The 54,581-nt window shown below is 70.0% G+C and carries 59 protein-coding genes and 1 pseudogene (2 of these 60 running past the window's edge); 21 read left to right on the top strand and 39 right to left on the bottom strand.

All coding sequences use genetic code 11. The features are described 5' to 3' along the window. The 10 genes from nuoH to ACTMTF_RS26770 all read right to left on the bottom strand — a co-directional run. Positions 1-578, bottom strand: partial view of an NADH-quinone oxidoreductase subunit NuoH gene (nuoH, locus tag ACTMTF_RS26815; protein WP_441113138.1) — the 5' portion only. The gene continues 733 nt to the left of window position 1, outside the view; the window shows 578 of its 1,311 coding nt (coding positions 1-578); the start codon lies at positions 576-578; the stop codon falls past the left edge of the window. Continuing rightward, entirely contained in the window at positions 575-2,962 is a 2,388-nt protein-coding gene (locus ACTMTF_RS26810; protein ID WP_441113137.1) for an NADH-quinone oxidoreductase subunit G, read from the bottom strand. Before ACTMTF_RS26810 ends, nuoH begins: the two co-directional genes overlap by 4 nt. Further along, positions 2,959-4,248 (bottom strand): NADH-quinone oxidoreductase subunit NuoF, encoded by a 1,290-nt coding sequence (gene nuoF / locus ACTMTF_RS26805; protein WP_397005687.1) that lies wholly within the window; start codon positions 4,246-4,248, stop codon positions 2,959-2,961. Before nuoF ends, ACTMTF_RS26810 begins: the two co-directional genes overlap by 4 nt. Continuing rightward, positions 4,245-4,901 carry an NADH-quinone oxidoreductase subunit NuoE gene (nuoE, locus tag ACTMTF_RS26800; RefSeq protein ID WP_397005689.1) on the bottom strand — a complete coding sequence of 219 codons (657 nt, stop codon included), beginning with the start codon at positions 4,899-4,901 and terminating at the stop codon, positions 4,245-4,247. Before nuoE ends, nuoF begins: the two co-directional genes overlap by 4 nt. Continuing rightward, positions 4,898-6,223 carry an NADH-quinone oxidoreductase subunit D gene (locus tag ACTMTF_RS26795; protein ID WP_441113136.1) on the bottom strand — a complete coding sequence of 442 codons (1,326 nt, stop codon included), beginning with the start codon at positions 6,221-6,223 and terminating at the stop codon, positions 4,898-4,900. Before ACTMTF_RS26795 ends, nuoE begins: the two co-directional genes overlap by 4 nt. Then, the gene (locus tag ACTMTF_RS26790; RefSeq protein ID WP_441113135.1) at positions 6,220-6,924 is read right to left on the bottom strand and encodes an NADH-quinone oxidoreductase subunit C; all 705 of its coding nucleotides are present in this window, start codon (positions 6,922-6,924) and stop codon (positions 6,220-6,222) included. The genes ACTMTF_RS26795 and ACTMTF_RS26790 overlap by 4 nt, the downstream gene beginning before the upstream one ends. Next, complete coding sequence (locus ACTMTF_RS26785) at positions 6,921-7,472, bottom strand: NuoB/complex I 20 kDa subunit family protein (RefSeq protein WP_327108391.1); 552 nt, start codon at positions 7,470-7,472, stop codon at positions 6,921-6,923. Before ACTMTF_RS26785 ends, ACTMTF_RS26790 begins: the two co-directional genes overlap by 4 nt. A gap of 2 nt (positions 7,473-7,474) precedes the next feature. Then, entirely contained in the window at positions 7,475-7,870 is a 396-nt protein-coding gene (locus ACTMTF_RS26780) for an NADH-quinone oxidoreductase subunit A (RefSeq protein ID WP_219504483.1), read from the bottom strand. A gap of 76 nt (positions 7,871-7,946) precedes the next feature. Continuing rightward, positions 7,947-9,200, bottom strand: coding sequence for a geranylgeranyl reductase family protein (locus ACTMTF_RS26775; protein WP_397005696.1), 1,254 nt, complete (start codon positions 9,198-9,200; stop codon positions 7,947-7,949). 161 nt (positions 9,201-9,361) lie between these two features. Beyond that, positions 9,362-10,090: a demethylmenaquinone methyltransferase gene (locus ACTMTF_RS26770; protein WP_441113134.1), complete on the bottom strand. Its 729-nt coding sequence runs from the start codon at positions 10,088-10,090 to the stop codon at positions 9,362-9,364. 77 nt (positions 10,091-10,167) lie between these two features. On the opposite strand from ACTMTF_RS26770, the gene ACTMTF_RS26765 reads away from it, so the two are divergent. Next, positions 10,168-11,373: a hypothetical protein gene (locus tag ACTMTF_RS26765; RefSeq protein ID WP_441113133.1), complete on the top strand. Its 1,206-nt coding sequence runs from the start codon at positions 10,168-10,170 to the stop codon at positions 11,371-11,373. On the opposite strand, the gene ACTMTF_RS26760 is transcribed toward ACTMTF_RS26765, so the two are convergent. After that, a complete protein-coding gene (locus ACTMTF_RS26760) occupies positions 11,370-11,564 on the bottom strand; it encodes a DUF4229 domain-containing protein (RefSeq protein WP_397005701.1) in 195 nt (64 codons plus the stop codon). The genes ACTMTF_RS26765 and ACTMTF_RS26760 overlap by 4 nt on opposite strands. A 280-nt stretch (positions 11,565-11,844) precedes the next feature. Here ACTMTF_RS26760 and ACTMTF_RS26755 point away from each other — a divergent pair, with 280 nt between their 5' ends. After that, a complete protein-coding gene (locus tag ACTMTF_RS26755; protein ID WP_181616591.1) occupies positions 11,845-12,066 on the top strand; it encodes a BldC family transcriptional regulator in 222 nt (73 codons plus the stop codon). A 150-nt stretch (positions 12,067-12,216) separates the two neighbouring features. On the opposite strand, the gene ACTMTF_RS26750 is transcribed toward ACTMTF_RS26755, so the two are convergent. Both ACTMTF_RS26750 and ACTMTF_RS26745 read right to left on the bottom strand, forming a co-directional pair. Continuing rightward, positions 12,217-12,459 carry a hypothetical protein gene (locus ACTMTF_RS26750; protein WP_441113132.1) on the bottom strand — a complete coding sequence of 81 codons (243 nt, stop codon included), beginning with the start codon at positions 12,457-12,459 and terminating at the stop codon, positions 12,217-12,219. A gap of 10 nt (positions 12,460-12,469) precedes the next feature. Then, complete coding sequence (locus tag ACTMTF_RS26745) at positions 12,470-13,600, bottom strand: hypothetical protein (RefSeq protein WP_441113131.1); 1,131 nt, start codon at positions 13,598-13,600, stop codon at positions 12,470-12,472. Between the two features lie 181 nt (positions 13,601-13,781). Here ACTMTF_RS26745 and ACTMTF_RS26740 point away from each other — a divergent pair, with 181 nt between their 5' ends. Next, the gene (locus ACTMTF_RS26740) at positions 13,782-14,081 is read left to right on the top strand and encodes a PLD nuclease N-terminal domain-containing protein (protein WP_397005707.1); all 300 of its coding nucleotides are present in this window, start codon (positions 13,782-13,784) and stop codon (positions 14,079-14,081) included. Between the two features lie 103 nt (positions 14,082-14,184). Here ACTMTF_RS26740 and ccsB read toward each other — a convergent pair whose 3' ends face one another. Genes ccsB through ACTMTF_RS26715 form a run of 5 tightly spaced genes read right to left on the bottom strand, consistent with a single transcriptional unit; the run spans position 14,185 to position 18,762 of the window. Continuing rightward, a complete protein-coding gene (ccsB, locus tag ACTMTF_RS26735) occupies positions 14,185-15,210 on the bottom strand; it encodes a c-type cytochrome biogenesis protein CcsB (RefSeq protein ID WP_441113130.1) in 1,026 nt (341 codons plus the stop codon). Further along, a complete protein-coding gene (gene resB, locus ACTMTF_RS26730) occupies positions 15,200-16,759 on the bottom strand; it encodes a cytochrome c biogenesis protein ResB (RefSeq protein WP_441113129.1) in 1,560 nt (519 codons plus the stop codon). Before resB ends, ccsB begins: the two co-directional genes overlap by 11 nt. Continuing rightward, positions 16,759-17,481: a cytochrome c biogenesis CcdA family protein gene (locus ACTMTF_RS26725; protein WP_397005713.1), complete on the bottom strand. Its 723-nt coding sequence runs from the start codon at positions 17,479-17,481 to the stop codon at positions 16,759-16,761. Before ACTMTF_RS26725 ends, resB begins: the two co-directional genes overlap by 1 nt. A gap of 5 nt (positions 17,482-17,486) precedes the next feature. After that, positions 17,487-18,065: a TlpA family protein disulfide reductase gene (locus ACTMTF_RS26720; protein ID WP_441113128.1), complete on the bottom strand. Its 579-nt coding sequence runs from the start codon at positions 18,063-18,065 to the stop codon at positions 17,487-17,489. A gap of 55 nt (positions 18,066-18,120) precedes the next feature. Then, on the bottom strand, positions 18,121-18,762 hold the full coding sequence (locus ACTMTF_RS26715) for a histidine phosphatase family protein (RefSeq protein ID WP_397005717.1): 642 nt from the start codon (positions 18,760-18,762) through the stop codon (positions 18,121-18,123). 91 nt (positions 18,763-18,853) lie between these two features. Between ACTMTF_RS26715 and ACTMTF_RS26710 the strand changes: the two genes are divergently transcribed. Then, positions 18,854-19,714, top strand: a complete 861-nt coding sequence (locus ACTMTF_RS26710) for an EamA family transporter (RefSeq protein ID WP_441113127.1) — start codon at positions 18,854-18,856, stop codon at positions 19,712-19,714. Positions 19,715-19,720: 6 nt separating this feature from the next. On the opposite strand, the gene ACTMTF_RS26705 is transcribed toward ACTMTF_RS26710, so the two are convergent. Next, entirely contained in the window at positions 19,721-20,659 is a 939-nt protein-coding gene (locus tag ACTMTF_RS26705; protein WP_441113126.1) for a LysR family transcriptional regulator, read from the bottom strand. Between the two features lie 183 nt (positions 20,660-20,842). Here ACTMTF_RS26705 and ACTMTF_RS26700 point away from each other — a divergent pair, with 183 nt between their 5' ends. Next, complete coding sequence (locus ACTMTF_RS26700) at positions 20,843-21,706, top strand: EamA family transporter (protein WP_397005723.1); 864 nt, start codon at positions 20,843-20,845, stop codon at positions 21,704-21,706. A 248-nt stretch (positions 21,707-21,954) separates the two neighbouring features. Next, positions 21,955-22,326 carry a DUF4143 domain-containing protein gene (locus ACTMTF_RS26695; protein ID WP_441113125.1) on the top strand — a complete coding sequence of 124 codons (372 nt, stop codon included), beginning with the start codon at positions 21,955-21,957 and terminating at the stop codon, positions 22,324-22,326. A gap of 122 nt (positions 22,327-22,448) precedes the next feature. On the opposite strand, the gene hemL is transcribed toward ACTMTF_RS26695, so the two are convergent. After that, positions 22,449-23,738, bottom strand: coding sequence for a glutamate-1-semialdehyde 2,1-aminomutase (hemL, locus tag ACTMTF_RS26690; RefSeq protein WP_441113124.1), 1,290 nt, complete (start codon positions 23,736-23,738; stop codon positions 22,449-22,451). A gap of 84 nt (positions 23,739-23,822) precedes the next feature. Between hemL and ACTMTF_RS26685 the strand changes: the two genes are divergently transcribed. Next, positions 23,823-24,233, top strand: a complete 411-nt coding sequence (locus ACTMTF_RS26685; protein ID WP_441113123.1) for a PIN domain-containing protein — start codon at positions 23,823-23,825, stop codon at positions 24,231-24,233. Between the two features lie 17 nt (positions 24,234-24,250). On the opposite strand, the gene ACTMTF_RS26680 is transcribed toward ACTMTF_RS26685, so the two are convergent. From ACTMTF_RS26680 to ACTMTF_RS26655, 6 genes are all read right to left on the bottom strand, one after another. Next, the gene (locus ACTMTF_RS26680) at positions 24,251-24,880 is read right to left on the bottom strand and encodes a bifunctional DNA primase/polymerase (protein WP_397005729.1); all 630 of its coding nucleotides are present in this window, start codon (positions 24,878-24,880) and stop codon (positions 24,251-24,253) included. A gap of 129 nt (positions 24,881-25,009) precedes the next feature. After that, on the bottom strand, positions 25,010-25,993 hold the full coding sequence (hemB, locus tag ACTMTF_RS26675; RefSeq protein WP_441113122.1) for a porphobilinogen synthase: 984 nt from the start codon (positions 25,991-25,993) through the stop codon (positions 25,010-25,012). After that, positions 25,990-27,537: a uroporphyrinogen-III synthase gene (locus ACTMTF_RS26670; protein WP_441113121.1), complete on the bottom strand. Its 1,548-nt coding sequence runs from the start codon at positions 27,535-27,537 to the stop codon at positions 25,990-25,992. Before ACTMTF_RS26670 ends, hemB begins: the two co-directional genes overlap by 4 nt. After that, positions 27,534-28,457: a hydroxymethylbilane synthase gene (gene hemC, locus ACTMTF_RS26665; protein ID WP_397005735.1), complete on the bottom strand. Its 924-nt coding sequence runs from the start codon at positions 28,455-28,457 to the stop codon at positions 27,534-27,536. The genes ACTMTF_RS26670 and hemC overlap by 4 nt, the downstream gene beginning before the upstream one ends. Continuing rightward, positions 28,454-29,710 (bottom strand): glutamyl-tRNA reductase, encoded by a 1,257-nt coding sequence (locus ACTMTF_RS26660; protein WP_441113120.1) that lies wholly within the window; start codon positions 29,708-29,710, stop codon positions 28,454-28,456. The genes hemC and ACTMTF_RS26660 overlap by 4 nt, the downstream gene beginning before the upstream one ends. Continuing rightward, the gene (locus tag ACTMTF_RS26655) at positions 29,707-30,384 is read right to left on the bottom strand and encodes a redox-sensing transcriptional repressor Rex (RefSeq protein WP_441113119.1); all 678 of its coding nucleotides are present in this window, start codon (positions 30,382-30,384) and stop codon (positions 29,707-29,709) included. Before ACTMTF_RS26655 ends, ACTMTF_RS26660 begins: the two co-directional genes overlap by 4 nt. 126 nt (positions 30,385-30,510) lie before the next feature. Between ACTMTF_RS26655 and ACTMTF_RS26650 the strand changes: the two genes are divergently transcribed. After that, on the top strand, positions 30,511-30,747 hold the full coding sequence (locus ACTMTF_RS26650) for a glutaredoxin family protein (protein ID WP_397005741.1): 237 nt from the start codon (positions 30,511-30,513) through the stop codon (positions 30,745-30,747). Here the strand turns inward: ACTMTF_RS26650 and ACTMTF_RS26645 are convergent. Then, the gene (locus ACTMTF_RS26645; RefSeq protein WP_441113118.1) at positions 30,744-32,213 is read right to left on the bottom strand and encodes an antibiotic biosynthesis monooxygenase; all 1,470 of its coding nucleotides are present in this window, start codon (positions 32,211-32,213) and stop codon (positions 30,744-30,746) included. The two genes, ACTMTF_RS26650 and ACTMTF_RS26645, sit on opposite strands and share 4 nt — an antisense overlap. Positions 32,214-32,391: 178 nt before the next feature. On the opposite strand from ACTMTF_RS26645, the gene ACTMTF_RS26640 reads away from it, so the two are divergent. From ACTMTF_RS26640 to ACTMTF_RS26630, 3 genes are all read left to right on the top strand, one after another. Continuing rightward, entirely contained in the window at positions 32,392-33,030 is a 639-nt protein-coding gene (locus ACTMTF_RS26640; RefSeq protein WP_441113117.1) for a sigma-70 family RNA polymerase sigma factor, read from the top strand. 71 nt (positions 33,031-33,101) lie between these two features. Next, positions 33,102-33,737, top strand: coding sequence for a DUF5667 domain-containing protein (locus ACTMTF_RS26635; protein WP_441113116.1), 636 nt, complete (start codon positions 33,102-33,104; stop codon positions 33,735-33,737). A gap of 14 nt (positions 33,738-33,751) precedes the next feature. Continuing rightward, the gene (locus ACTMTF_RS26630) at positions 33,752-34,627 is read left to right on the top strand and encodes an HAD family hydrolase (protein ID WP_397005749.1); all 876 of its coding nucleotides are present in this window, start codon (positions 33,752-33,754) and stop codon (positions 34,625-34,627) included. A gap of 57 nt (positions 34,628-34,684) precedes the next feature. Here the strand turns inward: ACTMTF_RS26630 and ACTMTF_RS26625 are convergent, their stop codons facing one another. The 9 genes from ACTMTF_RS26625 to ACTMTF_RS26585 all read right to left on the bottom strand — a co-directional run bounded on the left by ACTMTF_RS26625 (position 34,685) and on the right by ACTMTF_RS26585 (position 41,813). Beyond that, on the bottom strand, positions 34,685-35,677 hold the full coding sequence (locus tag ACTMTF_RS26625) for an LCP family protein (RefSeq protein WP_441113115.1): 993 nt from the start codon (positions 35,675-35,677) through the stop codon (positions 34,685-34,687). Continuing rightward, positions 35,677-36,258, bottom strand: coding sequence for an RNA polymerase sigma factor (locus tag ACTMTF_RS26620; protein WP_441113114.1), 582 nt, complete (start codon positions 36,256-36,258; stop codon positions 35,677-35,679). The genes ACTMTF_RS26625 and ACTMTF_RS26620 overlap by 1 nt, the downstream gene beginning before the upstream one ends. 71 nt (positions 36,259-36,329) lie before the next feature. Further along, positions 36,330-37,124 (bottom strand): SDR family NAD(P)-dependent oxidoreductase, encoded by a 795-nt coding sequence (locus ACTMTF_RS26615; protein WP_441113113.1) that lies wholly within the window; start codon positions 37,122-37,124, stop codon positions 36,330-36,332. 68 nt (positions 37,125-37,192) lie between these two features. Then, positions 37,193-38,026, bottom strand: coding sequence for a lysophospholipid acyltransferase family protein (locus tag ACTMTF_RS26610; RefSeq protein ID WP_397005757.1), 834 nt, complete (start codon positions 38,024-38,026; stop codon positions 37,193-37,195). Between the two features lie 16 nt (positions 38,027-38,042). Then, positions 38,043-39,038: an NAD-dependent epimerase/dehydratase family protein gene (locus ACTMTF_RS26605; RefSeq protein ID WP_441113112.1), complete on the bottom strand. Its 996-nt coding sequence runs from the start codon at positions 39,036-39,038 to the stop codon at positions 38,043-38,045. A gap of 22 nt (positions 39,039-39,060) precedes the next feature. Beyond that, the gene (locus tag ACTMTF_RS26600) at positions 39,061-39,159 is read right to left on the bottom strand and encodes a 30S ribosomal protein bS22 (RefSeq protein WP_018654693.1); all 99 of its coding nucleotides are present in this window, start codon (positions 39,157-39,159) and stop codon (positions 39,061-39,063) included. Between the two features lie 180 nt (positions 39,160-39,339). Further along, entirely contained in the window at positions 39,340-39,543 is a 204-nt protein-coding gene (locus tag ACTMTF_RS26595; RefSeq protein WP_026214222.1) for a helix-turn-helix domain-containing protein, read from the bottom strand. A gap of 312 nt (positions 39,544-39,855) precedes the next feature. Then, positions 39,856-40,638: a phosphatase gene (locus ACTMTF_RS26590; RefSeq protein ID WP_397005761.1), complete on the bottom strand. Its 783-nt coding sequence runs from the start codon at positions 40,636-40,638 to the stop codon at positions 39,856-39,858. An 11-nt stretch (positions 40,639-40,649) separates the two neighbouring features. After that, positions 40,650-41,813, bottom strand: a complete 1,164-nt coding sequence (locus tag ACTMTF_RS26585; protein WP_441113111.1) for an acetoin utilization protein AcuC — start codon at positions 41,811-41,813, stop codon at positions 40,650-40,652. Positions 41,814-41,920: 107 nt separating this feature from the next. Between ACTMTF_RS26585 and ACTMTF_RS26580 the strand changes: the two genes are divergently transcribed. Then, on the top strand, positions 41,921-43,048 hold the full coding sequence (locus ACTMTF_RS26580; RefSeq protein WP_441113110.1) for a sensor histidine kinase: 1,128 nt from the start codon (positions 41,921-41,923) through the stop codon (positions 43,046-43,048). Further along, positions 43,045-43,713: a response regulator gene (locus tag ACTMTF_RS26575; RefSeq protein ID WP_441113109.1), complete on the top strand. Its 669-nt coding sequence runs from the start codon at positions 43,045-43,047 to the stop codon at positions 43,711-43,713. Before ACTMTF_RS26580 ends, ACTMTF_RS26575 begins: the two co-directional genes overlap by 4 nt. A gap of 62 nt (positions 43,714-43,775) precedes the next feature. Here ACTMTF_RS26575 and proC read toward each other — a convergent pair whose 3' ends face one another. Both proC and ACTMTF_RS26565 read right to left on the bottom strand, forming a co-directional pair. After that, positions 43,776-44,570, bottom strand: a complete 795-nt coding sequence (gene proC, locus ACTMTF_RS26570) for a pyrroline-5-carboxylate reductase (protein WP_441113108.1) — start codon at positions 44,568-44,570, stop codon at positions 43,776-43,778. Positions 44,571-44,615: 45 nt separating this feature from the next. Beyond that, positions 44,616-45,497, bottom strand: coding sequence for a proline dehydrogenase family protein (locus ACTMTF_RS26565; protein WP_441113107.1), 882 nt, complete (start codon positions 45,495-45,497; stop codon positions 44,616-44,618). Positions 45,498-45,574: 77 nt separating this feature from the next. On the opposite strand from ACTMTF_RS26565, the gene ACTMTF_RS26560 reads away from it, so the two are divergent. The 7 genes and pseudogenes from ACTMTF_RS26560 (at position 45,575) to ACTMTF_RS26530 (ending at position 53,662) form a co-directional block, all read left to right on the top strand. After that, a complete protein-coding gene (locus ACTMTF_RS26560) occupies positions 45,575-46,039 on the top strand; it encodes a hypothetical protein (protein WP_441113106.1) in 465 nt (154 codons plus the stop codon). Positions 46,040-46,183: 144 nt separating this feature from the next. Then, the gene (gene dnaK, locus ACTMTF_RS26555; RefSeq protein ID WP_441113105.1) at positions 46,184-48,055 is read left to right on the top strand and encodes a molecular chaperone DnaK; all 1,872 of its coding nucleotides are present in this window, start codon (positions 46,184-46,186) and stop codon (positions 48,053-48,055) included. Next, positions 48,055-48,645 carry a nucleotide exchange factor GrpE gene (grpE, locus tag ACTMTF_RS26550; RefSeq protein ID WP_441113104.1) on the top strand — a complete coding sequence of 197 codons (591 nt, stop codon included), beginning with the start codon at positions 48,055-48,057 and terminating at the stop codon, positions 48,643-48,645. Before dnaK ends, grpE begins: the two co-directional genes overlap by 1 nt. 19 nt (positions 48,646-48,664) lie before the next feature. Beyond that, entirely contained in the window at positions 48,665-49,852 is a 1,188-nt protein-coding gene (gene dnaJ, locus ACTMTF_RS26545) for a molecular chaperone DnaJ (protein ID WP_441113103.1), read from the top strand. Positions 49,853-49,855: 3 nt separating this feature from the next. Continuing rightward, positions 49,856-50,143: pseudogene (locus ACTMTF_RS26540) on the top strand (heat shock protein transcriptional repressor HspR); the annotation flags it as partial. 67 nt (positions 50,144-50,210) lie between these two features. Then, the gene (gene clpB / locus ACTMTF_RS26535; protein WP_441113102.1) at positions 50,211-52,781 is read left to right on the top strand and encodes an ATP-dependent chaperone ClpB; all 2,571 of its coding nucleotides are present in this window, start codon (positions 50,211-50,213) and stop codon (positions 52,779-52,781) included. Positions 52,782-53,002: 221 nt separating this feature from the next. Further along, positions 53,003-53,662: a hypothetical protein gene (locus tag ACTMTF_RS26530; RefSeq protein ID WP_441113101.1), complete on the top strand. Its 660-nt coding sequence runs from the start codon at positions 53,003-53,005 to the stop codon at positions 53,660-53,662. Between the two features lie 72 nt (positions 53,663-53,734). On the opposite strand, the gene ACTMTF_RS26525 is transcribed toward ACTMTF_RS26530, so the two are convergent. Beyond that, complete coding sequence (locus ACTMTF_RS26525; RefSeq protein WP_441113100.1) at positions 53,735-54,265, bottom strand: tetratricopeptide repeat protein; 531 nt, start codon at positions 54,263-54,265, stop codon at positions 53,735-53,737. A 166-nt stretch (positions 54,266-54,431) separates the two neighbouring features. Between ACTMTF_RS26525 and ACTMTF_RS26520 the strand changes: the two genes are divergently transcribed. Beyond that, positions 54,432-54,581: the start of a hypothetical protein gene (locus ACTMTF_RS26520; RefSeq protein ID WP_441113099.1), read on the top strand. It continues 183 nt past the right edge of the window; 150 of the gene's 333 nt are visible here — the first part of the coding sequence; it begins with the start codon at positions 54,432-54,434; the stop codon falls past the right edge of the window.

Genomic DNA, 54,581 nt, shown 5'->3' with positions numbered 1-54,581 from the left:
TCCGACGTGGACAGCGTCCCGGCGAACAGGAAGACGGCCACGAACGACAGGCCCATCGCGATCTCGTACGAGACCACCTGCGCCGCCGACCGCAGACCGCCGAGCAGCGCGTACGGCGAGCGCGAGGACCAGCCGGCGAGCACCACGCCGTAGACCGAGACGGCGCCCATGGCCAGCATGAACAGCACGGCCACCGGCAGGTCCACGAGCTGCAGCGGCGTCTGCACGCCGAACAGGTTCACCACCGGCCCGAACGGGACGATGGAGAAGGCCAGGAAGGCCGGCACCACCATGATGATCGGGGCCAGCAGGTAGAGGACCTTGTCCACGGTGTTCGGGAACAGGTCCTCCTTCAGGCCCATCTTGATGCCGTCGGCCACGGACTGCAGGAGGCCGAACTTGCCGGCCCGGTTCGGTCCGTAGCGGTTCTGCATCCTGGAGATGAGCTTGCGCTCGAACCAGACGCCGAACAGCACGCCCAGCATCAGGAAGACGAACAGCATCACGGCCTTGATGATGGTGATCCAGAGTGGATCCTTGCCGAAGTCGGCAAGGTCGGCCGCGAGAACGATTTTCATGAGGCGCTCCCGATCGTGACGATGTCGCCCGACACGGCGCCGAGATCGCGCGTGACCGAGCAGCCGCCCGAGTTCGACGGCACCCAGACCACCCGGTCCGGCAGGTCGGCGATGCGGACGGGCAGCGTGACAGCCTGGGGCCCGGTGCCGCCGACGACGAGCTTGTCGCCGTCCACGACGCCGATCTCCGTCGCGGTGGCCGCCGAGACCAGCGCCTCGGCGGCGCGGGCGGTGCCCGCGAGGTACGGCTCGCCGTCCTGCAGGCGGCCGTCGTCGAGGAGCAGGTGCCAGGTGGCCAGCAGCGCCTCACCGGCGGCGGGCGCGGGCCGGGTGCGGACGCCGGTGCTCGGCGCCGCGACGCGGGTGCCGCGCCAGGAGCCCATGGCCGACAGCTCGCGCCGGGCGGCCTTGGCGTCGGGCAGACCCAGGTGGACGTCCATCCGGTCGGCCAGGTTGCCGATCACGGCCAGGTCGCTCTGCAGGCCGGGCACCCTGATCGGCGCCTCGAACGAGCGGCCCCTGCCTTCCCAGTTGACGAACGTGCCGCCCTTCTCCTGCACGGTGGCCACCGGCAGGACCACGTCGGCCCGGTCGGTGACGGCGCTCGCGCGGGTCTCCAGGCTGACGATGAACGGGGTGTTCTCCAGCGCGGCCAGCGCGGCGGCGGGGTCGGCCAGGTCGTACGGGTCGACCCCGGCCACGACCAGCGCGTCGAGCTCGCCGTCGAGGGCGGCGGCGAGCATGCCCGTGGTGTCGCGGCCCGGCGTGGCGGGCAGCGAGGCCACGTTCCACACCCTGGCGACCTCCGCCCTGGCGCTCTCGTCGTCGACCGGGCGGCCGATCGGCAGCAGGTTGGGCAGCGCGCCGGCCTCCAGGGCGCCGCGCTCACCGGCGCGGCGCGGGATCCAGGCCGTCCTGGCGCCCGAGGCGGCGCTCAGCCGCGCCAGGGCGGACAGCGCGCCGGGGACGGTGGCCAGCCGCTCGCCCGCGAGCACGATCGTGCCCTCGGCCAGCGTGCCGACCAGCTCGCCGATCGCGTCGGCCTCGCCGCCCGGCGCGGTGCGGATGAGCGTGGCGCCCATCTTCGCCACGCCCGGCGTGGCGAACGGGGCGATCGCGGTGACCTTGAGCCCTCGCTTCAGCCACGCCTTGCGCAGGCGCAGGAAGACGATGGGCGACTCCTCCTCGGGCTCGAACCCGACGAGCAGCACCGCCGGCGCGCTCTCCAGGTCGGCGTAGGAGATCTCGATGCCCTTGCCCGCGACCTCGTGGGCCAGGAAGGCGGCCTCCTCGGCGGAGTGCGGCCTGGCCCGGAAGTCGATGTCGTTGCTCCCCAGGGCGAGCCTGGCGAACTTGGCGTAGGAGTAGGCGTCCTCGACCGTGACCCGGCCGCCGACCAGCACGCCGGCCCTGCCGCGGGCGGCGGCCAGGCCCTGGGCGGCGACGCTGAGCGCCTCCGGCCAGGAGGCGGGCTCCAGCACGCCGTCGGCGTTGCGGACCAGCGGCGTCTTGAGCCGGTCGGGCTGCGTGGCGTAGGTGAACGCCCAGCGGCCCTTGTCGCAGTTCCACTCCTCGTTGACCTGCGGGTCGTTGCCCGCCAGCCGGCGGGTGACCCGGCCACGGCGGTGGTCGGTGCGCTGCGAGCAGCCCGACGCGCAGTGCTCGCACGCGCTCGGCGTGGAGACCAGGTCGAACGGGCGGGCCCGGAACCGGTAGGCGGCGCCGGTCAGCGCGCCCACCGGGCAGATCTGCACCGTGTTGCCGGAGAAGTAGGACTGGAACGGCTCGCCGTCGGCGACCCCGATCTGCTCCTTGGCGCCGCGCTCGAAGAACTCGATGAACGGGTCGCCGGCGATCTGGTCGGAGAAGCGGATGCAGCGCGCGCACTGCACGCAGCGCTCGCGGTCGAGCAGCACCTGCGTGGACAGGGGCAGCGGCTTGGGGAAGGTGCGCTTCTGCTCCTGGAACCGGGACTCGCCCTGGCCGTTGGACATGGCCTGGTTCTGCAGGGGGCACTCGCCGCCCTTGTCGCAGACCGGGCAGTCCAGCGGGTGGTTGATCAGCAGGAACTCCATCGCCGCGCGCTGCGCCTTCTCGGCGACCGGCGAGGTGAGCTGGGTCTGCACGACCATGCCCTCGGCGACCTCGATCGCGCACGACGGCTGCGGCTTGGGGAAGCCGCGGCCGTTGCCCGCGTCGGGGATGTCGACCAGGCACTGGCGGCAGTTGGCCGCCGGGTCGAGCAGCGGGTGGTCACAGAACCTGGGGATCTGGATGCCGAGCAGCTCGGCCGCCCTGATGATCAGCGTGCCCTTGGGGACGCTGATCTGGAATCCGTCGATCGTCAGGGTCACCAGGTTGGTCTCTACAGCGGTTGCGGTCACCGGTCACCCCACACAGTGGACTTCTTCGCGTCGAACGGGCAGCCGCCGACCTCGAAGTGCTTGAGGTATTCCTCGCGGAAGTACTTCACCGAGGAGTGGATGGGGCTGGTCGCCCCGTCGCCGAGCGCGCAGAACGAGCGCCCGAGGATGTTGTCCGCGATGTCGGTGATCGTGGACAGGTCCTCCTCGGAGCCCTGACCGGCCTCCAGGCGCTTGAGCACCTGCTTGAGCCAGAAGGTGCCCTCGCGGCACGGCGTGCACTTGCCGCACGACTCGTGGGCGTAAAACTCGGTCCAGCGCAGCACCGTGCGGACCACGCAGGTGGTCTCGTCGAAGATCTGCAGCGCGCGGGTGCCGAGCATGGAGCCCTTGGCGCCCACCGCCTCGAAGTCGAGCGGCACGTCGAGGTGCTCGTCGGTGAAGATCGGCGTGGACGAGCCGCCGGGGGTCCAGAACTTGATCTGGTGGCCCGCGCGGATCCCGCCCGCCATGTCGAGCAGCTCGCGCAGCGTGATCCCCAGCGGCGCTTCGTACTGGCCGGGCCTGGTGACGTGGCCGCTCAGGGAGAAGATGCCGAAGCCCTTGGACTTCTCCGTCCCCATCCCCGCGAACCAGTCGGCCCCGTTGGCGATGATGGCGGGAACACTGGCCACAGATTCCACGTTGTTCACAACAGTAGGTGAGGCGTAAAGCCCCGCCACGGCCGGAAACGGAGGCTTGAGACGCGGTTGACCTCTGAAGCCCTCCAGCGAGTCGAGCAGCGCCGTCTCCTCGCCACAGATATAGGCGCCGGCGCCGCTGTGCACGACGAGCTCCAGGTCGTAGCCGGAGCCGAAGACGTCGGTGCCGAGATAGCCCTTGTCGTACGCCTCACGCACGGCCGCGTGCAGCCGCCGGATGACGTGCAGCACCTCGCCGCGCACGTAGATGAAGGCGTGGTTGGCCCGGATCGCGAAGGCCGTGATGATGACGCCCTCGATCAGCGCGTGCGGGTTGGCCATCATGAGCGGGATGTCCTTGCAGGTGCCAGGCTCCGACTCGTCGGCGTTGACCACGAGATAGTGCGGCTTGCCGTCGCCCTGGGGGATGAACCCCCACTTCATGCCCGTCGGGAAGCCCGCGCCGCCGCGGCCGCGCAGGCCGGAGTCCTTGACGGCCTGGATGACGGCGTCGGGCTCCATGCCCAGCGCCTTCTTGGCCGCGTCGTACGGCCCGTAGCCGTCGAGGGTGAAAGAGTTGGCCTGGTCCCAGTTGGCGGTCAGGACCGGGGTAAGGGTAGTCGTCATGCCTCGGGGGCCTTCCATCCATTGGCCTTGGCGACCTTGAGGCCCTCAAGCGAGGGCCCGGCCGCCGAGGGGCCGTCGCCCGCCAGCTCGTCGGGCAGCCCGGCCAGGACGCGCGAGGCGTCCTTGAACGAGCACAGCTTCTTCGGGCCGCGGGTGGGCCGCACGTCCTTGCCGTCACGCAGGTCGTCGACGAGCTGCTTGGCCGACTCGGGCGTCTGGTTGTCGAAGAACTCCCAGTTGACCATCATGACCGGGGCGAAGTCGCAGGCCGCGTTGCACTCCAGGCGCTCCAGCGAGACCTTGCCGTCGGAGGTGGTCTCCTCGTGGCCGACCCCGACGTGCTCCGAGAGCTGCTCCCAGATCTCGTCGCCGCCCATGACGGCGCAGAGCGCGTTGATGCAGACACCGACGTGATACTCCCCGGCGGGCCTGCGCTTGTACATGGTGTAGAAGGTCGACACGCCGACGACCTCGGCCTTGCTCAGGCCGAGCAGCTGCGCGCAGAACTCGTGTCCGTCGTCGGAGACGTAGCCGTCCTCGGACTGCACCAGGTGCAGCAGCGGCAGGAGCGCCGACCGCGTCTTCGGGTAACGGCCGATGATCTCCTTGGCGTCCCGTTCGAGACGCTCCCGGACTTCCGGTGAATACGTCACCGATCCACACCTCCCATGACGGGGTCGATAGATGCCACCGCGGCGATCACGTCGGCGACCTGGCCGCCCTCCGCCATGGCGGGGAAGGCCTGCAGGTTGTTGAACGACGGCTCGCGGAAGTGGAAGCGGTAGGGCCGGGTGCCCCCGTCGCTGACGATGTGCGCGCCGAGCTCGCCCTTGGGCGACTCGATCGGCACGTAGACCTGACCGGCCGGCACCCGGAAGCCCTCGGTCACCAGCTTGAAGTGGTGGATGAGGGCCTCCATGGAGCTGCCCATGATGTGCGCGATGTGGTCGGGAGAGTTGCCGAAGCCGTCAGGGCCGAGCGCGAGCTGCGCGGGCCAGCCGATCTTCTTGTCCTCGATCATCACCGGGTCGCCCTTGAGCGGACCGGCGATGCGGTCCAGGGCCTGCTCGACGATCTTGAGGGACTCTTCCATCTCCCGCATGCGCACCAGGTAGCGCGAGTAGACGTCGCATCCGCGCTCGGTGGCCACGTCGAATTCGTAGGTCTCGTAGCCGCAGTAGGGCTGCGACTTGCGCAGGTCCCACGGCAGACCCGCGGACCGCAGGATGGGCCCGGTGATGCCGAGCGCCATGCAGCCGGTCAGGTCGAGGTAGGCGACATCCTTGGTGCGGCCCACGAAGACGGGGTTCTCGTCGAGCAGCTTGCGGATGTCCTTGATCCGCTTGGGCATCTCCTTGAGGAACTCACCGACCTTGTCGACCGCGCCCGCGGGCAGGTCGACGCTCACGCCGCCCGGCCGCACGTAGGCGTGGTTCATGCGCAGACCGGTGATGTACTCGAACAGATCCATGATCAGCTCGCGGTCGCGGTAGCCGAACAGGAACGGCGTGGTCGCGCCCAGCTCCATGCCGAAGGTGCCCATCGCGACCAGGTGCGAGGAGATCCGGTTGAGCTCCATCATCATCACCCGGATGGCCTGCGCGCGGTCCGGGATCCGGTCCTCGATGCCGAGCAGCTTCTCGACGCCGAGGCAGTAGGCCGTCTCGTTGAAGATCGGCGACAGGTAGTCCATCCGAGTGACGAACGTGGTCCCCTGGGTCCACGTCCGGTACTCCATGTTCTTCTCGATGCCGGTGTGCAGGTAGCCGATGACGCCGCGCGCCTCGGTGACCGTCTCACCGTCGAGGGTCAGGACCAGCCTCAGCACGCCGTGCGTGGACGGGTGCTGCGGGCCCATGTTGACGACCAGGCGCTCGTCCTCGGAGTCGCGGACCCCGCTGACGACCTCGTCCCAGTCCGCGCCGTTGACCGAATAGACCTTGCCCTCGGTCGCCTCGTCGTATGCGGTGCTCACGAGTAGGACCTCCTTTGGTCCGGTGCGGGGATCTTCGCGCCGCGGTACTCGACCGGGATGCCGCCCAGTGGGTAGTCCTTGCGCTGCGGGTGGCCGTCCCAGTCGTCCGGCATCATGATCCGGGTCAGGCCGGGGTGGCCGTCGTAGACGATCCCGAAGAAGTCGTACGCCTCACGCTCGTGCCAGTCGTGGCCCGGGTAGACGCCGACGGTGGACGGGACGTGCGGATCGGCGTCCGGACAGCTCGTCTCGACGCGCACGCGACGGTTGTTGGTGATGGAGCACAGGTGGATGACCGAGTGCAGTTCCTCGCCCGCCAGGTGCGGGTAGTGGACGGCGGAGACGCCGAGCGAGAGCTCGAAGCGCAGCGCCGGGTCGTCGCGCAGCTTCTGGCAGACCTCGACCAGCCGCTCCCGCTTGACGTGCAGGGTGAGCTCGCCGCGGTCGACGACCACGCGCTCGATGGCGTCGTCGAGGCCGAGGCCGTCCACGATCTCGTCGAAGTAGCTTCCGTACGGGCGCGGGGTGGACAGCTGCGGCGCCCGGCGGACGACCAGGCCGCCGTAGCCGGAGGTGTCGCCGCTGTCCTGGGCCCCGAACATGCCGCGCCTGGCGACAGGCGCCTCGGGCACCGCGGGAACCGGAACCTCGGGGGTCTCCCCGCTGTCCGGGCTCCCGGGGAGGTTGTCGGGGGAGGTCACTTGGCGGCCCCTTGGTCGATCAGCGGCAGCGTGCGCAGCGCCTGCAGTTCGAGCTCCTCGACCTGCTTGGCGCGGTGCGCGCCGAACTTCGTGTTCTGGATCTTGTCGTGCAGCTTGACGATCGCGTCGATCAGCATCTCCGGCCGCGGCGGGCAGCCGGGCAGGTAGATGTCGACCGGCACGACGTGGTCGACGCCCTGCACGATGGCGTAGTTGTTGAACATGCCGCCGCTGGAGGCGCACACGCCCATGGCGATGACCCACTTGGGCTCGGCCATCTGGTCGTAGATCTGCCGCAGGACGGGAGCCATCTTCTGCGACACGCGACCGGCGACGATCATGAGGTCGGCCTGGCGAGGAGACGCCGAAGCGCGCTCCATGCCGAAGCGCGCCAGGTCGTAGTGCGGGCCACCGGTGGCCATCAACTCGATGGCGCAACAGGCGAGCCCGAACGTGGCCGGCCATACGGAGTTCTTGCGCGCCCATCCTGCGGCCTGCTCGACCGTGCTGAGGATGAACCCGCTGGGGAGTTTCTCTTCAAGTCCCATTTTCAGTCCCAGTCCAGACCCTTGCGGCGCCACACGTAGGCGTAGGCGACGAGCACGGTGACGATGAACAGCAGCATCTCGACGAGCGCGAACACCCCGAGGCCCGAGGAGATCACGCTGCCCGCGTCGTTGGTGAGCGGGGCGAAGGAGACCGCCCACGGGTAAAGGAAGATGATCTCGATGTCGAACACGATGAAGAGCATCGCGGTGATCATGTATTTGAGCGGGAACCGTCCGCCACCGACTGGCTGGGGCGTCGGCTCGATGCCGCATTCGTAGGCGTCGAGCTTGGCGCGGTTCCAGCGCTTGGGACCGGTGAAGGGAGCGATGGCGACCGAGAAGATCGCGAAGCCCCCCGCGAGAACGGCGAGCACCAGGATGGGCACGTAAAGGTCCATCGCTACACCTCCTCTGGAGTCGCCACGCGCGCGGGCGCGCAGCCTGATCTATGTGTTTGCCGGGTGAGTCTGGGATTCATGCTCGTGGCGCGACCTTCGAGAGTGCGTTAATGATCTTGTCCGACGCATCGCCTCGCCGGTCGGTGAGATTACCAAGGAGTTTGAGCGCGAAGCGCATCAGCCTCGGATGGGGCAACCCATGCCTGGTGCCGAAGCTCATCACACCCGGCTTCCCGATTGCCTCCACGAACAACCTGCCCAGCGTGAAATATCCGCCGTAGGCGTCCTTCAGGGTCTGCGGGTAGGTTCGCAGGATCCGCTCCCGCTGCGCGGGGGTGGTGCCCTTGAGGGCCTTGGCGACGACCTCGGCGGCGATCTCGCCGGTCTCCAGGGCGTAGGCGATGCCTTCGCCGTTGAAGGGGTTGATCGATCCGCCGGAGTCGCCGGCGAGCAGAAGGCCGCGCGTGTAGTGCGGCTGCCGGTTGAAGGCCATCGGGAGCGCGGCGCCGCGGATGGGCGCCGTCATGTTCTCCTCGGTGAAGCCCCACTCGGCGGGCATCGACCGGCACCAGCGCATCAGCAGATCGCGGTAGTCGATGTTCTTGAAGTAGGCACTGGTGTTGAGCAGGCCGAGCCCGACGTTGGCGGTGCCGTCGCCGACGCCGAACACCCACCCGTAGCCGGGCAGCAAGGTCTCGTCGTCCCACAGCTCCAGCCAGGTCTCAAGGTAGTCGTCGTCGTGGCGCGGGCTCTCGAAGTAGGTGCGCACCGCCACGCCCATCGGGCGGTCCTCGCGCTTGTGCAGGCCCATGCCGAGCGCCAGCCGGGTGCTGTTGCCGTCGGCGGCCACCACCAGGCGGCTGCGGTAGGTGGCGCCGTCCTTGGTGGTCACCCCCACGATGTGGCCGCTGCGGTCGTCGAGGATCGGGCCGGTGACGGTGACGCCCTCCTTGAGGCGCGCCCCGGCCTTCACCGCCGTCGCGGCGACGATCTCGTCGAAGTCCTTGCGGGTGCGTACGAGCCCGAAGTCGGGGAAGCGCTCCAGCTGAGGCCAGTCGAGCTCGAAGCGGAGGCCGCCGCCGACGACCCGCAGGCCCTTGTTACGGACCCAGCCGGGGGCGTCGATGTCGACGCCCATGTTCATCAGCTGCTTGACCGCGCGCGGGGTGAGGCCGTCGCCGCACACCTTTTCCCTGGGGAACCGGGTCTTCTCCAGAAGCAGCACGTCGAGCCCGGCCTGTGCGAGGTAGAAGGCCGTGGCGGAACCGGCGGGACCGGCGCCGACGACGATGACGTCGGCGTCAGCCTGAATGGCTGCTGGCACGGTCACTGGACTGTCCTGTCCTGTCCTACACACTCGAAGGCACGGGGTGGGTTCGCCTTCGTTCCTTTGTGAACCCCTTCACAAACTGTTCGGCCCGAAGTCTAACCCTTTTCGTGCACAAAGTGGCAGCCGGGGGGCCGTCAGGCGCTAGTAGATCACGTCAGCCCTCACCCTTTCGAGAGCGGCGGCTTGAACCCCCGGTGCATCGCCACAATCCCCAAGCTCATGTTGCGCCAGGCGACCCGCTCCCAGCCGGCCCGCTGGATGACGCCGGCCAGCGTCGCCTGGTCCGGCCAGTCCCTGATCGACTCGGCCAGATACTCGTAGGAGTCGTCGTTGGAGCCGAACATCCCGGCCACCTTCGGCAGCATCCGCATCACGTATTCGCGGTAGACCAGATCGAAGGCGTCGACCGTCACATGGGAGAACTCCAGGATCACCAGCCGCCCGCCGGGCTTGGTCACCCTGAGCATCTCGCGCAGCGCCTGCTCGGTGTCGTGCACGTTGCGCAGCGCCACCGAGATGGTCACCGCGTCGAAGGCGTCGTCGGTGAACGGCAGCCGCATCGCGTCACCCGCGACGAACGGCACCCCCGCACCGGTCAGCGCGTTGCCGCCGTGCCGCCGCACCCCCGTGCGCAGCATGCCGAGCGAGAAGTCGGAGGCGATCGCCCTGGCGCCCAAGGTGGTGAACGAGTCGGTGGAGGTGCCGGTGCCGGCACCGAGGTCGAGGACGATCTCGCCGGGCCCCGCGTCGACGGCGGCGGCCACGGCCTTACGCCACAGCCGGACCTGCCCGAAGGAGATCAGATCGTTGACGAGATCGTAACGCCGGGCGGTGCGATCGAACATCGCGGCGACCTCGTCCGGCTGCTTGTCCAACTGAGCGCGCGTCATACCTCAAGACTATGGCTATCCTGACAATCGACGGAAAGTAGCAGCACCGCTACTTTCCGTCTGCTAAAAATTGGCGAATGCTTGCCCGAGTCGCCCTTGCGGCGATCATCGCAGCGGCCCCCACCGCGCACACCCGCGTGGTCTCGGCCGACCCGGTCGACAGCACCCCTCATGTGCTCGACGGCATCGTGAACGCCATCGCGCTGGTCGGCGGCACCGTCGTGGTCGGCGGCTCGTTCACCGCCGTCGCCGACTCGACCAGGACCACCAGCTATTCACGCGCCAACCTGTTCGCCTACGACCTGGCCACCGGCCGGGTGCTGCCTGACTTCGCGCCGAGCGTGCGCGGCCCGGTGCACAGCCTGGTCGCGGGCGAGTCCGGCACCGTCTACGTCGGCGGCGACTTCCGCTCCATCGACAACACCCGGATCCGGTCGCTGGCGCGCCTCAGCGTGGCCACGGGACAGCCCGTGCGCTCGTTCGCGCCGGAGATCTCCGGCGGCTCGGTCACCACGCTGGCCCGCCGCGACTCCGACCTCTACGCCGGCGGCGACTTCACCCGGCCGCGCGTCGGGCTGGCCGGCCTGAACGCCACGACAGGCGCCGCCGACCCCCGCTTCACGATCACGCCGGGCGAACCGCTGACCGGGAACGTGCGGGTGCACGCGATCGCGGCCACGGCCAACCGGCTCCTGGTCGACGGCAGTTTCACCACCCTCGACGGGCGGTCCAGGCCGCAGCTCGGGCTGATCGACATCAGCGGCGCCACGGCCAAGCTCGCGAACTGGCGCAGCGAGGCGTACCTGAAAAAGTGCAAGGACACCTTTCCTTCCTACGTGCGCGGCCTGGACTTCTCGCCCGACGGGCGTTATTTCGTGGTCGTCACCACGGGCGGGCCCCTGAGCGGCATGTGCGACACCGCGGCCAGGTTCGAGACCTATGCGAGCGGGCAGCGGATCAAACCGACCTGGGTCAACTGGACGGGCGGCGACTCTCTGTACACGGTGTCGGTGACGGGCAGCGCGGTCTACGTGGGCGGCCACCAGCGGTGGCTGAACAACCCGAGGGGCCGCGACTCGCCCGGCCCCGGAGCGGTGCCGCGTGAGGGCATCGGCGCCATTCATCCACGCACCGGAAAGGCGCTGAGTTGGAATCCCGGCCGGGAGCGCGGGATCGGCGTGAAGGCCTTTCTGGCGCACCGCGGCGGACTACTAGTCGGTAGCGACACAACCCGACTCGGACGGGAGTACCATGCCCGGATTGGCATGTTCCCTCTGCCCTAGTCGCCCTGCGGCTTCGGGTGGTCGATCTTGTCGCTGATGCGCGCGCTCATGGCATCGCGCTGTTTGGACAGCAGGACGTAGCTGGCGACTCCGCTGATCACGAAGGACAAAATGATCAGCCACAGTGGGTTAGCGACACCGAGCAGCCACAGCACACCCAGAGTTACGAGAAACAGGCCGATCCGCGACATGGTGTAAACGAGAACAGGACGCACAGGTCGAGATTACTCGCCCGGGGCATCCGGTCGCTCTTCGCATCGGGCGCGAGCGCTGCTACTGTTCCCAGTAAGGATGTTTCGTAAAGAAACACCCACGAGAGCCCCAAAGAGGCTCTATGATATAACAATCGGGCAGTCAGCTGATAACAACCCGTGATCTTTGTAGAAAACCACGGATAAATCAGGCTTCGCTCGACACACTAGTTACCTGTCCGCCCGCTGGCAGGAAGCGGGATGCGAGGGGGAGAGATTGGTGGAGAGTAGCAGCGAGCGTCTGCTGACCCCTGGAGAGGTTGCCGCCCTCTTCCGGGTAGACCCAAAAACGGTTACGCGCTGGGCCGCGGCAGGCCGCATCAGCAGTATCCGCACCCCCGGAGGGCACCGGCGCTTCCGTGAATCGGAAGTGCACGCCCTCCTCCGTGGTGAGGATGTTCTTACGGCCGACAGGCCAACAGGCGAGTCCCCGCGCGTTTGACGTACCGTCCAAGTCGGTGATCCTGTACGCAGGGTCACCGAGACGGGACCTCTGTCCGCGTGCCAACCGCACCATCCGTACGGCGAGCACGGGAAAGGCGTCAACCACCGATCGTGGCTGGCGCCTGGCCAGTTCACAGCGCCCCCTCGCTCACGCGCCTTCCTGGTCGGCCTTGAACGCCAGGAACTCCCGCTCCAGCTCGTCGTTCTCCTCAGCCCAGCGGCGACGGCGCTCGGCCGCCTCCTCCTCGGTCAGCGACTCCTGCAACCACCGGTCGTACTCGGGATCGCCCGGCTCGACCTCGACGTACGCGTTCCCGATCAGGCGCCCGTCTTCGCTGGTCAGGCTCTGCGGCACGCGCAGGGTCCCGTCAGCGAGGCGGATGACGTACATTGCCGATCACCTAGATTCCGTAGCGCCGGTTGAAGAACAGCATCACGTCGAGCGCCATCCGCGTGTTGCCGCCGAGCATGTCCACCAGGGCCGGCCGCTGACGCGAGGCGATGGCGGCGAAGGCGTCGGCGAAGAACTCCTTGCGCCCCAGCCCGCCGCCCTGGCGATGGAAGGACGACGCCAGGAGCGGGGTGAGCTCCTCGAAGAGCGCCACGAACTCCGGCGTGTCCGACACCCAGACGCCCAGCGCCGCGTCGATGTCGTCGATGGCGTGCCCCACCTCGTGCATCATCACGTCCGGTGTCGGTGAGGGCCGGTCCCCCACCACGATCTTGCGATCTCCGTAGGCCCCCGCGCAGATGTCCCACGTCGCCCGGCCCGACGGCAGGGGCGCGCCCCGCAGATAACCCATGTCGTCCAGGTCCGGCACCCCGCCGGGACCCACATAGATGCCTTCGAGCCCGTTGACGAGCCTTTCCTTGATCCGGTCAGGCAGCCTGGCCAGGCTCTCCACGGCCCGCACGACGTCCATCGACGGCCGGCCTCTCCTGGCGTCCCACTGCCGGTGCAGGATCGCCTCCAGTTTTCCGCAGTGGCGCAGCCCGTCGCCCTGCGGAGGCGCGTCGGGACGGTTCGGCTGCGCCCTGGGTAAGGCGTCGTCGAGCTCGAAGTCCTGCCAGGTGTAACGAGGACGCTCCACCACGGCGGCGGACAGGCGCTCGCCCTGATACCAGCGGCGCTCACCGCCCTCCCACCGCTGACGGCCCTGACCATCCTGACCGACCTGACCGACCTGACCGCCGGGCGGCCACGCCTGCTCGGGCTCCTCGCGCGCCCGGTCCCGGTCGCGGAATCCGTAGCCGCCCATCAGGCCGCGGCGTTCTCGGCCACTGGGCTCCTCACGCCCGCTCAGACGACGATCGCGGTCCATCGGCTCCTCTCCACCCGCCAGGCTCAGGTCACGCACGCCGGCACCTCGCCGGCCGGACAGGCGCCGGCCGCGCTCACGCGCCCGCCCGCCGTCGTTCGTCCAGATCGACCGCTCCGCCTCGGGCGCCTCGGTGCGACGCGAGAAGAGGTACGAGCCGCGCCGCCACCAGCGTCCCCGCCGATGACGTCCTTTGTCGTTGGAGAAAGCCATCGCACCTCTCACCACCCCATGACGCTCACCACACCGGATACCGAGGCCGCCTGGATGCGCGGCCCAGCCGGGGCAGACTGCGCCGAATCGTGTTCCACCGTACGACGCCGATCTTCCCTAGTCACCCGGAATGGGACATCAAGGTGGCACGATCACGCTGAGGATGGCTTACAGTTCGGGCATGGCAGGTGTCCTTGTCGGCCTGGCTCTGCTGGCCTTCTGGCTGTTTTCACTGTTCGACGTCGCTACGACCCCCGAGGAAGAGGTCAGGCACTCACCAAAAGCCGTTTGGTTGATCATCGTCGTCGCGCTCCCTCTGATCGGCGGCCTGTTCTGGATGATGCGCGGCCGTCCGAGAGTCGCGCGCGAGACCTGGTCCGTGACCCCGCGGGCCGAAGGCGAACCCGCCCCCAAGGGGCCGGACGACGACCCCGATTTCCTCCGCGAGCTTGAGCGCCGCATGCGCGGCGAAGAGAAATAACGGCGAGAGAAACCACACGAGAGCGCCGCCCTCACCCCCCGGGCGACGCCCCATCACTACCTCGGCACGCCTCCACCAGCCGCGCCGTACGGCATTCCGGCGATCACACGTCCGCGTAGCTGTGCAGGCCCGAGATGAAGATGTTCACGCCGAACAGGTTGAACAGCAGGCAGGCGAAGGCCACCAGCTGCACGATCGTGGCGCGCTGGCCACGCCAGCCGGCCGTGACGCGGGCGTGCAGGTAGGCCGCGTAGCCCACCCAGGTGATGAAGGACCAGACCTCCTTGGGGTCCCAGCCCCAGTAGCGGCCCCAGGCCCGGTCGGCCCACAGCGCGCCCGCGATGACAGCGAAGGTCCACACCGGGAAGGCCAGGACGATCGCGCGGTTGGCCACCTTCTCCAGCTCCGCCTTGGACGGCAGCCGGGACGGGCCCTCCTTGCGGACGAGGTAGAGGATGCCCGCCACCCCGGCCATGATGAACAGGCCGCTGGCCAGGATCGCGGCGGTGACGTGGATGGCGATCCAGTAGGAGTCGAGCGCGGGCACCACGGGCCCCGCCGAGGTGTAGAGCACCTTCACCGCCAGGCCGAGGCACAGGGCGGCGGTGACCATGACGAAGGCGCCGAGGAAGCGCACGTTCCGCCGGAACTGGGTGGCCAGGAAGGCGGTCACCGCGGCGAAGCAGATGCCCACCACGAACTCGTACATGTTGCCCCACGGCCACCGGTCGGCGGCCAGGCCGCGGGTGGCGATGGCGCCGAGGTTGGCCGCCCAGCCGAGCCAGGCGAGCCCCAGGGCCACCAGCCCGGCCTTGACCGACCAGTCCGGCCCGTTCTGCCCATCCAACCAGTCCGCCCCGTCCGGCCCATGCGACCGGTCCGGCCTGTCGCCGGTCCCGGCCACCTCGGCGCCCGCGTCCGCCTCGTCCACCTGGATCTCGTCCGGTGTGCCGGATCCCCCGGCCCCCACGGCCGCGGGAGCCTTGGCCCGCTCACGCGCGGACGCCCGGTCGGGCCGGGCCCGGCCGAAGGCGAGCTCCACCGCGAAACCGACCATGGAGAACAGGTAGAGCAGGACTGCTGCGACCACGAACAGGTCACTCAGTTCGGCGAGTCCTTCAGCGGTCATCCTTGTCTCCTGCTTGTAGAACCTTCACGATGTCGTCGAACTCCTCCGAGAAGCCCGCCGCCGACCCTTCGGTGCGAGTCAGCCCGCCCACCTCGACCGTGCCGTCCTTGACCCGCACCCATACCCTGCGGCGGCGGATCATCAGCGACAGCACGATGGAGACGGTGGCCAGGGCGGCCGCCACCAGGGCGGGGACCCGGCCGGGATCGTAGGCGATCTGGAGCGTCATCCACTCCTTGACCGCGACGAACTCCAGCTTGCCCGCGCCCTCGGGCAGGTCGAGCGACTCCCCGACCGCGAGCGGCTCGGGCACCGCGGTGCCCATGACCAGCGGCTTGAGCTTCTTCATCACCTCGGGCGGGGCGAGCTCGTAAACCGACTGCGGCTGCCCGGAGCGCACCCCGAGGTCGCCGGTGAACGCCCCCAGGACCTGCACCTCAGGCTGGAGCGCGCCGGGGAACGCCGAGGCGAAGGTGCCGTCGGTCAGCGGCACGCTGGTGGGCAGGAACCTGAGCAGGAACCCGAGCTGCGACGGCCGCGCGTCGGGGACCTTGACCACGCAGCCCGAGGTGAGCGACGGCTTGTCCTCGATCAGGCACGGCACCGGCCCCTCGAAGGCGACCTGCCCCTTGCCGTCGGTCACTTTGAAGACGGGGGCGTAACCGTGGCCGAGGAGGTAGGTCTGCGTGCCGTCGACCTCCAGCGGCTCGTTGACCTTGAGCTCGTAGTCGCGGGCGGCCGCCCCCGGCGAGTCGGTGACCTTCAGGAAGCCGGAGTAGTCGAGCTCCTGCCCCTCCTTGTCACCCCCGACCTGGTAGGTGGCCCTGAAGTCGGTCAGCTCGAAGCTGAACGGCTCCAGCGACTCCGCCGACACCTGCTGGCCGGGGATGAACCGGTCGTAGGCGGCCACGGTGTTGGCGAACCCGTCGCCCTCGGCCACCAGCACGTTGCCGCGGTAGCCGTACAAGGATCCGAAACCGACGGCGACCAGCAGGCCGAGCAGTGAGATGTGGAAGAGCAGGTTGCCGGTCTCGCGCAGATAGCCCTTCTCGGCGGACACCCAGCCGTCGCCCGTGTCCACGCGGAAGCGCAGCTTGCGCAGCCGCCGGGCGGACTCCTCGACGGTCAGCTCGCCCGCGAAGGCGGCGGAGTGGGGCAGGCGGGAGAGGTTGCGCGGCGCGGCGGGCGGCCTGCGGCGCAGCTCGCGGACGTAGGTGGCGGTGCGCGGGAGGACGCAGCCGATCAGCGAGGTGAACAGCAGCAGGTAGATCGCCGCGAACCAGACGGAGGTGAAGACGTCGAAGAGCTGGAAGCGGTCGTACCACCCGGCCAGCGCCGGGCTCTCCTGGTAGAGGGTCGCCACCTTGCCCGGCTCGACGCCGCGCTGCGGCAGCAGGGAGCCGGGCACGCTCGCCAGCGCGAACAGGAACAGCAGGATCAGCGCCGTCTTCATCGAGGTGAGCGTGCGCCAGCCCCAGCGCAGCCAGCCGGTGAGACCCATGCCCACCCGGTTGGGCGACTGCTCCCGCTCCAGCTCGTCGACGCTCATCAGATCACCGGCCTGAAGGCGCCGATCAGGCCCTGCATGGTCGCGATCATTTCCCCCCAGAGGCCGGTCACCAGCGCCAGCCCGACAGCCACCATCATGACGCCGCCGATCCTGGTGATCAGCCGCGAGTGCTTGCGGATGGCGCTGAAGGTGCGCAGCGCCCTGCTGTAGGCGAAGGCGGCGGCCACGAACGGCAGCCCGAGCCCGAGCGCGTAGGCGACGGCGAGCAGCGCGCCCCGCGAGGCGCTGCCCTCGTTCAGCCCGAGGCCGAGCACCACGGCCAGGGTGGGGCCGATGCACGGCGTCCAGCCCAGCCCGAACACCACGCCGAGCAGCGGCGCGCCGGCCAGCCCCGCGGCGGGCATCCGGTGGATGCGCACGTCACGCATCAGCCCGGGGATCACGCCGAGGAAGGCCAACCCGAGCAGGATCGTGAGCACGCCGAGCACGCGCGTGATGAGGTCGGCGTTGACCAGCAGGAGCCTGCCGAGCCCGCCGAACAGCGCGCCGGTGGCCACGAACACCGCCCCGAACCCGGCCACGAACAGCGACGTGCCGAGCACCAGCCGCCCCCGCTTGGGGTCGGCGCTCATCCCGGTCACGTACGACAGATAGCCCGGCACCAGCGGCAGCACGCACGGGGACAGGAACGACACGAGCCCGGCCAGCACCGCGATCGGCACGGCCAGCAGCAGCGAGCCGGAGGCGACGATGTCATTCATCGCGGTCACTCATCGCGCACCTTGGTCACCGTGTTCATCAGGTCGGTGTACTTGACCGCGCCGAGCGCCCTGGCGGCGATCCTGCCCTGCTCGTCGATGATCAGCGTGGACGGGATGGCGGCGGGCGGCACCGTGCCCTGGAAGGCCAGCGCGACCTTGCCGGGCTGGTCGAAGATGCTCGGATAGCCGCTCTGCTCGGTGCGCTCGAACGCCAGCGCGTCGGCCTTGCGGTCCTTGAAGTCGACGCCGATGAACTCCACCCCGGCGCCCTTGGTCTTGGCCGCGACCTCCTTGAGCACCGGCGCCTCGGCCCGGCAGGGCCCGCACCAGGACGCCCAGAAGTTGATCACGACGACCTTGCCCTTGTGCGCGGCCAGCGAGGCGGTGCCGCCGTCGAGGGTGGGCCCTTCGATCGCGGGCGCGGGCTGACGGTCGGCCGCCTCGAACACCTGCATCTTGCCGTCGCCCGCGACGAACCGGGTGTCGCCCGCCGTGGGCTGGCCGCTCTGGCTTCCCGCGCATCCGGCGGCCAGCAGAGCCAGCAGGGCGATGGAGACTGACACGGAGATTGACTTCGCGCGCACGGAGGAAGATCTCCTTGTACTACAGCCGGTAGAGCTTGCAACTCTACCGGCGGTGTCAGGCGCCCGGGACGCTGGGGCCCCTCTGCAGCGATCCGGCCGGCTCGCTGTAGCCGACGCTGACGAGCCGGTCGCCGTCGAAGGTGAGCGTGGTGAGGCTGGCCAGCGCGCACTGCCTGCGCCGCGGGTCGTGCCAGAGCCTGCGCCGGCCCTCCGCCGTTATCCGGATCGCCCAGATCGGCAGCTGGTGGCTGACGAGCACCGCCTCGTGGCCGCGTACCGCCTCCCGGGCGTCCTCGATCATCGAGCGCATCCGCGCCACGATCACGGGGTACGGCTCCCCCCAGGAGGGGCGCAGCGGATTCCAGAAGTAGCGGTAGTTGCGTGGGCTGCGCAGGATCCGCAGGCCCTTCCCGACCGTCCGCCCCTCCAGCAGGTTGCCCGCCTCGACCAGCCGCTCGTCGGTGATGATGTCGAGGCCGAGGGTGGCCGCGACCGGGGTCGCGGTCTGCTGGGCGCGCTCCAGCGGCGAGCTGTAGACGGCCTTGATGTCACGTCCGGCCAAGGCCTTGGCGACGGTCTTGGCCATCAACTGCCCGTTCTCCGACAGGTTGTAGCCGGGCAGCCGACCGTAGAGGATGCCACTGGGATTGTGCACCTCACCGTGACGCAAAAGGTGAACGACGGTGGTTTCAGCCATGGTGGGCCTCAGCTTAGCCGGTTCCCTCCCCTTGCCCGCCAGGCCTGATCACCCGTGAGTAGAGTCGGGGCGATCGGAAGGAGCCGCCCGCTTGGACCCCAGGGCGCTGGTCCTCGTCCTCGTCGCCGCCATCGCGCACGCCACCTGGAACCTGCTGAGCAAGAAGGCCGCCCAGGCGGACAGCCTCGTCTTCATCTGGCTCGTGGCCGCCGTGGCGGCGGTGATCTGGAGCCCGCTGTTCGCCGGGTTCCTGCTGATCGCCAGGCCCGCGGTGTCGTGGGGCGACCTGGCGGTGATCAGCGGCAGCACGGCGCTGCATCTGGGCTACTTCGTGCTGCTGCAGCGCGGCTACGGCAAGGGCGACCTGTCCATCGTCTACCCCGTCGCGCGGGGCACCGGGCCGATGCTGGCGAGCCTGGTCGCCGTGCTGTTCCTGGGCGAGCGTCCCACCGCTGTGGGCGTCGCGGGGATCGTCCTGGTGGGGGTGGGCGTGTTCCTGATGAGCGGCGGGAGCGGCCGGGGCGATCTGAAGGGGCTGGCGTTCGGGCTGGCGACCGGGTTGTTCATCGCGGGCTACACGGTGTGGGACTCGCGGGTGGTGAGCGTGTTCGCGGTGGCGCCGCTCATGCTCAACTATCTGGGCGAGGTGGGGCGGGCGCTGGCGCTCGCCCCGGCGGTGCTCGGCGGGCGGCGCAGGGCGCTGATCCTGCCGGTCTGGCGGGAGCACCGCGCCGGGGTGCTCGGAGCCGCGGTGCTGACCTTCGTGTCCTACCTGCTGGTGCTGATCGCCTTCACGATGGCGCCGGTCAGCGTGGTGGCGCCGGCCCGCGAGATCAGCGTACTGATCGCCGTCGTGCTGGGCGGCAGCCTGCTCGCCGAGCACGGGCTGCGGCACCGGCTGGTGGCGGCCGGCGTGATCCTCTTCGGGATCGTCGCGATCGCGCTCAGCTGATCGCGCTCAGCCGACGGTCAGCTCCGGCTCGCTCGCCCACGCGTTCTCCTGTGTGGCGCTGGCCCGCACCAGCGCCTCGACGGTGGCCCTGATGGCGGGCCGCCGGGCCGCGTCGGTGCGCCACAGGGCGTAGATGCGGCGGGTCTGCCTGGGCCGCAGCGGGATGAGGCGGACGTTGTCCGGCACCGGGTCGCGGCCGAGCCGGGGCACGATCGAGCAGCCGAGCCCGGCCGCGACCAGGGCCAGATGGGTGGGGTACTCGTCGGCCATGTAGGCGATCTCGGGCTCGATCTGCGCGGCGCGCAGCGTGAAGACCAGCCAGTCGTGGCAGATGGTGCCGGGCGAGGAGGCGATCCACCGCTCGTCGCGCAGGGCGGACAGCTCGATCTCCTTGTTGCCGGCCAGGGGATGGTCGAGGGGCACGGCCACGTCGGCGATGTCGTCGATCAGCGTCTTCCTGGACAGTCCGTCGGGGATGGCCATCGGCCTGTTGAGCCAGTCCTGCACCACCACCAGGTCGAGCTCGCCCCTGGCCACCTCGCGCAGCATCCGCTCCGGCTCGCGCTCGTACAGCTGCATCCACAGGTCGGGGTGGCGCTGCCTGAGCTCGGTCAGCGCCGGGGGCATCAGCCCGCGGGCCGCCGTGGGGAACGCGCCCACGTTGAGCCGGCCGACGACCTCGCCGCGCAGCGCCTCGAAGTCCGCCTCGGCGGTCTCGACCAGTGCCAGGATCCGCTCGGCGTGCTCGGCGAGCAGTCCGGCCGCGTCCGTCAGCCTTACGCCGCGCCCGTTGCGCTCGATGAGCCGGGCCCCGGTCTCCCGCTCCAGCTTGGCGAGCTGCTGTGACACGGCCGACGGGGTGACCATGAGCGCGTCCGCCGCGGCGCCGACCGAGCCGTACACGTGGACGGCGTGAAGGGCCTTGAGGCGGTTCAAGTCCAACATGTAAGCCAGCCTAAAGGGTTAAGCGTAGAAAGTCTCGCTTGTGGTGAACTCTGTAGCGTTGGAACATATATGCATGAGAATCATTAAGGCGAAGAAGAACCGTACCGAGTCCGTCTCCTACCTCCAGAGCCTCGCCGAGCAGGCCCGCAACCAGCGCAGCCGCTCCCGCAAGCCCGCCACCGCGTGAGGCCGGGCCACCTGGCCCTCGCCATCGGCCTCGCCGCCGTCTGGGGCGTCAACTTCGTCGTCATGCAGGTGGGCCTGGAGCACTTCCCACCCCTGCTGTACGCGTCGTTGCGGTTCGCCCTGGCGGCCTTCCCCGCCCTGCTCCTGGTCGGGCGGCCGGGGGTGCCGTGGCGCTGGGTCGTCGCGGTGGCGGCCACCATCGGAGTCGGCCAGTTCGGCCTGCTGCTCGTCGGCATGCGAGCCGGGATGCCGGCCGGGCTGACCTCCCTGGTCCTGCAGATGCAGGTCCTGTTCACCATCCTGTTCGCGGTGACGCTGCTCGGCGAGCGGCTCACCGCCCGACGCGTCGCCGGCCTGGCCGTCGCCTTCGGCGGCCTGGCCCTCGTCGCCTTCGACTTCGGCATGTCAGGCCCGGTGGGCGCGTTCGCCCTCTGCGTGGCCGCGGCGGCCGCCTGGGGCCTCGGCAACGTGGCCCAGCGCAAGGCCGCCCCGCCGGACTCGCTGCGCTTCATGGTCTGGGTCAGCGCCCTGTCCGCGCCCCCGCTGCTGCTGCTCTCCCTCCTGGTGGAGGGCGTCCCCGACCTGGCCGCCCCCGCCGCCGGCTGGCTCTCCCTGGCCTACGTCGCCTTCGTCTCCACCCTCGGCGGCTTCGGCGTCTGGGGCTTCCTGCTGCGCCGCTACGACGCCTCGACCGTGGCGCCCTACACTCTGCTGGTCCCCGTCTTCGGCATGTCCTCGGCCGCCCTGGTCACCGGCGAGGCCGTCTCCTGGCTCCAGCTCCTCGCCGCCGCCCTCATCGTGACCGGCGTCCTGTACGCGGGCACCCGCCCCCGCGCCCTGAAGCCCGCCCTCGCCCACTGAGGCACACCTTGCAGGATGACCCCGCTCGCGAAAACAGGAAAACATCGCTCGCAGAATCGGGAAAAGTCTGCTCGCAGATCCGGGAAACTCGGCTCGCGAATCTGGGAAGATGGCGCTGAGAAGCCTTGACCCCAGGTGAGGAGCATTGGTCCTCTCGCACCTCTCCAACAGCCTCGGGCTGGATGCGACGACCGTCCGCTCCTACCCCGCCTATCTGGAAACGGTCTTCCTGGTCGCCTCCCGCACCGGTGTGGTCCGACAACTTCTCCGCGCGGGTCACGCATGCGCCCAAGACCTACGTGACCGACAGCGGCCTCGCCGCGCATCTGCTCGACGTCGACGCTGAGCCTCTGCTGGCGCCAGGACATCCCGCACTTGGCGGGCTGCTCGAAACGTTCGTCTTCGCGGAGTTGCTCAAGCTGTCTGCCTTCGCCCGCCGGCACGTCGCGGTGCGGCACTACCGCGACAGAGACAAGCGGGAGGTGGACTTCATCCTCGAACGCCGGGACGGGAGCATCATCGGCATAGAAGTGAAGGCGTCTTCGACGCCCGAACCCGAGGACGCGAGACACCTTCGCCGGCTGAGGGACGCCCTCGGTGACAGGTTCCGTGCCGGTTAGGTGCTGCACCTCGGCGACACGAACCTGCCCTCCGGCGACCGCATCTTCTTTACTCCGCTGTCCGCTCTGTGGGACCACGCCGAGCCCGGCGTGCTCCGGCCGCGGCTGCCCGGTGGCGCCGGTTAGAGGGCCGCCGCCGCGGCCTTCGCCGCGGCCGGCAGTGCGTCGGCGACGCGGCTGAGCGCCTCGTCGTCGTGGGAGGCCGACAGGAACCACGCCTCGTAGGCGGACGGCGGCAAGTAGACGCCCCGGTCCAGCATCGCGTGGAAGAACGCCTGGTAGGCCGCCGTGCTCTGCGTCCGGGCCTCGGCGAAGTTCGTCACCGGACGGTCGGTGAAGAAGATCGAGAACAGGTTGCCCGCCGTCTGCAGCCGGTGCGGCACTCCCGCCGCCTCCAGCGCGTGCGCCGCCGCCGTCGCGACCGTCGACGCCGCCGCGTTGATCTTCGTGTACGCCTCCGCGTCCAGGGCGTGCAGCGTGGCCAGGCCCGCCGCGCAGGCCAGCGGGTTACCCGACAGGGTGCCCGCCTGGTAGACCGGCCCCTCCGGCGCGAGGTGGGCCATGACGTCCGCCCGGCCCCCGAACGCCGCCGCCGGCAGCCCCCCGCCCATGACCTTGCCGAACGTCACCAGGTCCGGCTCCACCGGGTCCAGGCCGTACCAGCCGGAGTGTGAGACGCGGAAGCCGGTGAGGACCTCGTCGACGATCAGCAGCGCGCCGTTGGCGGTGCAGAGCTCCCGCAGGCGGGCGTTGAACCCGTCGAGCGGCGGCACGATCCCCATGTTGGCCGGACAGGCCTCGGTGATCACGCAGGCGATCTCGGCGGACGCGAACGCCGCCTCGACGGCCTCGATCGAGTTGTACGGCAGCACGATCGTGTCGGCGGCCGACGCCCCGGTCACCCCGGGCGTGTCCGGCAGCCCGAACGTCGCCACCCCCGACCCGGCGGAGGCGAGCAGCGCGTCGACATGGCCGTGGTAGCAGCCGGCGAACTTGACCACCTTGGAGCGCCCGGTGAACCCACGGGCCAGCCGCACGGCGCTCATCGTCGCCTCGGTGCCGGAGCTGACCAGCCGGACCTTCTCCACCGGCGCGACCCGGGCCACGATCGCCTCGGCCAGCGCCACCTCGCCCGGCGTGGCGGTGCCGTAGGAGAACCCGTGCGCCACCGCCTTCGACACGGCCTCCACGACGGCGGGATGCCGGTGCCCCAGGATCATCGGCCCCCAGGAGCAGACCAGGTCGACGTAACGGTTGCCGTCGGCGTCGGTGATGTAGGGCCCCTGACCCGAGACCATGAAGCGCGGCGTCCCCCCGACGGCGCCGAACGCGCGAACCGGCGAGTTGACGCCGCCCGGCACGACGGCGCAGGCGCGGGCGAACAGGTCCTCGGAGTTCTGTGTACGGCTCACCCGACCAGATTAGAACCCGCCCCAGGCGCTCCCGGCATCGGCGGCCCGGGACGCCGCCAGAGCAGCCTGGAAGAAGCCCATGACGTGACCTCGTATCTCATCGCCACCTCCGCGTTGTGGCACCTCGTGCGCGATCCCGAGGTGATCGAGGCATGGGGCGATCGCATCACCACGCAACCGCTGCGGCTGTGCGAGCCCACGAGGACGGAGTTCCTCTACTCGGCCACTGGTCCGGCACACAGGGACGACCTGGCCTCGGAGCTCGACGCCCTCTGCCAGGCCGCTCCCGTCCCCAAGAGCGCGTGGCGATGGGTGGAGACCGCCCAGTACAGACTGACCCAGCACGGTCAGCACCGCCTAGCCGGAGTGATCGATCTACTGGTGTGCGCCACAGCCGTGCACCATGGACTCACAGTCCTGCACGTCGACGACGACTTCGCCACCGTGGCGAAGATCATGCCCGAGGTGGCGCAACGGGACATCCGGCTGTTCTGAGCCAGTCCTGTTCTGAGCTAGTCGGCGAGCCACTCCAGGACGCGTAGCGGGTCCGGCAGCGGGCGGCCGTCCGGGGGGCGGAGCCAGGAGACCGGCTGGCCGGTGGGGAGCGTGGACGGCGGCGCGAGGACGTAGCTGTCGCGGCAGTGCCAGCGCAGTCCCGGGGTGTCCTCGATGGTGGCCGGGTCGCAGTCGAGCTGACAGGACCACCACTCGTCCTCGTCCTCGGGGTTGCCCCGGGTGGCCACATAGAAAAGGACCCGGTCACCGTTGGCGGCGACCGGGCCCGAGTCAGCTCCGGCGTTGTCGATCCGCGTGAGGGCGGACAGGCCGGTGGGCAGGGGGACGTCGAAGACGTCGAACACGCGTCCGGTGGGCAAGATGACGTTGGCCTCGGGGTCGCGCTGCCACCAGCGCGTGAGCTGGGTGGCGTCCGTCGTGGCCTGGATGTGCCAGGCGGGCGAGATCGGATGCGCGCCCGGGTCGGGACAGCCCACGCGGTCACAGGAGCACGCGCGGGAGCCGCGTCGCAGCGGGGAGGCGCCGGGCACACACGGCCACCCGAGGGCGGCATAACCCAGCACGGAGTCGATTCGCGTCGCTCGTGACCGCTTTTTGGAACGCCGAGCTAGAGGTACCCCCACCATATGGTGTCTCCCGTCAAGTCTGTGCGTGAAGCGGTCCCGGCTCCGGGCCGTACGCACACGCGGGACACACCAGCACTTCTCATGCCACTCTAACGCACACGCCTCACGAGTTGACGGCAAACCCCTTGGTTAGAGGCGGCGCGCCACCTCGGTGGCCCAGTAGGTGAGGATCAGGTCGGCGCCGGCGCGCTTGATCGACACCAGCGACTCCATGATCATCCGGTCGCGGTCGACCCAGCCGTTGGCGGCGGCGGCCTCGATCATCGCGTACTCGCCGCTCACCTGGTAGGCGGCGACGGGCACGTCCACCTCGTCGCGGAAGCGCCTGATGATGTCGAGGTAGGCCAGCGCGGGCTTGACCATGACGGCGTCGGCGCCCTCGGCCAGGTCCAGTCGCACCTCACGCAGCGCCTCCTCCAGCGGGCCCGCCGGGTCCTGCTGGTGGGTGCTGCGGTCGCCGAACTGCGGCGCGCACTCGGCGGCGTCCCGGAACGGCCCGTAGAAGGCGGAGGCGTACTTGGCGGAGTAGGCGAGGATCGGCAGGTCCGCGAAGCCGGCGGCGTCCAGCGCCGCCCGGATCGCGCCCACCTGGCCGTCCATCATCCCGCTGGGCGCGATCATCTGGGAGCCGGCGATGGCCTGCGCGACCGCGATCGAGGCGTAGCGCTCCAGCGTGCGGTCGTTGTCGACGTCGCCCGACTCGGTCAGGATGCCGCAGTGCCCGTTGTCGGTGAACTCGTCGAGGCAGGTGTCGGCCATGACCACGACGGCGTCGCCGACCTCGGCGCGCACGTCGCGCAGCGCCACCTGGAGGATGCCGTCGGGGTCGTCGCCCGCCGAGCCGCGCGCGTCCTTCACCGCCGGGATGCCGAACAGGATCAGCCCGCCCACCCCGGCCTCCGCCGCCTCTCGGGCGGCCTTGCGCAGCGAGTCGCGCGTGTGCTGGACGACGCCCGGCATGGAGGCGACCGGGTGCGGCTCGCCGATGCCTTCCTTGACGAACATGGGCAGGATCAGGTCCGCGGCGTGCAGCCTGGTGCCGGCCACCATCCTGCGCAGCGCCGAGGTGCGGCGCAGCCTGCGGGGGCGGGCGACGGGGAACTCGGCACTCACTTCGCTCTCCTCCTGGCTCCCCTGCGGTTCTGGGACGGCCTGCGCGGGGTGTCACCGGCGAGGACGGCCGCCTGGCGCTGTTCGGCGCCGTAGGCCGCCAGCGCGGCCGCCAGGGCCGACGCGGACGCCTTGTCGGCCATGACGTCGACGCGCAGCCCGAACTCCTCGGCGGTCTTGGCCGTCTGCGGGCCGATGACGGCGATCACGGTGACGTTGTGCGGCTTGCCCGCGATGCCCACGAGGTTGCGCACGGTCGAGGACGAGGTGAACAGGACCGCGTCGAACCCGCCGCCCTTGATCGCCTCCCGGATCGGCGCGGGCGGCGGCGCGGCCCGCACGGTCCGGTAGGCCGTGACGTCGTCGCACTCCCAGCCGAGCTCGGTCAGCCCGGCCACCAGCGTGTCTGTGGAGATGTCGGCGCGCGGCAGCAGCACCCGGTTGATCGGGTCGAGCATCGAGTCGTACGGCGGCCACTCGGCCACCAGCCCCTCCGACGACTGCTCGCCCGAGGGCAGCAGGTCGGGCTTGACGCCGAAGTCGACCAGCGCCCGCGCGGTGGCGTCGCCCACGGCGGCCACCTTGAGCCCGGCGAAGGCGCGCGCGTCGAGGCCGTACTCCTCGAACTTCTCGCGCACCGCCTTGACCGCGTTGGCGCTGGTGAAGGCCACCCACTCGTAGCGGCCGGTGACCAGGCCCTTGATGGCGCGGTCCATCTGCTGCGGGGTGCGGGGCGGCTCGACCGAGATGGTCGGCACCTCCTCCGGCACCGCGCCGTACGACATGAGTTGCTCCGACAGGCTCTTGGACTGCTCCTTGGTGCGTGGCACCAGCACCCGCCAGCCGAACAGCGGCTTGGTCTCGAACCAGGACAGCTTGTCGCGCAGGCCGACCGCCTCGCCCACGACGATCAGCGCGGGCTCGGTGAATCCGGCGTGCTTGAGGTCGGCCTGCAGCCTGCCGAGCGTGGAGACCACGGTGTACTGCTCGGTCGTGGTGCCGCCGCTGCTGACCGCCACCGGGGTGCTGTCGGGCTTGCCGCCGGAGATCAGCGCCTTGCCGATCGCCACGGCCTCGGCGACGCCGTTGTAGATGACGAGCGTGCCGGGGCAGGCGGCGTGTGAGGACCAGTCCTGCTCCTGGGCGGCGTCGACGACCCTGAACTCGGGCACCGAGGCCGCGGGCGGGATGCCCGCGTAGGTGAGCACGGCGGTCGCGGGCGGGACGCCGGGCACGACCTCGAAGTCCACCTCCGCCGCGGCGCAGGCCGCGACCTCCTCGACGATCGAGGAGAACAGCATCGGGTCGCCCTCGCACAGGCGCACGACGAACTGCCCGGCCTTGGCGTGCTTGAGGTAGTCGCCGTCGGAGACGACGTGCACACCCTCGCGGCAGTGTCGTAGCAACGGGCCGTGCGACTCGTCCCCGAGCACGACCACGTCGGCCTTGGAGAGCAGCTCGGCACCGCGGAGCGTGAGGAGGTTCGGATCTCCTGGCCCCGCGCCTACGAAAGCGACGAAAGCGGAGGTTGGACTATCGGAGCTCAATGGGAATGCTCCCCCATCAATTTGTCGGCCCCTTCGCGAAGCATCTGGGTCGCGAGCTGGCGTCCCAGGTCTTCAGCCTCCGAAGGAGTGCCGGCGGCGGACTTGCGTACCGCTCGCGTGCCGTCGACGGCGACGACTGCGGCGGTCAGGTTCAGAGTGTGCCCGTCATCGAGGGCGAACGCACCCACGGGAGCCGAGCAACCGGCTTCGAGTGCGGCCAGGACGGCACGCTCGGCCGCCACCGCGGAGCGGGTCCGCGGGTCGTCGAGCACGCCGAGGAAGTCGACGAGGTCGGCGCGGTCGGACAGGCACTCGACGGCGAGCGCGCCCTGACCGGGCGCGGGCAGCAGCTCCTCGATCTCGAAGATCTGGGCGATCTCCGCGTCCCTGCCGATCCTGGTCAGGCCCGCTGAGGCGAGCACCACGGCGTGCAGCTCGCCGGAGGTGACCTTGCCGATCCGGGTGTCGGCGTTGCCGCGGATCGGCACGTACTCCAGATCCGGCCGCAGCGCGCGCAGCATGGCGACCCTGCGCGGCGAGCCGGTGCCGACGCGGGCGCCGGCGGGCAGGTCCGCGAACTTGACCGGGCCGACCAGCGCGTCGCGGTGGTCGTGCCGGGCGGGCAGGGCGGCCAGCGCGATGCGCGGGTCGGCCTTGGTCGGCAGGTCCTTGAGCGAGTGCACGGCGAAGTCGATCTCGCCCTCGATCAGCTTGTCGCGCAGCGCGCTGACGAACACGCCGGTGCCGCCGAGCTGGGCCAGGTGCGCCTTGGTCACGTCGCCGAAGGTGGTGACGCCGACCAGCTCGATCGGCCGGCCGGTCCGCTCGGTGTAGGCGTCGGCGACCATCTGCGACTGCGTGGTCGCCATCAGGCTGCGTCTCGTGCCGAGCCGCAGCGCGCTTTCCGTCCGTGGAGTCACAGCTCCACCTCCCTCACGGCCTCGGGCGTCTTCGGATCCAGGTCGAACAGCTCGCGCAGCGCCTCGGCATAATGATCGCCTCCTGGCGAGGTGGCGAGCTGCTTGACACGCACGGTGGGCTCGTGGAGCAGCTTGTCGACGACTCTCTGCACGGTGAGGGTCACCTCGTCCCTGAGCTTGCCGTCGAGATCGGGCATGCGCATCATCAGGCGGCCGAGCTCGGACTCGACCACGCCCGCCGCCTTGCTGCGCAGTGCCACCACGGTCGGGGTGACCTTGGCGGCCCGCTCCGACTCCAGGTAGGCGGCGAGCTCCTGCGCGACTATCTTGCGCACGGACCTTACCGCGTCACCCTCGCGTGAGCCGATTCCGGACTCACGGATGGTTTCCAGGTCCACCAGTGTGACGCCGGGGACGGCGCGCACCGCCGGGTCGATGTCGTGCGGCAGCGCCAGGTCGAGCAGGAAGGTCTCCCGCGACACCATGTCGGCGCTGATCAGATGGCGGCCCGCGCCGGTGCAGGTGATGACGATGTCGGCCGCCGCCAGCTCACGGGCGACGGCGGAGAACTCCACCGCCCTGCCGCCGACCGTGCCGGCCAGCCGCGCGCCGCGCTCGTACGTGCGGTTGGCGATCACGATGTCCGTGACGCCCGCGCGCGCCAGCGTGGTGGCGGCCAGCGAGCTCATGGAGCCCGCGCCGATCACCAGGGCGCGCCGCCCGGCCAGCTCGCCGGCGAGCGCGAGGCCCGCGCTGACCAGCGAGGCTCCGGCCTGGTCGATGCCGGTCTCGGTGTGGGCCCGCTTGCCGATCCGCAGCGCCTGCTGGACCAGCTCGTTCAGGGTGGCGCCGACGGTGCCGTGCTTCTGTGCCAGCTTGAGCGCCTGGCGGGTCTGGCCGAGGATCTGGCCCTCGCCCACGACCATGGACTCCAGGCCGCACACCATCGAGAACAGGTGCTCGACGGCCTGCTCCTCGTAGTGCACGTACAGGTGTGGAGTGAGCTCGTCGACGGGCACGCCCGAGTGGAGGCTGAGCAGGCCGGTGACGGCCGTGACGGCCGCGTGGAAGCGGTCCACGGCGACGTAGACCTCGACCCGGTTACAGGTCGAGACCACGAAGGCCTCCGCCACGCACGGGTCCTGCTGCACGTCGTACAGCAGCTTCACGAGCGCTTCGCCGCTCACCGAGACGCGTTCGAGCAGGGCCACCGGCGCGGTCCGGTGGCTGAGTCCGATTGCCAGAACACTCATTGACTGTCCACTGCCATGAGTGGCCCCCCAGCTTTGCGTTGCTCGTGGAACGCGAGGATCTGCAGTTCGATGGATAGGTCGACCTTACGGACATCGACGCCGTCCGGAACAGTGAGAACGACCGGGGCGAAATTGAGAATGCTGGTCACCCCGGCGGCCACCACACGATCGCATACTTCCTGCGCCGCCACCGCCGGCGTCGCCAGCACCACGATCGAGACCCCACGCCGCTTGATCACGGTCTCCAGTTCATCGATGTGCTCAACATTCAACCCCGCTATGTCGTCGCCCACGACTTCGGGGTCGGCGTCGAACACGGCCGCGATGCGAAATCCCCGGGAGACGAAGCCGCCGTAGTTGGCGAGCGCGCGGCCCAGGTTTCCGACGCCGACGATGGCGACGGCCCAGTCTTGGGTCAGGCCCAGCTCTCGGGAGATCTGGTAGACGAGGTATTCGACCTCGTAGCCGACGCCTCGGGTGCCGTAGGAGCCGAGGTGTGACAGATCCTTGCGCAGCTTGGCGGAATTGACCCCGGCGGCCGCGGCGAGATCCTCGGAGCTGACGGTCGCGGTGCCACGCTCTGCCATCCCGTGCAGCGCCCGAAGGTACAACGGGAGCCGTGCGACCGTCGCTTCGGGTATGCCTCGGTCACGAGGCTGGGACGGGCTCTTCACTTGCCGGAGCTCCAGGGGAACGGGCGGCCTTGGACCGCGTGACTGGGGATGGAACCGTCTTTCAGGTTAATCCTTTTGTGAACCGATGCACAAAGTCACCGTTCCTCGGACGCTACGGTGGACGTCATGCACCGCATCACGCTGCTTGGAAAGCCCGGCTGCCACCTGTGTGAGGACGCGCGCGAGATCATTTCCCGGGTCGCCGGTGAGCTGGGCGTGCCGTGGGAGGAAGTCGACATCAACTCCTCCGACGAGCTGCGGGAGCGCTACTGGGAGATGATCCCGGTCACCCTGATCGACGGTGTTCAGCACGACTTCTGGCGGGTCTCGGAAGAACGCCTGCGAGAGGCCCTGACCGCTTAGAACATCGCCATCGGCAGGGGCACGACCTTGGCGGCGTTCACGTTGAGCTCGATGATGTTGGTGGCCAGCACCATGACCTGACGCTCGTTGATGAACCGCTCGATGTGCGGCTGGCGCTGGTGGTCGCGGTAGGCGACCTCGTCCCGGTAGAGCTCGTAGACGATGCGCTGCAGCGGTGCGGACTTGACCGCGTGGCAGGCGTAGATCAGCGTGTCGGGCTCGCCGCGCCTGACCGCCTCGACGGTCGCGTCGGCCAGCTGGTCGAAGGCGGCGCCCGAGCCGTCGATGAGCGTGAAGACGGTCAGCATGCCGTAGATGTTCGGCGAGGGCCTGCCCGAGGTCTGCTGCTGCGGCCCGGTCTGCGGGGCGGGCGGCACCACGGGATGGGGGCCAGTCTGCGGCATCCGGGGGGCGAACAGCTCGGCGCCCGGATAGGTGGCGCCGGTGCCGGGCATCGCGTGGTCGCGCGGCTCGGGCTGCGGCGCGGGGCCGCCGTGCCGGCCGTTCATGATGTAGCCGGTCGACGGGCCCGCGTCCGGCGGCGGCGGCGACATCCGGGCGGCGTAGTCGACCTCCTGGTCGTTGGCACGATACTCGGCCACCAGGTCGCCCAGGCCGGACCTGCGCTGGCGCGGCGGCTCGGTGGCGGCCATCGGGACGGGCTCGGGCACCGGGCGGTGACCCGGCGGCGGCTGCTCCTGCGGCCGGGGGCCCACCGGCCGCTGCTCGCGCCGGCCACCGACGGGCCGCTTCTCGTGCTGGTCGACGAAATCGTCGTCGTCCTCGTCGTCGTCTTCGTACGGCGCGAGCGGGCGCAGCACGGTGTACCAGATGGCCGCGGCTGCGGCGATGAGCAGCATGACGGTGAAGAAGGCGGGCACCGTGAACTGCATGGCGCCCATGAGCGCCAGCCCTGACGGGGCGATGACCAGGACCGCGTGCAGGTTGTCGGTGTCGTACTCGTCGCCGCCGCGCCACCTGAGGGCCGCGACCACCATGGTGCCCAGCATGATGAGCGCGGCGATGACGTGCAGGCCGGTGAGCAGGTAGGCGGGGATGACCGCCCAGTGCTCGGCGGCCGAGGGCACCGACTTGCCCATCTCCTCGCTGATGAGCGGGTCCACCACCATGATCACCAGGGCGACGATCGTGTAGCCGATGCCGAACAGCCAGGCCAGGAACTTCGGCGGCACCTTGTCCGCGAGCAGCTGGATCAGCCCGATGGCCAGCCAGAGCGGCGCCAGCATCGACGCGGTGATCTGCAGCACCTTGAAGGTGAGGACCCCGAACCCGACGAGGTAGCCCAGGCCGATCATCGCCAGAGACAGGCACAGTGCGGGTCCGGCGATGGTCCAGGCGATCAGCCAGCCCTCGGGCTCCTCACGCAGCCGGCGGACCAGCGCGACGGAGGCGATCGCAGCAAGGAGCGCACCGGCGAACGCTATGACAGCAACGAGGATCTCCATGGTGACTCCAATGCTGCCGGACTATGCCTCCCAGCCGGTAGCCGAAGAGGGAAAGGGTCGGTCCACACCGTATCTGCCGATTACGCGGAGACATGCAAGGAGGATGCGGATTGTGGAATTTCCGGTTGATTTCTAGAGTGTTCGAGCACGGCGCACCCCTTAGCCCTAGGGATACCGGATGCCTGACTCGTGGCCGTTCTCCGGGCTGCTCACGCCAGCAACGGCTGGCTCTGCCCGGACGACCGAGCTTGCCGTGCGTGCGGACGTCACCGACGACCTGCGCACCCTGGTCCTCCACGCGAAGACCGGGGACACGGATGCCTTTGGCACGCTCTATGACCGCTATGTGGATCTCGTCTATCGCTACATCTACTTTCGGGTCGGCTCCCATCCGCTCGCCGAGGATCTCACCAGCGAGACCTTCCTGCGCGCACTGCGCCGAATCGCCGACTTCACGTGGCAGGGCCGTGACTTCGGCGCCTGGCTCGTGACCATCGCCAGGAACCTGGTCACCGACCATTTCAAATCCGGCCGCTATCGCCTGGAGGTCTCCACCGGAGAAGTGATCGACGTTCCCCTCGAAGGAGCGCACATCCCGGAGAACGCCGTGGTGACGGCCATCATCAACGACCGGGTGCTCCGCGCCGTCCGGGATCTCAACCCCGAGCAGCAGGAGTGCGTGGTCCTGCGCTTCCTGCACGGGCTGTCGCTCGCGGAAACCGCGCTCATCATGGGAAAGAAGAGTGGAGCGATCAAAGCACTGCAGTTCCGCGCGATCCGTACATTGGCCAGAGCTCTCAAACACGACCTTGCGTAACCTCGCGGCGCGCGACGTCGTTAGGCAGGTGTCACCACAGCAACGATTCGCGGGGGCGTCAGGGAGCGGTCATGGGTAGGGCGCGCAGGGCACAGGAGCGCGTGCTCGGTCACCTCACAGAGCTGGGAGCGCTGTCCCGCGGTGGGGGCCCGGACGCGGCCTTCCGCGCGCGCCTGCGCGAGCGGCTCACCTCCGCCCAGCCCGGCGAGGAGCCGGTACGGCCGGTCCGGCGCACCCACCGGCGGCCCCGGCCCAAGCGGTCCCTGTCCGCCCCGATCGCCCCGATCGGCCTGGTGGCCGCCATGCTGCTGGCAGCGTTCGCCACCTACCACGCGGTGCCCGGCGACACCCTCTACCCGCTCAAGCGCGCGGCGGAGAGCACCCTGGTCCGGCTCAGCACCGACGACGTCGTGCGCGGCGAGCGCGAGCTCGTCTCGGCCAAGACCCGGGCGGAGGAGGTCGCCCAGCTCCTCGGCTCCTCCAGCGCCGGGCCGCTGGTCCGCAGGACGCTCAAGGACATGGAGCAGTCGACCCGCGCCGGCATCACCAGGCTGCGACGCGCCGAGCCGCGCTCACCGAAGATCGACCGTTTCGCCGAGGACCAGCGCAACATGGTGGAGCCGATGCTCGAGCAGCTCGACGGTGTGGAAGAGGACCAGGCCGTCGGCTACCTGGACTACATCGACGGGCTCGCCGCTCCGAGCTAGGTAGGCTGAAGCCCATGTGGCGGCTAATTCGACGACGGCAGCAGTCCGAGGCGGAGATCGCCGGTGAGGTCGCAGCGGCAGCCGCTGTCGTCGCGCCCCCGACCGAGCCCGACCTCCAGGCCGCGGCCTTCTTCGACGTCGACAACACGATGATGCGCGGCGCGTCGATCTACCACTTCGCCAGGGGCCTGTCGACGCGGGGCATGTTCAACACCACCGACCTGTTCAAGTTCGCCATCGGGCAGGCGGTGTTCCGGCTGCGCGGCAACGAGAATCCCGAGCACATCGCCGTCGCCCGCGAGACCGCGCTGGCGTTCGTGGCGGGCGCCAAGGTCGACGACGTCGTACGGCTCGGCGAGGAGATCTACGACGAGGTCATGGCCGACCGCATCTGGGGCGGCACCAGGGCGCTCGCGCAGAGCCACCTGGACCAGGGCCAGCGGGTCTGGCTGGTCACCGCCACGCCGGTGGAGCTGGCGCGAGTGATCGCCCAGCGGCTGGGCCTGACCGGGGCGCTCGGCACCGTGGCCGAGACCACGGACGGCATCTACACCGGGCGCCTGGTCGGCGACCTGCTGCACGGCCCGGCCAAGGCCGAGGCGGTGCGGGCGCTGGCCCGCCGCGAGGGCCTCGACCTGACCCGGTGCACCGCCTACAGCGACTCGGCCAACGATCTGCCCATGCTGTCGCTGGCCGGTCACGCGGTGGCCATCAACCCCGACAGCGAGCTGCGCGAGCACGCCAGGAAGCACGACTGGGAGATCAAGGACTTCCGCACCGGCCGCAAGGCGACGCTGACCGCGCTGCCCATCGCGGCCGGCGTGGGCGCGGTGGCCGGCGGCGTGGCCGCCGGTCTCGCCCTGCGCAAGCTCTACCGCTCCACCCGCTGACCCGGCCCGCCTCCGGAGTGGCCCGGCCGCCCGGGCCACCCGCTGACCGGGGGCGGTTCACCTCAGGGTGTCGAACAGGCGGTCCGCCTCCGGCTGTTTCCACTGGATCCTGTTCTGGTCCTGGGGATGAGGCTGCCAGGGAACCGTGAGGAAGGTCGCCGAAGCTCCCTCCAGGCTCGTGGCGAGCCCGATCATGGTCTCCACGTCCAGCGCCTCGTCGGTCTTGACCGACTTCGCCGCCATGGTCAGGAAGGCGCGCAGCTCGGCCGGGTCGTCGAGGGTCTGCCTGACCTTCTTCGCCATCGCCTGGATGAGTTTCTGCTGGCGCTTGATCCGCTGCAGGTCCGAACCGTCGCCATAGTCACGCAGCCGCATGTAGCCGAGCGCCTGCTCTCCGTCGAGGACACTCTTGCCCGCTGGGAGCCTCAGCTTCGACTTCGGGTCGTCCACCGGCCGCGCCAGCGTGACCTCGACCCCGCCGATCGCGTCCACGAGCCGCTTGAACCCGGCGAAGTCGACCTCGACCATGTAGTCGATCCGTACGTCGGTCAGCGTTTCCACGGTCTTCACCGCGCAGGTCAGCCCGCCACGGTCGAAGGCGGAGTTGATCATGTCGGTGCGGGCGGCCTGGGAGCCGCACCGCGGGATCTTGACGATCGAATCCCGGGGGATGTTGACGGCCGTGACCTTCTTCCGGTCGGCCGGCAGGTGCAGCACGATCATCGTGTCGGTGCGGGTCCCCTGGTCGAACTGCGCCGAGCCCGCCCGGTTGTCGGTGCCGACCAGCAGCACGTTCAACGCGCCGGTCACCTCGGCGGGGCGCTGGCCCGCCGGCGGGCGGACGGTGTCCCAGCCGCCGATCAGCAGCGTGGGCACGGCGACCACCGCCGCGGTCACGACGGCGACCAGGGCCGTCATCGTCCAGCCGAACCCCCTGCGGCGCGGCCCGGCCCGCAGCACGCGCTCACGCTGGCGCGCCAGCGTCGTCGGGGGCTCGTGCTCCAGCCGCTCGCCGAAGTCGCGGAGCATCCTCAGGTCGTCGTCCATCATCACTCCTGCCCCCGCATTGGATTGGTGTCGCCCAGCGCCGCGCGTACCTTCCGCCTGCCCCTGTTGAGGCGGGAGCGCACGGTGCCGATCGGGATGCCGAGCGCCTGCGCGGCCTCTTCGTACGTCAGATCGCCCCAGGCGATGAGCAGGAGAACGTCGCGGTCCTTGGCGGGCAGCGCGGCCAGCGCGCCGGCGAGGGCGGGCCCGGCCGCCCGCGCGGTCACCCCCGCGGCCACCCGGTCGGCGGGCGACTCCACGTCGAGGTCGATCGGCGCGCGCCGCAGCGCCTTGTAGCGGGCCGCCTCGGTGCGGTGGTGCCGGGAGATGAGCTTGGTGAGAATGCCGAAGAGCCACGGCCTGGCGTCGGGATAGCCGAGGTCGTAGCTCTTCCTGCGGGAGAAGGCGACCAGGAACGTCTCACCGACGAGGTCCTCGGCGGGCTCGGGGCCGAGCCGTTTGGAGACGTACCTGTAGAGCATGGCGGAGTAGCGGTCGAACAGCTCGGCGAACGCCTCCGGCTGAGACCAGGAGGCGCTGATGAGCTCAGCGTCCGCGCCCTGGATGGCGGGTTGCGTGATCATCTCCGCCCTTCTGTGGGGGAATCAGTCGAAGATGTCTTGCCACAACCCACCATCGTGGTTCACGCGGGCGGTCACAGCTCCTTGCGGGAGCCGCCGTCGATCATGAAGTCGGCACCCGTGGTGCTGCCCGAGCGCGGCGAGGCGAGCAGCACCACCGCGTCGGCGACCTCCTGCGGGTCCACGAGGCGGCCGGTGACCAGGCGCATCATCTCGGGCGCCACCTGAGCGATCACGCTGTCCCGGTCGGCCCCGGCGAAACCGCCGATGATCTCGGCCGCGCCGCCGTTCTTGGTCCACCAGTCGGTGAGCACCGGGCCGGGCGAGACGGTGTTGATCCTGATGCCCTGCGGGCCGTACTCCTCCGACAGGGACTTGCCGAGGTGGTTCATGGCCGCCTTGGCGGCGCCGTAGTCGACGTTCATCGCGCCGGGCTGCACGGCCATGGTGGAGGAGATGTTGACGATCGAGCCGCCGCCACGGCTCAGCATGACCGGCACGGCCGCGCGAATGGCCCGTACGGCGGAGAACAGGTTGAACTCGAACATCTTCTGCCACTCAGCGTCGTCCGGGGCCAGGAAGCCCACCCTGGGCAGGGACACCCCGGGCGGCGGACCGCCGGCGTTGTTGACGAGGATGTCGAGCCCGCCGAACTCCTCGACCGCGCGTGCCACCACTTTGGCCGGGGCCTGCGGGTCCATCAGATCGGCCGGTACGTGCACCACCTTGCCGGGCAGCTCACCGGGAGAGGTACGGGAGACGGCCACGACGTGCGCGCCCTCCTCGGCGAGGGTCCTGGCGATGGCCAGGCCGATGCCCTTGGACGCGCCGGTGACCAGGGCGACGCGGCCGGAAAGCTGCAGATCCATGATGTTTCCCCTTCAGTGTGCGCTGTCAGGGAGGAGAACACCGGTCGGGCGGCGGTGGTTGCAGCGGGCTAGAGGAAGGGCGGGAAGGCGTGCCCGCGCCGCAGTCTGAGCTGGTCGAGCATGCGCTGGATGACCTCGCGGATCTGGTCGGTGAGGTTGAACACCAGCATCGGATCGTCGGCGGCGGACGGATCGTGGTCGTCGGTCCTGATCGGCTCGCCGAACTCGATCAGCCACTTCGACGGCAGCGGCACCAGGCCCAGCGGCCCGAGCAGCGGGAAGAACGGCGTGATCGGCAGGTAGGGCAGACCGAGCAGCCGGGCCAGGGACGGCAGGTCGCCGATCTTGGGGTAGATCTCCTCGGAGCCGACGATGGCGGTCGGCACGATCGGCACCCCGGCTCGGATGGCCGCGGCGACGAAACCGCCCCGGCCGAACCGCTGCAGCTTGTAGCGCTCGGAGAAGGGCTTGCCGACGCCCTTGAAGCCTTCGGGGAACACCCCCACCAGCTCGCCCTTGCGCAGCAGCCGGTCGGCGTCCTCAGGGCAGGCCAGCGTGTGCCCGGTCTTGCGTGACAGGTGGCTCAGCATCGGGAGCTGGTAGACCAGGTCGGCGCCGAGCAGTCGCAGCGCCCGGTCCGCCTCGTCGTGCAGCGCCACCTGCAGCATCAGCGCGTCGACCGGCAGGGTGCCCGCGTGATTGGCGACGATGAGCGCGCCGCCTTCCGGGGGCACGTGCTCCAGCTCCAGCGTCTCGGCCCTGAACCAGCGGTGATAGAGCGGCCGCAGCAGTTCGAGCAGCACCTTGTCGGTCAGCTCGGCGTCGTAGCCGAACTCGTCCACTTCGTAGTCGCCGGTGACCCGCCTGCGCAGGAAGGCCAGCAGCTCGTCGGGGCCGCTCACCGGCGCTCTTCCCCACTCACCGGCGCTCTTCCCCGAACGGGCGCAGCCCGCGCGAGCGCAGGAAGTCGTCGAACGCCGCGCCCGTGCCGAACTTCGGCTTCCAGCCCAGCTCGGCCTCCAGGGCGCCGGAGTCGACCACGCGGCCGTGGCTCATCAGGCGCAGCTGCTCGGGTGAGTAGTCGACCAGCCCGGTCCGGCGCACCACGGCGCCCAGCATCCGGACCGCGGGGGACAGCAGCGGCAGCGACAGCCGCCCCGCCCTGCGGGCGCACTGCGACAGCAGCAACACGCCCGCCCCGGCCACGTTGAACGTGCCGGGGTGATCTTCCTTCGCCATCCGGCGCAGCACCTCGACCGCGTCGTCCTCATGGACGAACTGCAGCCGCGGATCGAAGCCGAACACGGTCGGCAGCACCGGCTGGGTGAAGTAACGGGTCAGCGGCGAGTCCACGCCCGGCCCCATGAAGTTGGCGAAGCGCAGCAGCGACACGCTGACGTCGGGACGCCGGCGCGCGAAACCGCGCACGTAGCCCTCGACCTCGGCCGCGTCCTTGGCGTAGCCGTGGCTGGGGCCGTCGTGCGGCTCCAGGTCCTCGGTGAACACCGCCGGATCCCTGGGAGAGGATCCGTAGACGGCCGTGGTCGAGCGGACGACCACGCGCCGCACGGTCGCGGAGCGCTGGCAGGCACCGAGCAACTGCATGGTGCCGATGACGTTGTGCTCCTTCATGGCGGCCCGGCCGGTGCCCCTGGAGGGGGCGCTCACCAGGCTCATGTGGACCACGGTGTCGATGTCGGCGGCCGCGATCACCTGGGCGATGTCGGGGCTGCGCAGATCGACCCGGACGAACTCCGTCCGGCCCAGGGAGGCGCCGCCATCACGGGTCAGCGAGGGCGGCGGCACGGTGTCCACTCCGATGACGCGGCTGACGTCCGGGTCCGCCGCGAGAACACTCGCCACCCGTGCGCCGATGTGGCGCGAGACCCCGGTGACTAGCACGGTGTGGGTCATCAGCGCCTCGCAGCTGCGTCGACTACTTCTTGTTACGCCGCTGGATGCGCGTCTTCTTGAGCAGCTTGCGGTGCTTCTTCTTGGCCATCCGCTTGCGGCGCTTCTTGATAACAGAGCCCACGGGACCCCCAGGTAACTGATCACACGTCTGAATCGGTGTGCGAGCGCACACCGGGTGCCAGACTACCGGCGATCGGCGGTGGATCGCCCCCCGGGGTGAGAGCCCGGCCGCTCGAGTGTCGGCCGGGCCTCTCCCGCGACGGTATTCACGGCGTGCTCACGGCGCGCCGCTACTCCAGTTTCAGCCTGCCTCGATGTAGGCCTCGCGAAGATAGTCGTGCACCGCCTGTTCAGGCACTCTGAACGAGCGGCCGACGCGGATGGCCGGCAACTCGCCCGAGTGCACGAGTCGGTAAACGGTCATCTTCGACACTCGCATGACCGTGGCCACTTCGGCCACCGTCAGGAACTTCACCTCGCTGAGAGGTCTTTCGCCTGCACCCATCGGACGCCTCTTCCGCACGTGTTTCCGGGTTATCCCCACTGGTGCCATTGCTCACGCACGTGTACTGCCGTCAGCGTAAGTCGGGACTCCGAGTGCGCAAACCCCCTAGTTTCTCAGTCCGCGGAGTCGCCTGTCAGCAGAACCAGCAAACTCCCTGGCCAGCCGCCGGATCGAGCCCCTCGCCTGAACCCTGAACCTGTGCAACCTGTCACCCATAAGAGTCGCCCAGGCCTCATCAAAAGTTGGCAAAGGGACGGCGAGCCTCTTGGAATGCAGGCGCGAAAAGACGGTATCGGGATGACCGATTTCAACTCATAGGGCTCGTGTGACTCTTGTGACCAAGCGCTCGGTCAACGGCGTGTAATAACGCGGTAGCACATTGTCGTCAAGCGGCACCACCACATCGATCTTGCCCTCGGCCTCTCCGACGAAGAGCCCGGGGTCGTTACTGTCGGCGAAAGCCACAGTGGGCACTCCCGCCTCTCCAGCGGCCCCTGCCCACCCGTGGTCGGCGATAACCAGGTCCGGGTGCGCCTCACCGAGCTCGGCCAGCATGTGCTCCATCGGGGCCGCGTCATGCGTGTGCACGAACGCGCCCTTCTCGTCGAGCATCGCCACATCGCCCAGGTAGCGGATCCGGCGCGGCCGGCCGAAACCCGACCCGGAGTAGGCCCAGCCCTCGGCGGGCGTCAGCAGGCTCGCCCCGCACTCCAGCGCGAGCCTGGCGAGCGGCAGGTGCACGGCCAGCAGGCCGGTGGGGTGCCCGGTGGCGAACAGCACCCGCGGCCGCTCCGCCGACAGCGCGGCGGCGATCCGGTCGGCCATGGCGTCGAGCGCGTCGATGGTGCGGTCGGGGTCGATGGTGTCCTGGCCCCAGCGGTGACCGGGGTCGGCGACCACGCCGGCGGCCTTGGCCATCAGCGCCAGCACGTCGCGGAACGTCCACCGCTGCTCGAAGGTCAGGCCCAGCATGTAGTAGGGGTCCTGGTTGGCCAGCGAGCTGTAGTGGTCCAGGTTGTTCTCGCGCGCGGTCGCGACGTCGCCGGCGATGCGGCTGTGGATCAGATGCTCGCGGAGTTCGTCGCGGCTCAGCACTTTTCGGGTCCTTAGGGCATCGGGTCGAGGCCGTGCAGGGGGAAAACCGCATGCCGGGTCGCCATGACCGCACGGTCGATGGGGTCCGCTGGATCATAACCACGGGATAGATCCTGAAATTCCGGGTTTCTACCGTCCGTCATGGTCAGCGGGGGCACCTCCCCCGTACGTTCCCGTACGAGCCGGCGCCAGTTCTCGCTCGTCGGGGTGGCCGGGTCGAGCGGGTGGCCCGACAACTCGGCGATCAGGTGGGTCCACACCCGCGGCACGACCTGCACGAGCTCGTAGCCGCCACCGCCGGTCGCGATCCAGCGGCCGCCGGCCGTCTCGTGCGCCAGGCGGTGCAGCGCCGCGTAGGCGGTCCGCTGGCCGTCGACGCTGAGCATCAGGTGGGCGAGCGGGTCCAGCGCGTGGCTGTCGCATCCGTGCTGGGTCACCAGGAAGTCCGGCCGGAACTCGCGCAGCAGCGGCGGGACGACGGCGTCGAAGGCCCGCAGCCAGCCGGGGTCGCCGCAGCCCGCGGGCAGCGCCACGTTGACCGCGCTGCCCTGGGCGCCCGTCTCGCCGGCCGAGCCCGTGCCGGGGAACAGCGTGAGCGGGCTCTCGTGCAGGCTGATGGTCAGCACCCGGGGGTCGTCGTAGAACATCGCCTGCACCCCGTCGCCGTGGTGCACGTCCACGTCCACGTAGGCGATCCGTTCCACGCCCTGCTCCAGCAGCCAGGCGATGGCCAGCGCCGGGTCGTTGTAGACGCAGAAGCCGCTGGCCGAGCCGGGCATCGCGTGGTGCAGCCCGCCCGCGACATTGACCGCGTGCTCCACCGAGCCGTCGTAGACCGCGCGGGCCGCGGCCAGCGAGGCGCCCGCGATCAGCGCGGAGGCCTCGTGCACCCCGGCGAACGCCGGGTTGTCCGTCGTGCCGAGCCCCACCGCCAGGTCCGCCCGGCCGGAGGCCGAGACGCGCTTGACGGCCTCGATGTAGGCGGGATCGTGCACCAGGGCCAGCTCGTCGTCCGTGGCCAGCTCGCAACCGCCCATCTCGATCTTGTCGAGCACGCCGAGATCCCTGGCCAGCGCCATCGTCAGCTCGACCCTGACGGGGGCGAGTGGATGTGCGGGACCGAAATCGTAGGAGGTGAGGGCGTCGTCCCAGATGACCCGCGCCGACTGGCTCATGCCTGCTCCGTTTCCCTCGCCTTGAGGTGACGTTACCGCAGCGTCAACGGCCGCCGTCCAGGCGGATCGCCCGGCAACGGCGAGGAAACATCGCGTAGCCTCTGATCATGCGCTTCGTGCGTCCATTTCAGGCCGCATGGCGATTCTTCCGCCGCCCACGGGTCTTCGACGCCCTGCTCGTCATCGTGGTGACCGTGCCGGCGACCATCGGCGCCGTCCTCTCCTGGTCGGAAGGGCACCCCGACGCCGCCATGGGCGCCGCGCTCCTCGTCGTCTCCATGCTCCCCCTGCTGGTGCGGCGGACCCGGCCGCTGCTCGCCGCCGGTCCGGTGACCTTCCTCGACCTCGCCGGCCTGGCGACCGGCCTCACCGGCAGCGGCAACCTCGCCGCGACGATCGCGTTCTACAGCGTGGGCCGCTACACGCGGGGCCGCACCGCGCTGATCGCCGCGACGCTCGGCGGCGCCCTCTACGCGACCGGCCTCGCGCTGTTCGCCCCGGCGTCGGGGTCCTGGCCGACCGGCGTGTTCGTGACCCTCATCCCGGTCGGCTTCGGTCAGCTCGTGCGGGTGCGGGCCGAGCTGAGGGAGCGCGCGCAGCGCGAGATGGCCGACAGCGCCGTACGGGCCGAGCGGCGGCGGATCGCCAGGGAACTGCACGACGTGGTGGCCCACCACCTGAGCGTCATCAACGCCCTCGTCGGCGGCGCCAGGGCCACGCTGCCCCCGGGACAGGACGTCACCCGTGAGGCGCTGACGGGCGCGGAGGAGACGGCCCGCCAGGCCCTGGCGGAGATGCGCCAGCTCCTGGACGTGCTCAGAGCCGACGGGGGCAGCGCCGCCGACGCCGCGACCGGGGTGGGCGCCGCCCGGCTGCCGGCGCTGGTGGACGAGGCCAGGACCGCCGGACTGCCCGCCAGCCTGACCGTGACGGGTGAGCCCGTGACCCTGCCCACCGCCGTGGACCACGCCGTCTACCGGATCGTCCAGGAGGCCCTGACCAACACCCGCAAGCACACGGTCGGCGCCCGCGCCAGCGTCCTGCTGACCTACGACCCCACGGCGATCGAGGTCGAGGTGGTCGACGACGGCGCCGCCAAGCTGCCCGCGTCCACGGGCTTCGGCCTGAGCGGCATGGCCGAGCGGGTGGCGCTGTGCGGCGGGGACTTATGGACCGGCCCGCGCTCGCAGGGCGGCTTCCGCGTGTGCGCGCGCATCCCCCTGGAGAAGAAATGATCACGGTGCTGCTGGTGGACGACCACGAGCTGGTTCGCAAGGGTTTCAGGCTGATGCTCGACGCGCAGCCGGACCTGACCGTCGTCGGCGAGGCGGCGGACGGCGCGGAGGCGGTGCGGCTGAGCAGACGGCTCGACCCCGACGTGGTGCTGATGGACCTGCACATGCCCGGCGTCGACGGGGTGCGCGCCACCGAGCAGATCACCGGCGAGCTCCCCGGCGTGCGCGTGCTCGCGCTGAGCACGTTCGACCTGGACGAGAACGTGGTCGCGGCGCTGCGGGCGGGCGCCTGCGGCTTCCTGCCCAAGGACGTCTCGCCGGAGGAGCTGGTGGAGGGCGTGCGCGTGGTGCACCGGGGCGAGGCCGCGGTCGCGCCGCGCCTGCTCACCGGTCTGATCGGCACGTTCGTACGGGCTCCCGAGCGGCGTCGTGTCACCCCGCCGCCGCACCGGGACGCGCTGGCCCGGCTCACCGAGCGTGAGCGGGAGATCCTGGTGCTGATCGCGCGCGGCCTGTCCAACACCGAGATCGCCGAGCGGCTCGGCGTCGCGGCCTCGACCGTCAAGAACCATGTGACCAGCCTGTTCGCCAAGATCGGCGTCCGGGACCGGGCACAGGCCGTGATCGTGGCCTACGAGGCCGCCCTGATCACCCCCGGCGAGTAGTCCACCGGCCTCGATCCGAGGCCGCTCCGGTCGCCCCGGTCACCCCGCCCGAACGCGGCGTCTCAGCCGGAGGCGAGCTCGCGGCCACGGTCGCGGGCCGCCTCGATGGCGGCCAGGAAGGCGGCGCGGACGCTGTGCCGCTCCAGCTCGGCGATCGCCGCGATGGTGGTGCCTCCCGGGGAGGTGACGGCCTCGCGCAGGATCACCGGATGCTCGCCCGAGTCGCGCAGCATCACCGCCGCGCCCACGATCGACTGGGTGACCATGTCGAGCGCCGAGGCCCTCGGCATGCCGAGCAGGATGCCCGCGTCCACCATGGCCTCGACCAGGTAGAAGAAGTAGGCGGGGCCGCTGCCCGACAGCGCCGTGGCAGCGTCCTGCTGCGACTCGGGGATGCGCAGCACCTTGCCGACGGGGTCGAGCAGGCCCTCGGTGCGCCGCAGGTGCTCCTCCCCCGCGTGGGAGCCGGCCGAGATGCAGCTCATCGCCTCGTCGAAGCGGATGGGCGTGTTGGACATCACCCTGACCACGGGCGCCTCGACGCCTAGGCGCTGCTCGACGAAGGCCGTGGTGATGCCCGCCGCCGCGGAGATCACCAGGCGGTCGGCCGGCACGTAGGGGGCGATCTCGGCCAGCAGCGCCGCCATGTCCTGCGGCTTGACCGCCAGCACCAGGGTGTCGGCGGACTTGGCGGCCTCGATGTTGGACACCGTGCGGACCCCGTAGGTCTCCCGGAGCGCCACCGCGCGCTCCGGCCGGCGCACGGTGGCCAGGATCTCGCCCGGCTTGAACCCCGCCCGCAGCAACCCGGACAGCAGGGCCTCGCCCATCTTGCCGGTGCCCAGAATCGCGATCATCTTCTGCCTCTCACCTGGTCGACGCTGGCCGCAGCCTACCGGCGGCTAGCCGCGCGTCAGCAGCGACCGGGCGAAGAAGGCCAGGTTGGCGGGGCGCTCGGCCAGGCGGCGCATCAGATAGGGATACCAGTCGGCACCGTAGGGCACGTAGACGCGCACCCTCGCGCCCTCGGCCGCCAGGCGCTCCTGCTCGTCCGGACGCACGCCGTACAGCATCTGGTACTCGAAGCCGGACTGGTCGCGCTCTTCGAGCACCGCCAGCGCGGCGGCGATGCGCACCAGCCGGGGGTCGTGCGTGGCGACCATGGGGTAGCCGGTGCCGGCCATCAGCACGCGCAGGCAGCGCGCGAAGGAGCGGTCGATGTCGGCCGCCGAGGTGTGCGCGCCGGGAGCCGTGTAGGCGCCCTTGCACAGGCGCACCCTGGCCCCGTCCAGCCGGTGGCAGCGCTCGACCGAGTCGCGCAGGTAGGCCTGCACCACGACGCCCACGTCCGGGTGCTCCTTGCGGAGCGTGGCGTGGATGGAGTGGAGCCCGGCGATGGTGTCGTGCTCCTCGGCGTCGAGGGTCAGCGTGATGCCCCTGGGCACGGCGTGCTCGCAGATGGTGGCCGCATTGTCGAGGGCGAGCTGCTCGGACAGGCGCAGCCCGAGCGCGGTCAGCTTGACCGACACGTCGGCGCCTTCGGGGAGGCGGTCGAGCAGGGCCAGGTAGGCCTGCACGGCCCGCTCCGCCTGGGTCCTGTCGTGGACGTCCTCGCCGAGGTGGTCGACGCTGACGAGCAGGCCCTTGCGGGTCAGCTCGTCGACGACCCGGCCGACGTCGTCGGCGACGTAGCGCCTGACCACGTCCGCGGTCAGCGGCGAGGTGGACACGACGCGCTCGGCGCGATCGCTCCGGGAGATGGCGAGAAGAGCCTGACGCAGCACGTCATCACCCTAACTTCACCGATGCCCGCGGCCGCGGGGATTCGCCGACTGAACCGGTCGGCTGTCACATTCGTCGTATGGGTATGCGAACAGCGACGACGACTTTCCTGGCCGGATGCCTGGTGCTCGCGGCTGGCTGCGGCACGACGACCCCGGTGCGGCAGGCCGCTTCCACCACGCCCGCCACGCCGGTGTCCAGCACCGAGGTGCCGACGAGCACACCGCCGACCAAGGGCCCGAAGCAGGTCAAGCCGGTCGGCAACGCGATCAACACCCGTAAGGCCCGCTGGACCTCCGCCAAGCCGGTGTCCAAGGGCCGCAAGGTGCGGCTCGTCTGGTGGTCGGGCGTGGAGCCGTGCACGGTGCTCGACCGGGTGAAGGTCAAGGAGACCGGCAAGCGGGTCACCATCACCCTGTACGAGGGCGCCGCTCCCAAGGCGGAGGACCTCTCCTGCATCATGATCGCGGTGGAGAAGACCACCACGGTCAAGCTCAAGTCCCCCCTCGGCGATCGCAAGATCGTGGACGGCGCCAAGTCCTGAGCACGTCTGCCTGCTTGTCACGACAGCGGGAACTATTCCGCCATCTCAGGGGTTGAGTCGGATAGGCTCAAGTCGTTTGACAAAGACAGCAGGCATTCGTACGTTGAGTCTGACCGACTCAACTTTGACTACAAGGACGTACTCATGGCACGTGCGGTAGGTATCGACCTTGGGACGACCAACTCCGTCGTCTCCATCCTCGAGGGCGGTGAGCCCACCGTCATCGCCAATGCGCAGGGCTCGCGGACCACGCCGTCCGTGGTCGCCTTCGCGAAGAACGGCGAGGTCCTGGTCGGTGAGGTCGCCAAGCGGCAGGCCGTCACCAACGTGGACCGGACGATCCGCTCGGTCAAGCGCGAGATGGGCACCAACTGGTCGCAGGAGATCGACGGCAAGAAGTTCTCGCCGCAGCAGATCAGCGCCTTCGTGCTGCAGAAGCTCAAGCAGGACGCCGAGGCCTACCTGGGCGAGAAGATCACCGACGCCGTGATCACCGTCCCGGCCTACTTCAACGACAGCCAGCGGCAGGCCACCAAGGAGGCCGGCACGATCGCGGGCCTCAACGTGCTCCGCATCATCAACGAGCCGACCGCGGCGGCCCTGGCCTACGGGCTCGACAAGGAGAAGGACCAGACGATCCTGGTCTTCGACCTCGGCGGCGGCACCTTCGACGTGTCCCTGCTCGACGTCGGCCAGGAGGACGGCCACGGCTTCGTGGAGGTCAAGGCCACCAGCGGCGACAACCACCTCGGTGGCGACGACTGGGACCAGCGGGTCGTCGACGAGCTGGTCAAGCGGTTCAAGAACGCCCACGGCGTGGACCTGGCCAAGGACAAGATGGCCCTTCAGCGCCTGCGTGAGGCGTCGGAGAAGGCCAAGATCGAGCTGTCCAGCCAGTCCGAGACCAACATCAACCTGCCCTACATCACGGCCTCCGCCGAGGGCCCGCTGCACCTCGACGAGAAGCTGACCCGGGCGGAGTTCCAGCGGCTGACGGCCGACCTGCTCGAGCGCGCCAAGGGCCCGTTCAACCAGGTCATCAAGGACGCCGGCATCAAGGTCTCCGACATCGCGCACGTCGTGATGGTCGGCGGCTCGACCCGCATGCCCGCCGTCTCCGAACTCGTCAAGGAGCTGACCGGCGGCCAGGAGCCCAACAAGGGCGTCAACCCGGACGAGGTCGTCGCCATCGGCGCCGCCCTGCAGGCCGGTGTGCTCAAGGGTGAGGTCAAGGACGTCCTGCTGCTCGACGTGACCCCGCTGTCGCTGGGCATCGAGACCAAGGGCGGCATCTTCACCAAGATCATCGAGCGCAACACGACGATCCCGACCAAGCGCTCCGAGGTCTTCACCACGGCCGAGGACAACCAGCCGTCGGTGCAGATCCAGGTCTACCAGGGCGAGCGCGAGATCGCTTCGTACAACAAGAAGCTCGCCACGTTCGAGCTGACCGGCATCGCCCCGGCGCCGCGCGGCATCCCGCAGATCGAGGTCACCTTCGACATCGACGCCAACGGCATCGTCAACGTCTCGGCCAAGGACCTGGGCACGGGCAAGGAGCAGACGATGACGATCACCGGCGGCTCCGCGCTGCCGAAGGACGACATCGAGCGGATGATGCGCGAGGCCGAGTCCTACGCCGAGGAGGACAAGAAGCGCCGCGAGGAGGCCGAGGTCCGCAACAACGCCGACGGCCTGGCGTACCAGACGGAGAAGTTCCTCCGCGAGAACGACGACAAGGTCCCCGGCGACATCAAGACCGAGGTGAACGACGCGCTCAGCGAGCTGAAGAAGGCTCTTGAGGGCACCGACACCGACGTGATCCGCACCTCGGCGGAGAAGCTCGCCACGGTCAGCCAGAAGATGGGCTCGGCCATCTACGCCCAGGGCCAGCAGGCCTCCGGCGGTGACGGCGCTCCCCAGGACGCCACGCCCGGCCAGGAGCAGAAGGCCGCGGACGACGACGTCGTCGAGGCCGAGATCGTCGACGAAGACCAGCCGAAGAAGGACAAGTGATGCCGCCGCGTGACAACGGGCACGAGGAGCCGGTGATCCGCGACAACCGCAAGATCGACCCGGAGACGGGCGAGGCGCGGGTGCAGGCCGACGGTGGTCCCGCCGTCGAGCCCGAGGCGCCCGCGCCGGCCGACGGCGAGCTGTCGGCGCAGCTCGCCGAGCGGACCGCCGACCTGCAGCGTGTCCAGGCCGAATACACCAACTACCGCAGGCGCGTGGAGCGTGACCGGATCGTCGTCCGCGAGCAGGCCATCGCGGGCGCCCTCACGGAGCTGCTCCCGGTGCTCGACGACATCGGCAGGGCTCGCGATCACGGCGAGCTCACCGGTGGCTTCGCGAAGGTGGCAGAGTCACTGGAGGCGGCGCTCACCAAGCTCGGTCTCAACCCCTTCGGCCAGAAGGGCGACCCGTTCGACCCCGTGATCCACGAGGCGCTGATGCACAGCTACTCGCCGGATGTGACCGAGCCGACCGCGATCGAGGTGCTGCAGCCCGGTTACCGGATGGGTGACAGGGTGCTGCGCCCGGCGCGGGTCGCCGTGGCAGAGCCGGGGGACGCCCCTTCGGCGTCCGACGAAGACGAAAACTGACGAGCACGAAGGGCCGTAGATGAGCACCAAGGACTACCTGGAGAAGGACTACTACGCCGTCCTTGGTGTGCCCAAGTCAGCCACCGCCGACGAGATCAAGAAGGCCTACCGCAAGCTGGCCAGGCAGTACCACCCCGACACCAACCAGGGTGACGCGACCAAGGAGACCAAGTTCAAGGAGGTCTCCGAGGCCTACGACGTCCTGTCCGACAGCAAGCGCCGCAAGGAGTACGACGAGGCGCGCACGCTGTTCGGGTCCGGGGTGGGCGGCCAGCGGGCGCCTGGCGGTGGCGGCTTCCCGTTCGACTTCGGGGACCTGTTCGGCGGCACCGCCGGGCAGCAGCAGGGCGGGCAGGGCACCGGGGAGCGCTTCAGCGACCTGTTCGGCGGACTGTTCAACCGTGGTGGCGGCGGCACGACCCGCACCTCCACCACGACCAGGCCGCGCCGCGGGCAGGACATCGAGTCCGAGGTGACGCTGTCGTTCAGGGAGGCGGTCGAGGGGGCCACCGTGTCCCTGCGGCTGACCAGCTCGGCGGCGTGCACCGCCTGCAGCGGGACGGGCGCCAAGGCCGGCACCACCCCGCGGGTCTGCCCGACCTGCGAGGGCACCGGGGCGGCCAGCCGTAACCTGGGCAACTTCGCCTTCTCCGAGCCCTGCCGCGACTGCAAGGGCCGCGGGCTGCTCGTGGACGACCCCTGCCCCGTGTGCGAGGGCAGCGGCCGGGCCAAGAGCACCCGCACCATCCAGGCGCGCATCCCGGCGGGGGTGGCCGACGGCCAGCGGGTCAAGCTCAAGGCCAAGGGCGCGCCGGGCGAGAACGGCGGTCCGGCCGGCGACCTCTACATCCAGACGCACGTCAAGCCGCACGCCGTGTTCGGCAGGACGGGCGACAACCTGACGGTGACCGTGCCCGTGACGTTCACCGAGGCCGCTCTCGGCGCCGAGATCAAGGTGCCGATCCTCAAGGGCATGCCGGTCACGCTGCGCATTCCCCCGGGCACGCCCAACGGGCGGACCTTCCGGGTGCGCGGCAGAGGAGTCACGCGCAAGGACGGCACCATGGGCGACCTGCTCGCCACGGTCGAGGTGGTCGTGCCGAAGACCCTGGATGACAAGTCACGCGAGCTCCTCAACGAGTTCAACACCGCCACCGCGGCCGAGGACCCGCGGGCTGATCTCATCCAGAGGGCCAGAAGCGAGTAGCCGATGGACGCCAACTATTTCGACCTGTCAGATGACACTCCCGTCTACGTGATCTCGGTGGCCGCGCAGTTGTCGGGGCTCCACCCGCAGACGTTGCGGCAGTATGACCGGCTCGGACTGGTCTGCCCCGGCCGCACGGCGGGGCGCGGCCGCCTCTATTCGACACGCGACATCATCCAGCTGCGCGAGGTGCAGCGGCTCTCCCAGGAGGAGGGCATCAACCTCGCCGGCATCAAGCGGATCCTGGAGCTGGAGAACGACGCGCTGCGGCTGCGTGAGGAGGTTCACCGGCTGCGCGCCGAGATGCAGATGGTCAGGGCGCTGATCCGCTACGAGCTGCCACCGGGGGCCTAGAAAGATGGACTACAAGCTCACCCAGAAGAGTCAGGAGGCGCTCTCGGGCGCCATGCGGCGTGCCGCCGCGGAGGGCAACCCGGAGATCGCTCCGGCACACCTGCTGACGACCCTGCTCTCCCAGACGGGCGGCACCGCCATCCCGCTGCTCGAAGTGGTCGGGGCCGACTGGCGCACGCTCCGGGCCAAGGCCGAGGAGCAGCTCGCCGCGCTGCCCAAGGCGCAGGGCTCGACCGTGAGCGCGCCGTCGAGCTCCCGCCACCTCCTGACCGTGATGAACACCGCCGCCCAGCACGCCAACCGGCTGGAGGACCTCTACGTCTCCACCGAGCACCTGCTCGTGGGCCTGGCCGCCGACGGCGGCCCGATCTCCGAGCTGCTCAAGTCGCACGGCGCGACCCCGCAGGCGCTGCTCGACGCCTTCGAGAAGGTACGCGGCCACGCCCGCGTCACCAGCGAGACCCCCGAGGACACCTACCAGGCGCTGCAGAAGTACGGCGTCGACCTGACCGAGCAGGCCCGCAGCGGCCAGCTCGACCCGGTCATCGGCCGTGACTCCGAGATCCGCCGCGTGGTCCAGGTGCTCAGCCGCCGGACCAAGAACAACCCGGTGCTGATCGGCGAGCCGGGCGTCGGCAAGACGGCCGTCGTGGAGGGCCTGGCCCAGCGGATCGTGGCCGGTGACGTGCCCGAGTCGCTGCGCAACAAACGGTTGATCGGGCTCGACCTGGGCGCGATGGTGGCGGGCGCCAAGTACCGGGGCGAGTTCGAGGAGCGGCTCAAGGCCGTGCTCTCGGAGATCAAGGAGAGCGACGGGCAGGTCGTCACGTTCATCGACGAGCTGCACACCGTCGTCGGCGCGGGGGCCGCCGAGGGCGCGATGGACGCGGGCAACATGCTCAAGCCGATGCTGGCCCGCGGCGAGCTGCGCATGATCGGCGCCACCACGCTCGACGAGTACCGCGAGCGGATCGAGAAGGACCCGGCGCTGGAGCGCCGCTTCCAGCAGGTGTACGTGGGCGAGCCCACGGTCGAGGACACGATCGCGATCCTGCGCGGGCTCAAGGGCCGCTACGAGGGCCACCACCAGGTGCAGATCTCCGACGGCGCGCTGGTGGCCGCCGCCGCCCTGTCCGACCGCTACATCACCAACCGCTTCCTGCCGGACAAGGCCATCGACCTGGTCGACGAGGCCGCCTCGCGGCTGCGCATGGAGATCGACTCCCGCCCGGTGGAGATCGACCAGCTCCAGCGCAACGTCGACCGGATGAAGATGGAGGAGCTGGCGCTGTCGAAGGAGACCGACGAGGCCTCCGTGCAACGGCTCGAACGGCTGCGCCAGGAGCTGGCCGACCGTCAGGAGGAGCTCAACGCCCTGGTCGGCCGCTGGGAGCACGAGAAGTCCGGGCTCAACAAGGTCGGCGAGCTGAAGAAGCAGCTCGACGACGCGCGCGGCGCGGCCGAGCGGGCGCAGCGCGACGGCGACTTCGAGAACGCCTCCCGGCTGATGTACGCCGAGGTGCCCCGGCTGGAGCAGGCGCTCAAGGCCGCCTCCGAGGCCGCGCCGGACGAGAACGCCATGGTGAAGGAGGAGGTCGGCGCCGACGACATCGCCGAGGTCATCTCCTCCTGGACCGGCATCCCGGCGGGCCGCCTGCTGGAGGCGGAGACGGCCAAGCTGCTGCGCATGGAGGACGAGCTGGGCAAGCGCCTCATCGGCCAGCGCAAGGCCGTACAGGCCGTCTCCGACGCCGTACGGCGCAGCCGCGCGGGCATCGCCGACCCCGACAGGCCCACGGGCTCGTTCCTGTTCCTGGGCCCCACCGGAGTCGGCAAGACGGAGCTGGCCAAGGCGCTGGCGGAGTTCCTGTTCGACGACGAGCGGGCGATGACCCGGATCGACATGAGCGAGTACTCCGAGAAGCACAGCGTCGCCAGGCTCGTCGGCGCGCCTCCCGGCTACGTCGGCTACGAGGAGGGCGGCCAGCTCACCGAGACCGTCAGGCGGCGCCCGTACACCGTGGTGCTGCTGGACGAGGTGGAGAAGGCTCATCCTGAGGTCTTCGACGTGCTGCTGCAGGTGCTGGACGACGGGCGGCTCACCGACGGCCAGGGCCGCACGGTCGACTTCCGCAACACGATCCTGATCCTCACCTCCAACCTGGGCTCGCAGTTCCTCGTCGATCCCACGCTGGAGAGCGAGGCCAAGCGCGAGGCCGTGATGAGCGCGGTCAGGGGCGCGTTCAAGCCGGAGTTCCTCAACCGGCTGGACGACGTCATCCTGTTCGACGCCCTCGGCTCCGAGGAGCTGACCAGGATCGTCGACCTGCAGGTCGACCGGCTCGCGCGGCGGCTGTCCGAGCGCAGGCTGACGCTGGACGTCACGCCCGCCGCCCGCGAGTGGCTGGCCCTGACGGGCTACGACCCGCTGTACGGCGCGCGCCCGCTGCGACGGCTGGTCCAGTCGGCCATCGGCGACAAGCTGGCCAAGGCGGTGCTCTCCGGCGCGGTGGCCGACGGCGACACGGTCCTGGTGGATCTCGGCGACGACGAGCTGACGGTCCGCCGGGGCTGATCCCGCCCATCCCAAGAGCGCCCGGAGGCCCGGTCGGCCTCCGGGCGTCGGCGTTTCACGCTCCGGTCATCACCGCGCCGGGTCCTTAAGGTTCGCTCCAGGCTTCGGACAAGCCGCCTCACGCGCGTGGGCTCCCTGACTAACTTCAGCGTTCGTCAGATCACCGAGAACGATCAGGGGGACGTGAAGTGTCATCTCGGAGCATCCGAAGCATCCTTGCCATGGTCACTCTGACCGCGGGGGTCACCTGGCTCGGGGCGGGCCCCGTGGCGGCGGACGAGTGCCGTACCAAGCCGACGACCGTGCGCGCCGGGACGACGGCGACGCTCTGCGACGACCTCCGCAAGATCCGCCTGGACGACGGCTCGATCGGCGGCAGCCGGCTCCTCACCTCGCAGACCGACGAGCTGACCACCGGCACGGCGAGAATGGCCCAGCGCCTCGGCCTGACCGGGCTCGCCTCCGCGCGATCCGCGATGGGCCTGACGGATCTGGGGGGCATCGCCGCGACTTCCGGCATGCCCGCGCTGACGTCGAGCGCTCCGGCCCGGCCCGGCGGCCTGCCGAGTCTCGCCAAGCTCCCTGACGTCCCGGACCTGCCAAGCCTGCCGGAGTTCCCGGGCGTGTCCGACCTGCCCGTCGGAATGACCCTCGGCAACCTGCCCGATCCCGCCAAGGTGGCCGGCGACGGCATGGAGGCACCGCTCGACATGCCCGCGCCGGTCAACGAGATCAAGAACGACCTCATCGACCGGACCCTGCCGCAGGTGCCCACCACGGTCGACGGGCTGACCCACGGCAGCCGGCTGCCGGACGCGCACGACTCACTGAGCGGCCTCACCGGCCTCACGGACCTCCTGCCCGGCCTCGGCATGAACTGAGGCCGTCACGGCAGGCGTCAGCCGCGGGTGACAGGGCCGCACCCCTGTCACCCCGGTGTCACCCGGCGCCGCTCACGAGATCAGCGCGTCGAGCTCGTCCTCGGGCAGCCCCAGGTCGACCCGGATGCGGTAGCGGGTGCGCAGCATGGCCAGGTGCTCGGGGTCGTCCTTGTCGCACGACAGCACGGCCTGAGTCACCCACTCGTGCCCCGCGCGCAGGTCTCCATAGGCGACCAGGGTCTCGGCGATGCTGTGCGCGGTCGCCGACGAGACCTCGCCCTCGGCGCGGATGGTCTCGATGACCTGCCTCGCCTCGTCGTGCCGGTCGAGCTCGAAGAGCGTGTCGGCGATGCCGGCACGCGGGTCGAAGCCAGGGTCTCCACCGTCTTCGAGCGCGCGCTGGAAACACTCCAGCGCCCGCGCGGGCTGCCCGGCGGCTCTCCACTCCTCGGCGGCCTGAACCAGGATCGATGCCCTGGAAACGTCGCCGGTGGAGTAGCCGAGCGCCACGTCGTACAGCCGTCTGGCCAACGAGCTGTGGTCGTCGGCCAGCAGCGCCTGCTCAAGCAGGCGATCAAGGTGCTCACGGGTCACATGCGCCACAACCTGGAGACTACCGAGCGCGGTGCGGTTTTGCCCCGTCAATCCACATCGCCGATCCCGCGCCGGCATGGCAACGCGTTGTCCAAGCCTGCTCACCGTCCGCTTATCTTCGCACGTCACCGGGCATATAACCGATGCTCACCGGCGGCGGGCGAGAGGGGCTGGGATGGGATCGTCCAAGCAGATGGCCTTCACACTGGCTTGCGCGGTCGTCGCCTCGGCCGTCATTCCCGGTCTCGCCGGTTATGTCTCCGCCCGCCTGGAGGCCATCGAGTCGGCCGAGCGGAGCCTGCGCGCGCTGGAGGCGAGACTGGAG

The organism is Nonomuraea sp. ZG12, assembly GCF_052068115.1.
Lineage (GTDB): Bacteria > Actinomycetota > Actinomycetes > Streptosporangiales > Streptosporangiaceae > Nonomuraea.
This window is presented reverse-complemented; position numbering and strand designations above follow the sequence as displayed.

What these genes read in the sequence shown, in the direction of transcription:
- nuoF (WP_397005687.1), bottom strand. Translation starts at nt 4,248, where the DNA reads ATGACGACTACCCTTACCCCGGTCCTGACCGCCAACTGGGACCAGGCC.
- ACTMTF_RS26785 (WP_327108391.1), bottom strand. Translation starts at nt 7,472, where the DNA reads ATGGGACTTGAAGAGAAACTCCCCAGCGGGTTCATCCTCAGCACGGTC.
- ACTMTF_RS26780 (WP_219504483.1), bottom strand. Translation starts at nt 7,870, where the DNA reads ATGGACCTTTACGTGCCCATCCTGGTGCTCGCCGTTCTCGCGGGGGGC.
- ACTMTF_RS26770 (WP_441113134.1), bottom strand. Translation starts at nt 10,090, where the DNA reads ATGACGCGCGCTCAGTTGGACAAGCAGCCGGACGAGGTCGCCGCGATG.
- ACTMTF_RS26765 (WP_441113133.1), top strand. Translation starts at nt 10,168, where the DNA reads ATGCTTGCCCGAGTCGCCCTTGCGGCGATCATCGCAGCGGCCCCCACC.
- ACTMTF_RS26760 (WP_397005701.1), bottom strand. Translation starts at nt 11,564, where the DNA reads ATGTCGCGGATCGGCCTGTTTCTCGTAACTCTGGGTGTGCTGTGGCTG.
- ACTMTF_RS26750 (WP_441113132.1), bottom strand. Translation starts at nt 12,459, where the DNA reads ATGTACGTCATCCGCCTCGCTGACGGGACCCTGCGCGTGCCGCAGAGC.
- ACTMTF_RS26745 (WP_441113131.1), bottom strand. Translation starts at nt 13,600, where the DNA reads ATGGCTTTCTCCAACGACAAAGGACGTCATCGGCGGGGACGCTGGTGG.
- ACTMTF_RS26740 (WP_397005707.1), top strand. Translation starts at nt 13,782, where the DNA reads ATGGCAGGTGTCCTTGTCGGCCTGGCTCTGCTGGCCTTCTGGCTGTTT.
- ccsB (WP_441113130.1), bottom strand. Translation starts at nt 15,210, where the DNA reads ATGACCGCTGAAGGACTCGCCGAACTGAGTGACCTGTTCGTGGTCGCA.
- resB (WP_441113129.1), bottom strand. Translation starts at nt 16,759, where the DNA reads ATGAGCGTCGACGAGCTGGAGCGGGAGCAGTCGCCCAACCGGGTGGGC.
- ACTMTF_RS26725 (WP_397005713.1), bottom strand. Translation starts at nt 17,481, where the DNA reads ATGAATGACATCGTCGCCTCCGGCTCGCTGCTGCTGGCCGTGCCGATC.
- ACTMTF_RS26715 (WP_397005717.1), bottom strand. Translation starts at nt 18,762, where the DNA reads ATGGCTGAAACCACCGTCGTTCACCTTTTGCGTCACGGTGAGGTGCAC.
- ACTMTF_RS26705 (WP_441113126.1), bottom strand. Translation starts at nt 20,659, where the DNA reads ATGTTGGACTTGAACCGCCTCAAGGCCCTTCACGCCGTCCACGTGTAC.
- ACTMTF_RS26680 (WP_397005729.1), bottom strand. Translation starts at nt 24,880, where the DNA reads ATGGTGGGGGTACCTCTAGCTCGGCGTTCCAAAAAGCGGTCACGAGCG.
- ACTMTF_RS26660 (WP_441113120.1), bottom strand. Translation starts at nt 29,710, where the DNA reads ATGAGTGTTCTGGCAATCGGACTCAGCCACCGGACCGCGCCGGTGGCC.
- ACTMTF_RS26650 (WP_397005741.1), top strand. Translation starts at nt 30,511, where the DNA reads ATGCACCGCATCACGCTGCTTGGAAAGCCCGGCTGCCACCTGTGTGAG.
- ACTMTF_RS26645 (WP_441113118.1), bottom strand. Translation starts at nt 32,213, where the DNA reads ATGGAGATCCTCGTTGCTGTCATAGCGTTCGCCGGTGCGCTCCTTGCT.
- ACTMTF_RS26640 (WP_441113117.1), top strand. Translation starts at nt 32,392, where the DNA reads ATGCCTGACTCGTGGCCGTTCTCCGGGCTGCTCACGCCAGCAACGGCT.
- ACTMTF_RS26635 (WP_441113116.1), top strand. Translation starts at nt 33,102, where the DNA reads ATGGGTAGGGCGCGCAGGGCACAGGAGCGCGTGCTCGGTCACCTCACA.
- ACTMTF_RS26630 (WP_397005749.1), top strand. Translation starts at nt 33,752, where the DNA reads ATGTGGCGGCTAATTCGACGACGGCAGCAGTCCGAGGCGGAGATCGCC.
- ACTMTF_RS26625 (WP_441113115.1), bottom strand. Translation starts at nt 35,677, where the DNA reads ATGATGGACGACGACCTGAGGATGCTCCGCGACTTCGGCGAGCGGCTG.
- ACTMTF_RS26620 (WP_441113114.1), bottom strand. Translation starts at nt 36,258, where the DNA reads ATGATCACGCAACCCGCCATCCAGGGCGCGGACGCTGAGCTCATCAGC.
- ACTMTF_RS26615 (WP_441113113.1), bottom strand. Translation starts at nt 37,124, where the DNA reads ATGGATCTGCAGCTTTCCGGCCGCGTCGCCCTGGTCACCGGCGCGTCC.
- ACTMTF_RS26605 (WP_441113112.1), bottom strand. Translation starts at nt 39,038, where the DNA reads ATGACCCACACCGTGCTAGTCACCGGGGTCTCGCGCCACATCGGCGCA.
- ACTMTF_RS26595 (WP_026214222.1), bottom strand. Translation starts at nt 39,543, where the DNA reads ATGGGTGCAGGCGAAAGACCTCTCAGCGAGGTGAAGTTCCTGACGGTG.
- ACTMTF_RS26585 (WP_441113111.1), bottom strand. Translation starts at nt 41,813, where the DNA reads ATGAGCCAGTCGGCGCGGGTCATCTGGGACGACGCCCTCACCTCCTAC.
- ACTMTF_RS26580 (WP_441113110.1), top strand. Translation starts at nt 41,921, where the DNA reads ATGCGCTTCGTGCGTCCATTTCAGGCCGCATGGCGATTCTTCCGCCGC.
- ACTMTF_RS26575 (WP_441113109.1), top strand. Translation starts at nt 43,045, where the DNA reads ATGATCACGGTGCTGCTGGTGGACGACCACGAGCTGGTTCGCAAGGGT.
- proC (WP_441113108.1), bottom strand. Translation starts at nt 44,570, where the DNA reads ATGATCGCGATTCTGGGCACCGGCAAGATGGGCGAGGCCCTGCTGTCC.
- ACTMTF_RS26560 (WP_441113106.1), top strand. Translation starts at nt 45,575, where the DNA reads ATGGGTATGCGAACAGCGACGACGACTTTCCTGGCCGGATGCCTGGTG.
- dnaK (WP_441113105.1), top strand. Translation starts at nt 46,184, where the DNA reads ATGGCACGTGCGGTAGGTATCGACCTTGGGACGACCAACTCCGTCGTC.
- grpE (WP_441113104.1), top strand. Translation starts at nt 48,055, where the DNA reads ATGCCGCCGCGTGACAACGGGCACGAGGAGCCGGTGATCCGCGACAAC.
- dnaJ (WP_441113103.1), top strand. Translation starts at nt 48,665, where the DNA reads ATGAGCACCAAGGACTACCTGGAGAAGGACTACTACGCCGTCCTTGGT.
- clpB (WP_441113102.1), top strand. Translation starts at nt 50,211, where the DNA reads ATGGACTACAAGCTCACCCAGAAGAGTCAGGAGGCGCTCTCGGGCGCC.
- ACTMTF_RS26530 (WP_441113101.1), top strand. Translation starts at nt 53,003, where the DNA reads ATGGTCACTCTGACCGCGGGGGTCACCTGGCTCGGGGCGGGCCCCGTG.